38 protein-coding genes, 3 pseudogenes, 1 riboswitch and 1 other annotated feature (2 of these 43 cut by a window edge) are annotated in these 57671 nt (G+C 37.8%); of the genes and pseudogenes, 13 read left to right on the forward strand and 28 right to left on the reverse strand.

The genetic code is table 11. The annotated features are described in order from the left end of the window. The 4 genes in view from BM350_RS17370 to BM350_RS17385 are tightly spaced (at most 14 nt apart) and all read right to left on the reverse strand, a layout consistent with a single transcriptional unit that may run on beyond the window. Positions 1-11388, reverse strand: the 5' portion of a protein-coding gene (locus tag BM350_RS17370; protein ID WP_090948282.1) for a non-ribosomal peptide synthetase. 3519 nt of this gene lie to the left of the window's left edge; 11388 of the gene's 14907 nt are visible here — the first part of the coding sequence; its start codon is at positions 11386-11388; its stop codon lies off the left edge, out of view. Beyond that, positions 11385-17855: a non-ribosomal peptide synthetase gene (locus BM350_RS17375; protein WP_090917034.1), complete on the reverse strand. Its 6471-nt coding sequence runs from the start codon at positions 17853-17855 to the stop codon at positions 11385-11387. Before BM350_RS17375 ends, BM350_RS17370 begins: the two co-directional genes overlap by 4 nt. A gap of 2 nt (positions 17856-17857) precedes the next feature. Beyond that, positions 17858-22417 (reverse strand): non-ribosomal peptide synthetase, encoded by a 4560-nt coding sequence (locus tag BM350_RS17380; protein ID WP_090948284.1) that lies wholly within the window; start codon positions 22415-22417, stop codon positions 17858-17860. Positions 22418-22431: 14 nt separating this feature from the next. After that, on the reverse strand, positions 22432-23694 hold the full coding sequence (locus BM350_RS17385) for an MFS transporter (protein ID WP_090917031.1): 1263 nt from the start codon (positions 23692-23694) through the stop codon (positions 22432-22434). Positions 23695-24340: 646 nt separating this feature from the next. Here BM350_RS17385 and BM350_RS17390 point away from each other — a divergent pair. Next, on the forward strand, positions 24341-25639 hold the full coding sequence (locus BM350_RS17390) for a histidine--tRNA ligase (RefSeq protein WP_090917029.1): 1299 nt from the start codon (positions 24341-24343) through the stop codon (positions 25637-25639). A 145-nt stretch (positions 25640-25784) separates the two neighbouring features. Here BM350_RS17390 and BM350_RS17395 read toward each other — a convergent pair whose 3' ends face one another. The 4 genes from BM350_RS17395 to BM350_RS17410 form a co-directional block, all read right to left on the reverse strand. Continuing rightward, a complete protein-coding gene (locus tag BM350_RS17395) occupies positions 25785-26381 on the reverse strand; it encodes a hypothetical protein (protein ID WP_090917027.1) in 597 nt (198 codons plus the stop codon). A 94-nt stretch (positions 26382-26475) separates the two neighbouring features. Then, complete coding sequence (locus BM350_RS17400) at positions 26476-27234, reverse strand: SDR family oxidoreductase (RefSeq protein WP_090917024.1); 759 nt, start codon at positions 27232-27234, stop codon at positions 26476-26478. A gap of 57 nt (positions 27235-27291) precedes the next feature. Then, entirely contained in the window at positions 27292-28947 is a 1656-nt protein-coding gene (locus tag BM350_RS17405; protein WP_090917022.1) for a putative ABC transporter permease subunit, read from the reverse strand. Continuing rightward, positions 28940-29665: an ABC transporter ATP-binding protein gene (locus BM350_RS17410; RefSeq protein WP_090917020.1), complete on the reverse strand. Its 726-nt coding sequence runs from the start codon at positions 29663-29665 to the stop codon at positions 28940-28942. Before BM350_RS17410 ends, BM350_RS17405 begins: the two co-directional genes overlap by 8 nt. Before the next feature lie 201 nt (positions 29666-29866). Between BM350_RS17410 and BM350_RS17415 the strand changes: the two are divergent. Continuing rightward, positions 29867-30429: pseudogene (locus BM350_RS17415) on the forward strand (Ada metal-binding domain-containing protein). A gap of 156 nt (positions 30430-30585) precedes the next feature. Here BM350_RS17415 and BM350_RS17420 read toward each other — a convergent pair. The 5 genes from BM350_RS17420 to BM350_RS17445 all read right to left on the reverse strand — a co-directional run bounded on the left by BM350_RS17420 (position 30586) and on the right by BM350_RS17445 (position 35360). Continuing rightward, entirely contained in the window at positions 30586-30780 is a 195-nt protein-coding gene (locus tag BM350_RS17420) for a hypothetical protein (protein WP_090917018.1), read from the reverse strand. 298 nt (positions 30781-31078) lie between these two features. Next, positions 31079-31945, reverse strand: a complete 867-nt coding sequence (locus tag BM350_RS17425) for an MBL fold metallo-hydrolase (protein ID WP_090917016.1) — start codon at positions 31943-31945, stop codon at positions 31079-31081. A gap of 643 nt (positions 31946-32588) precedes the next feature. Then, positions 32589-33617: a tyrosine-protein phosphatase gene (locus BM350_RS17435; RefSeq protein ID WP_090917137.1), complete on the reverse strand. Its 1029-nt coding sequence runs from the start codon at positions 33615-33617 to the stop codon at positions 32589-32591. A 95-nt stretch (positions 33618-33712) separates the two neighbouring features. After that, the gene (locus BM350_RS17440) at positions 33713-34558 is read right to left on the reverse strand and encodes a hypothetical protein (RefSeq protein ID WP_090917014.1); all 846 of its coding nucleotides are present in this window, start codon (positions 34556-34558) and stop codon (positions 33713-33715) included. 49 nt (positions 34559-34607) lie between these two features. Then, positions 34608-35360 carry a GNAT family N-acetyltransferase gene (locus BM350_RS17445; RefSeq protein ID WP_090917012.1) on the reverse strand — a complete coding sequence of 251 codons (753 nt, stop codon included), beginning with the start codon at positions 35358-35360 and terminating at the stop codon, positions 34608-34610. Positions 35361-35522: 162 nt separating this feature from the next. On the opposite strand from BM350_RS17445, the gene BM350_RS17450 reads away from it, so the two are divergent. Further along, a complete protein-coding gene (locus BM350_RS17450) occupies positions 35523-35975 on the forward strand; it encodes an NUDIX hydrolase (RefSeq protein ID WP_090917010.1) in 453 nt (150 codons plus the stop codon). 165 nt (positions 35976-36140) lie between these two features. On the opposite strand, the pseudogene BM350_RS26345 reads toward BM350_RS17450, so the two are convergent. After that, positions 36141-36272: pseudogene (locus tag BM350_RS26345) on the reverse strand (tryptophan--tRNA ligase); the annotation flags it as partial. A 6-nt stretch (positions 36273-36278) separates the two neighbouring features. Further along, positions 36279-36650 (reverse strand): hypothetical protein, encoded by a 372-nt coding sequence (locus tag BM350_RS17455; RefSeq protein ID WP_090920705.1) that lies wholly within the window; start codon positions 36648-36650, stop codon positions 36279-36281. A 350-nt stretch (positions 36651-37000) separates the two neighbouring features. Here BM350_RS17455 and BM350_RS17460 point away from each other — a divergent pair, with 350 nt between their 5' ends. Together BM350_RS17460 and BM350_RS17465 are read left to right on the forward strand one after the other, a co-directional pair. Further along, a complete protein-coding gene (locus tag BM350_RS17460; protein WP_090920702.1) occupies positions 37001-37189 on the forward strand; it encodes a hypothetical protein in 189 nt (62 codons plus the stop codon). Then, complete coding sequence (locus tag BM350_RS17465; protein ID WP_090920699.1) at positions 37186-37839, forward strand: SMI1/KNR4 family protein; 654 nt, start codon at positions 37186-37188, stop codon at positions 37837-37839. The genes BM350_RS17460 and BM350_RS17465 overlap by 4 nt, the downstream gene beginning before the upstream one ends. Before the next feature lie 1957 nt (positions 37840-39796). On the opposite strand, the gene BM350_RS17480 is transcribed toward BM350_RS17465, so the two are convergent. Then, a complete protein-coding gene (locus tag BM350_RS17480) occupies positions 39797-40783 on the reverse strand; it encodes a tryptophan--tRNA ligase (RefSeq protein WP_090948286.1) in 987 nt (328 codons plus the stop codon). 41 nt (positions 40784-40824) lie between these two features. Further along, positions 40825-41038 (reverse strand) — a binding site (T-box leader). Positions 41039-41178: 140 nt separating this feature from the next. On the opposite strand from BM350_RS17480, the gene BM350_RS17485 reads away from it, so the two are divergent. The 3 genes from BM350_RS17485 (at position 41179) to BM350_RS27020 (ending at position 43272) form a co-directional block, all read left to right on the forward strand. Further along, entirely contained in the window at positions 41179-42333 is a 1155-nt protein-coding gene (locus BM350_RS17485; protein WP_090917282.1) for a 1-deoxy-D-xylulose-5-phosphate reductoisomerase, read from the forward strand. A 64-nt stretch (positions 42334-42397) separates the two neighbouring features. After that, positions 42398-42850 (forward strand): GNAT family N-acetyltransferase, encoded by a 453-nt coding sequence (locus tag BM350_RS17490; RefSeq protein WP_090917284.1) that lies wholly within the window; start codon positions 42398-42400, stop codon positions 42848-42850. A gap of 36 nt (positions 42851-42886) precedes the next feature. Beyond that, a riboswitch (cyclic di-AMP (ydaO/yuaA leader) is annotated at positions 42887-43031 on the forward strand. Between the two features lie 97 nt (positions 43032-43128). Beyond that, positions 43129-43272, forward strand: a complete 144-nt coding sequence (locus tag BM350_RS27020) for a hypothetical protein (protein WP_090917286.1) — start codon at positions 43129-43131, stop codon at positions 43270-43272. Positions 43273-43310: 38 nt separating this feature from the next. Here the strand turns inward: BM350_RS27020 and BM350_RS17500 are convergent, their stop codons facing one another. Then, positions 43311-43832: a CGNR zinc finger domain-containing protein gene (locus BM350_RS17500; RefSeq protein WP_244548039.1), complete on the reverse strand. Its 522-nt coding sequence runs from the start codon at positions 43830-43832 to the stop codon at positions 43311-43313. A 139-nt stretch (positions 43833-43971) separates the two neighbouring features. On the opposite strand from BM350_RS17500, the gene BM350_RS17505 reads away from it, so the two are divergent. Continuing rightward, a complete protein-coding gene (locus BM350_RS17505) occupies positions 43972-45159 on the forward strand; it encodes an MDR family MFS transporter (protein WP_090917290.1) in 1188 nt (395 codons plus the stop codon). A 134-nt stretch (positions 45160-45293) separates the two neighbouring features. Continuing rightward, positions 45294-45704, forward strand: coding sequence for a DUF5391 family protein (locus BM350_RS17510; RefSeq protein ID WP_090917398.1), 411 nt, complete (start codon positions 45294-45296; stop codon positions 45702-45704). Positions 45705-45932: 228 nt separating this feature from the next. Here BM350_RS17510 and BM350_RS17515 read toward each other — a convergent pair whose 3' ends face one another. From BM350_RS17515 to BM350_RS17555, 8 genes and pseudogenes are all read right to left on the reverse strand, one after another. Then, entirely contained in the window at positions 45933-46649 is a 717-nt protein-coding gene (locus BM350_RS17515; protein ID WP_090917291.1) for a class I SAM-dependent methyltransferase, read from the reverse strand. Between the two features lie 264 nt (positions 46650-46913). After that, positions 46914-47297, reverse strand: a complete 384-nt coding sequence (locus BM350_RS17520; RefSeq protein WP_090917293.1) for a VOC family protein — start codon at positions 47295-47297, stop codon at positions 46914-46916. A gap of 370 nt (positions 47298-47667) precedes the next feature. Continuing rightward, the gene (locus BM350_RS17525) at positions 47668-48555 is read right to left on the reverse strand and encodes a Vgb family protein (RefSeq protein WP_090917295.1); all 888 of its coding nucleotides are present in this window, start codon (positions 48553-48555) and stop codon (positions 47668-47670) included. 23 nt (positions 48556-48578) lie between these two features. Continuing rightward, positions 48579-49214: a streptogramin A O-acetyltransferase Vat(I) gene (vat(I), locus tag BM350_RS17530; protein WP_090917297.1), complete on the reverse strand. Its 636-nt coding sequence runs from the start codon at positions 49212-49214 to the stop codon at positions 48579-48581. Between the two features lie 196 nt (positions 49215-49410). Beyond that, a pseudogene (locus BM350_RS28070) lies at positions 49411-49696 on the reverse strand (hypothetical protein); the annotation flags it as partial. Between the two features lie 48 nt (positions 49697-49744). Next, positions 49745-51064 (reverse strand): hemolysin family protein, encoded by a 1320-nt coding sequence (locus BM350_RS17540; protein ID WP_090917298.1) that lies wholly within the window; start codon positions 51062-51064, stop codon positions 49745-49747. Positions 51065-51187: 123 nt separating this feature from the next. Next, the gene (locus BM350_RS17545) at positions 51188-51568 is read right to left on the reverse strand and encodes a MerR family transcriptional regulator (RefSeq protein ID WP_244548040.1); all 381 of its coding nucleotides are present in this window, start codon (positions 51566-51568) and stop codon (positions 51188-51190) included. Between the two features lie 328 nt (positions 51569-51896). Then, positions 51897-52472, reverse strand: a complete 576-nt coding sequence (locus BM350_RS17555; protein ID WP_090917303.1) for a cysteine hydrolase family protein — start codon at positions 52470-52472, stop codon at positions 51897-51899. 107 nt (positions 52473-52579) lie between these two features. Here BM350_RS17555 and BM350_RS17560 point away from each other — a divergent pair, with 107 nt between their 5' ends. After that, positions 52580-53023: an Lrp/AsnC family transcriptional regulator gene (locus tag BM350_RS17560; RefSeq protein ID WP_244548036.1), complete on the forward strand. Its 444-nt coding sequence runs from the start codon at positions 52580-52582 to the stop codon at positions 53021-53023. 67 nt (positions 53024-53090) lie between these two features. On the opposite strand, the gene BM350_RS17565 is transcribed toward BM350_RS17560, so the two are convergent. Beyond that, the gene (locus BM350_RS17565; RefSeq protein WP_090917307.1) at positions 53091-53549 is read right to left on the reverse strand and encodes an Lrp/AsnC family transcriptional regulator; all 459 of its coding nucleotides are present in this window, start codon (positions 53547-53549) and stop codon (positions 53091-53093) included. 138 nt (positions 53550-53687) lie between these two features. Here BM350_RS17565 and BM350_RS17570 point away from each other — a divergent pair, with 138 nt between their 5' ends. Beyond that, a complete protein-coding gene (locus tag BM350_RS17570) occupies positions 53688-53861 on the forward strand; it encodes a DUF1272 domain-containing protein (protein ID WP_090917309.1) in 174 nt (57 codons plus the stop codon). Positions 53862-54144: 283 nt separating this feature from the next. Here BM350_RS17570 and BM350_RS17575 read toward each other — a convergent pair whose 3' ends face one another. Beyond that, positions 54145-54969 (reverse strand): MBL fold metallo-hydrolase, encoded by an 825-nt coding sequence (locus BM350_RS17575; protein ID WP_090917311.1) that lies wholly within the window; start codon positions 54967-54969, stop codon positions 54145-54147. Positions 54970-55341: 372 nt separating this feature from the next. Between BM350_RS17575 and brnQ the strand changes: the two genes are divergently transcribed. After that, on the forward strand, positions 55342-56709 hold the full coding sequence (brnQ, locus tag BM350_RS17580; protein WP_090917313.1) for a branched-chain amino acid transport system II carrier protein: 1368 nt from the start codon (positions 55342-55344) through the stop codon (positions 56707-56709). A 538-nt stretch (positions 56710-57247) separates the two neighbouring features. Here brnQ and BM350_RS17585 read toward each other — a convergent pair. Then, positions 57248-57671, reverse strand: the end of a protein-coding gene (locus BM350_RS17585; RefSeq protein WP_090917315.1) for a DNA glycosylase. It continues 488 nt past the right edge of the window; the window shows 424 of its 912 coding nt (coding positions 489-912); its start codon lies off the right edge, out of view; the stop codon is at positions 57248-57250.

The following is a 57671-nucleotide window of genomic DNA, read 5'->3' on the forward strand; positions in this document are numbered from 1 at the left end:
ATATTCTTCCTCCGCTTCTTGAATGACAGTCACCCGCATCAATGGCGCTTCATCAAAAAGAAAGGCTTGTTTTCGATCCGATGCCAAAAAGGCTTTTCGTTTCTCTTCTTTTTCCTCATCAGACAACGTACGCCAATCCACTTCATTCAGCTTAAATGGGATATGTTCATACACCACTTGTAAGGGCTCTTCAATCTCATCCCACACAAATGCTGAACGAAAGATCTCATGCCGCTGAATCACCGATTTCCACGCCTGCTCAAATGTAAGGATATCCAATTTCCCTCTAAGCAGGAAATTTAATTGCACCATATACGGCGCTGCATGTTCATCCCCTTGATCATGCAGCGTATGAAAGAGCATGCCTTCCTGCAAAGGTGATAGTGGATACAGGTCGGTAATCGGTTGATTCTTTCCACGATTCATCTTAGATAGTACTTTGTTTAAATCTGCTTGGGTGAGATTTGCCATCGCAAAATCCGAAATGGTCAGCGCAGATTCTCCATCCGAAGAGTAAATCAATCTACTCAGTTGATGGAGCATATTCTCTGCAACACTTTGAATGGTTGACTTCGCAAACTGTCCAACATTGTACACCCAAGTGAACTGAAGTTTTCCATCGGTTACAATTCCGATTATATCGATTAAATGTGATCGCTTGGAACCAGGAGCATGGTCTAAGCGCGTAAATCCGGTCTCCGGAACAACCATCGCATCGTCAGAGAACATTTGGTCAAATTGTCCAAGATAGTTAAAACTAATGGACGGTGTAGGCTGAGACTCCAACCGCTCATGCATCGCTGGATTCAAGTACCGCAAAATCCCATAGTCAACGCCCTTATTAGGAATTTGGCGCACTTGTTCTTTGACTGCTTTTAATGCTGCAATTGGCGTGTTGGCATCTGTAATATTTAAGTGAACAGGATAAATACTTGTAAACCATCCCACGGTTCTCGATAGGTCAATGTCTTCAATAATCTCTTCTCGACCATGACCCTCCAGATCCACGGTCAGCGTCGATTGACCTGTCCATGCTGCCGTAGCCTGTACCAATGCTGCCAATAGTACTTCATTGATTTGGACACGATGGGTGCTTGAAATCTCTTGCAATAACGCACAGGTCTCTTTCTCATCCAGCACCACGGTAATCTCCTCAGTTGCTGTGTTTGTTGGATCTTCGAGGGTGGCATCCACTGGTAGCATAGCCACTTCTTGTTCGAACTGCCGCTCCCAGTAATCACACACTTCTTGCGCAATCCCAGCTTCAGCGTAATGATGCAATTTCTCCGACCACGCTTTAAAGGATGTGCTCTTCATAGGTAATTGGATCTTCTGATCCTGGCTCGCTTGATTATACGCCGTTTGTAGATCCTCCAATAAAATCCGCCAAGAGACACCATCCACTACTAAGTGATGAATCACCCAGAATAATCGACCGGCTCTTTTCTCACCTTCATCAAAATACACCATTCTCATTAGCGGTCCTGCGTGTAAGTGTAAGCTTGCTTGTGCAGCGTCAATCTCCGTTTGAATCACTTGATGCCATTCTGTTTGCGGCACTTCGTCTAATGAAATCACGGTCAGTGTCGATTGTTCTTCGATCCCTTCGTTCCGCTGTTTCCAAGCTCCATCCGGTAAACCTTCATATCTTAAACGCAAAGCATCATGATGGATTAGAAGGGTACGCACAGCTTTTTCCAGTAATATTATATCCAATCGCTCTTTTGTTCTAAAAAACATGGATTGATTCCAATGGTGTGGGTTAGGATGATCTTGTGCAAAAAACCATTGCTGGATTGGTGTAAGGATCAGTTCTCCAGTTACAACTCCCTGCTCTGCTTGTACACCCTGTTCTTCCTTGACTACTTGCGCCAACTCGGCAATCGTTTGGTGTTCAAACATTTGCTTTGGTGTCAAATGCAAACCTGCTTGCTTCGCACGAGAGACAATCTGAATGCTGAGAATCGAGTCTCCACCAATTTCAAAGAAGTTATCATGGATTCCCACCTTTTTAATCCCTAATACTTGCTTCCAAATGATAGCCAGTGTTTCTTCTTTACCATTCCGGGGTGCCACACATTCACTTTCGATTTTCTTCTCCTCCGGTACAGGCAAGGCCTCACGATCAACTTTACCGTTAGCAGTTAGTGGAATAGCTTCCATCATCACAAATCCGGAAGGAACCATATGGCTTGGTAGTTCCGCCTTGAGATAATCTCTCCACTCACCTACATTCCCATCACCCACGACATATGCCACCAATCGCTTATCACCCGGCTGATCTTCTCGAACAATTACAACAGCCTCTTTTACGGATGCATGTGCGTTTAAAGCAGATTCAATTTCCCCGAGCTCAATTCGGAAACCACGGATTTTCACCTGGTGATCAATCCGCAAAAAACAAACCAGATTTCCATCCGGCAAGTATCTCGCTAAGTCTCCTGTCCGATATAATCGCGCTCCCGGGTCACTACTAAATGGATGAGAAATGAAACGTTCTGCAGTCAATTCGGGTCTGTTTAAATACCCACGTGCGAGTCCCGCTCCACCAATATATAGTTCACCAGCTACGCCAATAGGCACAGGCTGTTGACAATTGTCTAGCACATACACTTCTAAATCTGGAATCCGCTTTCCGATATTACTTCTTGAAGAATGCTTTACATCATCTTGAGTAATTGGATAATACGTAACATGAACGGTAGTTTCGGTAATTCCATACATATTGATTAGCTGCGGGTTCTGCTCTCCATACCTTTGAAACCATGGTAGCAAGCTGGTAGGATCGAGTGCTTCCCCACCAAATATGACATAGCGCAAATGCAAGTTTTTATTCTCATCTTCTTGTTCACACACTTGTATCAATTGTCGAAATGCGGATGGTGTCTGATTAAGAACCGTAACCTTTTCCTTTACTAACAGTTGATAGAAATCCTTGGGCGATCGACTGATCCAGTAAGGAACAACAACCAATCTTCCGCCATAGAGTAATGCTCCCCAAATTTCCCATACTGAGAAATCAAATGCATAAGAATGGAAAAGCGTCCAAGTATCTTTTTCATCAAACTGATACCAACATTCCGTTGATTTAAATAAACGAATCACATTGTGATGCTCTACCATAACTCCCTTCGGATTCCCTGTTGATCCCGAAGTATAGATTACATAAGCCAAGTTTTCTCCTGTCACTTCACATATTGGTGAAAGGGTGCTTTCTCGCGAGATCATCGCTTGATCCCGATCCAAACAAACTGCTTCGATTCCTTCCGGTATCCAACCTATTAATGCTTCGTTCGTGACCAATACTTGAATCCCTGTGTCCTCCAGAATATATCGTAGGCGGCTTTCTGGATACGATGGATCCAATGGAACATAAGCTGCCCCAGCTTTCAAGATCCCCATGAGACCGACAATCATCTCAACTGAACGCTGGAAGCAGAGACCGACCAATGACTCGGCCCCAATCCCACATTTCTGGAGATAATGGGCCAATTGGTTTGCTTTCTCATTCAGCTCTCGGTACGTCAACTGCTGATTTTCATCCACCACCGCCACCGTGTCAGGTGCACGATTCACTTGATCTTCAAACAGTTTATGGATCACACTCTCACCTGGATACGCTACAGCATTATCATTCCACTCTTCCAGTAATTGCTTCTCTAATTCCGAAAGCATCGTCAACTTCGTCAGTGATTTATCGGGATGTTCCACGATTTCCTTCAACCAGTTTTCAAAATGCTCAGCCATACGTCTGATCGTTACAATATCAAATAAATCATTCTTATAGTTAAAACAAAGGAATAAACCCTCTTCCACCTCTGCGGCGCTTAAACTCAAATCAAACTTGGCGATCGAAGCATGACTTTCCATCGCTTCTAAACTTCTTCCATGAAGCTCTGGAAGCTCTTGTTGCGTGTTTTGCAAGGTAAACATGGTTTGGAAGATCGGAGAATGACTTGTACTTCGCTCGGGTTGTATGACATCTACAATCTTTTCAAACGGAACATCTTGGTATTCATACGCCTTCAATGCTTTTGTCCGTACTTGAGACAACAACTCTTGGAATGTCGGTGCGCCACTCAGATCAGCCCGATAAACCAACGTGTTGACGAAGAAACCAATCAACCCTTCAATCTCGCGATAATTCCGGTTTGCAATCGGGCTTCCGACAAGAATATCCGATTGTCCTGTATAACGAGCGAGGAAGCTTTGATACGATGCCAGTAAAGTCATGAAGAGCGTCGACTCTTCTTGACGACTAAGTTCGTTCAGTTTGTCGCGTAACGAGCGTGATAACAACACAGTGTGTGTTGATCCACGATGGGTTTGCACCGCAGGACGAGGACGATCCATCGGCAACATTAAGACTGGTAACTCGCCAGATAGCTCTTCCTTCCAATATGCAAGTTGCTGATCAAGTACTTCTTCTTTCATCCATTCCCTTTGCCATTGGGCAAAGTCGGCATATTGAACCGGTAATGGTGCGAGTTCTGCTGGTTTTCCACCAACCGCTTCTTCATAGAATGCCATCCATTCTTGGAGCAAGATTTCCATCGACCAGCCATCCGAGATAATATGATGCATGGTACAAAGAAGAACCCATTCTTCTTCTGCGATTCGTACGATTTGCCCACGGATCAACGGACCTTGTCCTAAGTCAAATGGCGCTTCGGCTTCGTTTTGGATCCATTTTTCCATTACGCTTTCTCGCTCTTCGGAAGAAAGCGTAGTTAGATCTATTTGGGGAAGGAATCGGAAAGCATACGGTTGAATCTGCTGCACAGGATGACCATCCATTTCATGGAACACCGTTCGCAAAGATTCATGACGCTCTATCAGCTGATTCCATCCCGTCTCCAATGCTTCGGGTACCCAATTCCCTGTAAGACGGCATACCATCGGTATATTATAAAGTGCGCTATTAGGCGTGAATTGGTCGATGAACCACAGGCGCTGTTGGGCATAAGAGAGCGAAATGGCTTCTCCCCGTTCCATCGGCATAAGCGGTGGAATCTCTCGTTTTTTGTCTCCTTTACGCAATTGATCCAGTCGCTTCGCCAACGCCTCTACTGTTGAATGCTCAAACAGTTCACGTACTAGCAGTTCGATTTGTAATGCCTCTTTTAACCGAGATACAACTTGGGTAGCGAGCAACGAGTGGCCACCTCGATCGAAGAAGGAATCCTGGACACCAATATTTTCTATGCCTAGCACTTGACTCCATACCGATGCGACGAGCTCTTCCATCGGAGTTCGTGGGTATACAGTATTTTCAGTAGATGGTTCATCAGGTACAGGCAATGCTTTTAAGTCGAGTTTTCCATTCGGTGTGAGTGGTAAAAATGCCATCTCGACAAAGTGTGCCGGAACCATGTAATTCGGTAAATGTGTTTGCAGATGCTCCCGCCATTCATGAACACTTCCTTCACCAACTACATAAGCTACCAATCGTTTGTCTCCTGGATGATCCTCTCTTACCAGTACAACAGCTTCTTTTACAGACAAATGCGCCTGCAAAGTTGCTTCAACTTCTCCCAGTTCAATCCGGAAACCACGAATTTTTACTTGGTCATCCGTACGACCATTGAACTGGAGATCACCGTCAGGAAGATAACTTGCTTTGTCCCCAGTACAATAGAGACGTTTCCCTGACTCAAACGGATGCGGAATAAATTTTTCCTCTGTGAGTTCCGGACGATTGACATAGCCACGAGCAAGGCTCTTTCCTCCGATATAGAGATCTCCAATCACACCCACTGGCACCGGCTGAAGGTGAGGATCTAATACATATACTTCTGTATTCGCAATCGGTCGACCAATCGACGGAGTACCTGTTGTCATTCCTACAGGCACGTAACAATCAGTGGTAACGACGGTATTTTCCGATGGACCATACTGATTAATCACCGCAAAAGGGATTTGTTCAGATGGATACTGTGTTAACTGATCTCCTCCCGTAATGATAAAACGGAGATCCGTCTTCTCTGGCCAAGATAATTTCAAGAGTCTTTCCAGAATAGGTGTAGGGGCAAAGCTAGCCGTGATCCGTGAATCAATGAGCCAATCTCGTAGAGCCTCTGGATTGATTCGCAACTCTTCTGTCGACAAGTATAGTGCTGCACCAGCAGTGAGATAAGGCCAAATCTCTTGAACGGCTGAGTCAAAGGCAATCCCCGCAATTTGAGTCGCACGATCCTGTTCTGTAATTTGGTATACCGCTTGATGCCAATAGACCATATTCATCAATGAACGATATTCGACCATGACACCCTTTGGCTTTCCTGTGGAACCAGAGGTGTAAACGATATAAGCTAAGTGCTCCGGTTTCACTTGCCGCTTCGGTGCGATCACACTTTCATCTATTATTTCTTCTAATCTCACCGTTTCGACCTGTTCGGAAAGGCTTTCTTGCGCTGCTGTCGTCACTACGATTTGGATCCCTGCATCTTCAATCATGTATTGTAACCGTGATTTCGGATACAACGGATCTAGAACGACATAGGCCCCGCCAGCTTTTAATATGCCAAGTAAACTTGCCATGAGCTCAGCCGATCTTGGGAGGTAGACACCCACAACTGATTCAGGAACAACCCCTTTTTTCTGCAAAACATGTGCCAACTGATTTGCCCTCGCATCCAGTTCACCGTAGGTCCACTCTCTCATTTGATCGACCACTGCAATCGCATCGGGACATCGTGCTACTTTGTCCTCAAATCTATCGCAAATAAGACCCTCTTGGGACATTTCCATTGCAGTGTCATTCCATGTCTCTAATAACAAATCACGCTCAAATTCGGAGAGCATACTCAAACTATTCAACGGTTTTTGTGGATGATGAGAAACTTCATGTAGCCAGTTTTCAAAATGTCCTGCCATTCGTTCGATGGTTGTAACATCAAATAAATCCTTATTGTATTCAAAAGAGAAAATTAATCCTTCTTCTGCCTCGGCTGCCATTACACTTAAATCAAATTTTGCGATCGAATTATGGCTTTCTATCATTTCGATTCTTCTACCAGACAACACTGGAAGCTCTTGTTTCATATTTTGTAAGATAAACATCGTCTGGAAGATCGGAGAATGACTTGTACTCCGCTCAGGTTGCACAACTTCTACAATTTTTTCAAATGGAATATCTTGATATTCATATGCTTTCAGTGCCTTTTGACGCACCTGAGACAACAACTCTTGGAATGTCGGTGCGCCACTCAGATCAGCCCGATAAACCAACGTGTTCACGAAGAAACCGATTAATCCTTCAATCTCTCTGTAATTACGATTCGCAATTGGACTTCCGACGAGAATATCTTCTTGTCCTGTATAACGAGAAAGGAAGCTTTGATACGCAGCCAACAGGGTCATAAAGAGCGTCGACCCTTCTTGACGACTGAGTTCGTTCAGTTTGTCGCGTAACGAACGTGACAGCAACACAGTGTGTGTCGATCCGCGATGAGTTTGCACCGCAGGACGCGGGTGATCCGTCGGCAGTTGTAGCACAGGAAGCTCACCAAACAATTCTTCCTGCCAATAGTTGAGTTGCTGTTCAAGCACTTCTTCCCTCAACCATCCCTTTTGCCACTGAGCAAAGTCCGCATATTGAACCGGTAATGGTTCAAGCTCTGCTACCTTCTCATCCGTTGCTTCCTCATAGAAAGCTATCCATTCTTCAAGTAGGACTCCCATCGACCATCCATCCGAAACGATATGATGCAGGGTGCAGAGGAGGATCCATTCCTCTTCTCCCACTCGCAAGACGATTGTCCGAATCAGTGGGCCCTCTTCTAAGTCAAATGGCACTTCTGTTTCTTGCTGAATTAAACGTTTAACTTCTGCGTCTCGCTCTTCCGGAGAAAGCACAGTTAAATCCATTTGGGGAAGAGACCGGAAAACATACGGCTGAATCTGCTGCACAGGATGACCATCCACTTCATGAAACACCGTCCGCAATGATTCATGACGCTCTATCAGCTGATTCCATCCCGTCTCCAATGCTTCGGGTACCCAATTCCCTGTAAGACGGCATACCATTGGCATATTATAAAGTGCACTATTGGGCGTGAATTGGTCGATGAACCACAAGCGCTGTTGTGCATAAGAGAGCGGAATGACTTCTCCTCGTTCCATCGGCATAAGCGGTGGAATCTCTCGTTTTTTGTCTCCTTTACGCAACTGATCCAGTCGCTTCGCCAGTTCCTCCACCGTTGAATACTCAAACAGTTCACGCACCGGTAGTTCGATTTGGAAGACTTCTTGTAAACGTGAGACAACTTGAGTAGCGAGTAGCGAGTGGCCACCAAGTTCGAAGAAGGAATCCTGAACACCAATATTTCCTATACCTAGCACTTGACTCCATACCGAAGCGATGAGCTCTTCCACTGGTGTTCGCGGTGAGACAATATTTACGCTCATGGGCTGTCCATCCAATGCCAGTAAGGCTTTGCGATCGATTTTGCCATTCGGAGTGAGTGGCATCACTTCCATCTCGACAAAGTATGCCGGAACCATGTAATTTGGTAATTGCGTCTTGAGGTGCTCGCGCCATTCTCCAGTGTTTCCTTCACCCACCACATAAGCTACTAACCGCTTGTCTCCAGGATGATCTTCCTTCACCAACACTACAGCCTCTTTCACAGATGAATGATCGTGTAGGACCGCTTCAATCTCTCCCAGCTCAATCCGGAATCCTCTGATTTTCACTTGGTTATCTATTCTTCCGATATACTCCACGTTGCGATCATTCAGATACCTCACCAGGTCCCCCGTCCGATAGAGCCGTTCCCCTTCCTTAAATGGATGCGGAATAAAACGTTCGGCAGTTAACTCTGGACGATTGAAGTAACCACGTGCCAAACCTATACCACCAAGGTAAAGTTCCCCAGCCACACCTATCGGTACCACCTGTTGGCCTTGATCTAGCACATACAATTCGGTATTATCAATCGGACGACCAATCGGAATAAGCAACGGTTCTTTTTCTAAATCACAATCATAGTAAGTGACATCTACAGTCGCTTCTGTAGGACCATACAAGTTGCTTAACTTCGTTTGCTGAAAATCATAAAACACACCCTTAAACCGGCGAACCTGTTCGGTATTTAACGCTTCTCCACTGGTGAAAACCTGACATAAAGACGATACGTCCTTTTTCGCTTTAGATTGTTCCATATAATCCAAGAAAGTAGATAACATCGACGGAACAAAGTGCATCGTAGTCACGCGATATCGCTCAATACACTCCTCAATCATTGCAGGATCCTTCTCGCCACCCGGTGGAAGTAAACAAACACGTGCTCCTACAAATGACCACCAAAATAATTCCCAGACAGAGACATCAAACGAAAACGGCGTTTTTTGAAGAATCGTATCCTGTTCAGATAATGGATAGTTTTTTTGCATCCACTGTAAACGGTTGATAACCGAGTGGTGTTCAATCATCACTCCCTTCGGATTCCCTGTCGAACCCGAAGTGTAAATGATATACGCCAAGTTGTTTGCTGTCACTCCGCTCACTGGCGCCAAGCTACTCTCTTTAGAAATCGCCGCTTGATCTCGATCCAAACAAATCGCTTGGATGCCTTCAGGCAACCAACCCTGTAACGCTTCCTTTGTTAAAAGCACTTGGATCTGCGAGTTCTCTAAAATGTATCTCAGGCGATTTTCAGGATAACTCGGATCCAGTGGGACATAAGCCCCACCCGCTTTGAGAATCCCTAAGAGACCAATAATCATTTCGGGTGAACGCTCGACACATATACCGACCAATGACTCAGGTCCTATATCCCGTTTCTGTAAATAATGTGCCAATTGGTTCGCTTTCTCGTTGAGTTCTTGATACGTCAGCTGTCCACCTTCATACACTACCGCCACCGCTTCAGGTGTACGCGCAACCTGCTGCTCAAACATTTCGTGAATCATGCTCTCATGTGAATAAACTACGTCAGTGTCATTCCATTCTTCCAAGAGCTGCTTCTGTTCTGTTTCCGATAGCATCGACAGCTTTGTAAATGATTCATCTGGATGATGAACAATTTCGTTCAACCAGTTTTCAAAATGCCCTGCCATACGTGCAATGGTTCTACTGTCAAATAAATCTGTATTGTATTCAAAAGAGACAAATAGACCTTCTTCCACCTCATAAGCGGTTAAACTCAAATCAAATTTCGCGATAGAAATATTACTTTCTATCATTTCCAAGCTTCTCCCAGACAGCTCTATTCGTTCTTGTTTTATATTCTGTAGCGTAAACATGGTCTGGAAGATGGGCGAATGACTCGTGCTCCGTTCAGGTTGTACAGTTTCTACCACTTTTTCAAACGGAATATCTTGATATTCATACGCTTTCAACGCCTTTTTCTTTATCTGAGACAAAATCTCCCGGAACGTCGGATTTCCACTGAGATCCGCCCGATAGACTAACGTATTAACAAAGAAGCCGATTAATCCCTCTACTCCTTTATGATTCCGATTCGCAATCGGACTTCCGACAAGAATATCTTCTTGCCCCGTATAACGAGCAAGAAAGCTCTGATATGCAGCCATTAAGGTCATGAATAAGGTAGATCCTTCTCGTCGACTTAAATCCTTCAATGAACTGAGTAGTGTGTGAGGAAGCATCACATGATACGTGTCCCCAGCATACGTTTGCGTAACCGGTCGAGGGCGATCCACTGGCAGTTGTAGTATGGGAAGCTCACCGGACAATTCTTCCTGCCAATACGTAAGTTGTCGATCTAGCACTTCACCCTGCAACCACTGCCTTTGCCATTTCGCAAAGTCTGCATATTGAATCGATAGCGAACTTAGTCCAGCAGGCTCCCCACTCATTTCTTCCTCATAGAAGGCCAGCAATTCATTGATCAATATGCCGATGGACCACGCATCAGAAATAATATGATGCATGGTACATAGCAATAACCATTCCTCTTTCCCTAATTGAACCAGTTGATTACGAATCAAAGGGCCATTCATTAAATCAAACGGATCCTGCGTTTCCCTAGCAATCAAACTCTCTATCTCTTTTTCCTTTACTTCCAGAGGAAAGTGAGAATAATCCTCTACAGGTAGTTTTCTAGGAAGGAATTCCACAATATGTTGCACAGGTTGGTCTCCTACTTCCTTAAAAACGGTGCGTAATGATTCATGACGCTCAATGAGTCGATTTAATCCCTTTTCCAATGCTTCAGGTATCCAATTTCCTTTTAGACGCCATACTGTCGGAATATTATATAATGAACTGTTTGGGTTAAATCGATCCATAAACCACAAACGTTGTTGTGCATAGGACAACGGAAGCGCTTCTTTATTCTCCTTTTTCTGCATCTGCTTCTGAAGCCACGCTCTCTTCTCAGGAGAAAGCGAATTCAACTTTGCAAGTAAATCACTTCTCATTTTCTCACACCTTCCTCAACCAAGTTTCTCTCGAATATATCTTGCGCTTCTTCCTCTGATAACTCTTCCAATTGCTTAAGAAGTTCAAGTAACTCTTCATCATTACTCGCTGCTGCTTCATTTTGAATATAGTCTTGAAAACTTACATTCTCCTTACTATCATTCTGCGCTTGCTCATTTCCACTACAGCGCAACTGATTAACCCGTTCTGCCAATTCCTGCACGGTAGTATACGTAAATAAATCATGCAGTGGTAACTCAATTCCAAAGGTTTCATTCAGATTAGAAACAGCTTGTGTAGCGAGTAATGAATGGCCACCTAGTTCAAAAAACGAATCATGAATCCCGATATTTTCAGTGCCTAAAATTTGATGCCATATCGAAACAATCGCTTCTTCTGTAGGTGTACGAGGGGCAACATAACCACCCTCTGCTTCCTTGCGCTCTGGTGCAGGTAAGGCTTTCCGATCGATTTTCCCATTTGTGGTGAGTGGGAATGCTGTCAATTCGACAAAGTGTGCCGGAACCATGTAATTTGGTAACTGGGTCTTGAGATAATCACGCCACGCATAAGCATTTCCTTCTCCCACTACATAGGCAACCAAACGCTGATCACCCGGATGATCTTCGCGTACCATCACAACGACTTCGTTAACCGATGAATGACTTTGTAACGTCGCTTCAATCTCCCCTAGCTCAATCCGGAATCCACGGATCTTCACTTGATGATCGATCCGACCGAGATAATCCAAATTCCCGTCCGGTAGATATCTCACAAGATCTCCCGTCCGATATACTCGCTCCCCTTCTTTAAATGGATGCGGGATAAAACGCTCGTTTGTTAAGTCAGGGCGGTTTAAGTAGCCACGTGCCAAGCCTGATCCCCCAATGTAAAGCTCACCCACTACACCAATCGGGACCATTTGCTGGTTTGCACTGAGTACATATACTTCTGTGTTAGAGATAGGTCTACCGATCGGTGGTACCTTGTGCATGACGCCCTTTTCTAGCTTCATATACGTTGAATAAGTAGTATCTTCGGATGGACCGTATAGGTTGTACACCTTTTCAATCGGACTTCTCTCATACAAGTGCTGGACCAGTGACTGTGGCAACGGTTCTCCAGCCAAATTCATCACTTTTACCGAAGAAGGAATCATCATTGCTCGAACCAATTCCTTCGCTGCTGATGGCACAGTATTGACTAAAGTCACATCCTTCGTAGACAACTTGTCCAGATGAAGGGCACTTTCAGCGACAATCACCTTACCCCCCCTCGTCAAAGGAACAAATACTTCAAAAACCGATAGATCAAAAGATAGTGAAGTTGATGCCAGCACTCCCGCTAATTCCTGTCGGGAATAGGTTTGATGTGCCCAATGGATCATCGCCAACGTACTCCGATGCTCAATCATCACTCCCTTAGGATTACCAGTGGACCCTGAGGTATAAATGATATAAGCTAAATTATCGCTTGTCACTTCACTCGTACATGCTGTCGTTACTTCCTGTTCGATCGCTGCTCGATCACGATCGATACAAATCATGTCAACCGATTCAGGTAACGTCATTTTTTGCTGCAACTTTTCCTGTGTCACCAGTACTTCGATATGAGCATCCGCTAAAATATACCGTATCCGACTCTCAGGATACGCAGGATCAATCGGAACATACGCTCCTCCTGCTTTCATGATTCCTAAGAGACCGACAATCATCTCGGATGAACGTGTAACGCTGATCCCAACCAATGATTCGCATCCCACACCCCTCTTCTGGAGATAATGGGCCAACTGATTAGAGCGTTCGTTCAGTTCTCGATACGTTAACTCCTCAGCTTCGCACACTACCGCGATTGTATCTGGCGTTTTCTCCACTTGTTCCTCAAACAATGTATGAATCGTGCTTTCACGTATGGCCACGACACCTGTGTCATTCCATTCCTCTAGTAACCTCTTATATTCTGCTTTCGATAACATATTCAGCTTTGATAGTGAATCTATTGGGTGAGTTACAATTTCATATAACCAATGTTCAAAATGGCCTGCCATTCGTTCAATGGTTGCAGCATTAAACAAATCGGTATTATATTCAAAGGTTAGCAATAACCCTTCTTCCGTCTCCGATGCAAATAAACTCAAATCAAATTTGGCAACCGAAGTATGACTTTCCATCAGCTCCATGTTTCTTTCAGGTAGCTGAGGTAACTCTTGTTTCGTATTCTGTAAGGTAAACATGGTTTGGAAAATCGGCGAATGACTGGTATTCCGTTCAGGTTTTACAGCTTCTACCACTTTCTCAAACGGAATGTCCTGATACTCGTATGTTTTTAGTGCTTTTTTTCGTATCTGCGACAGAAGTTCTTGGAACGTCGGATCTCCACTGAAATCAGCTCGATAAACCAACGTATTTGCAAAGAAACCTATTAATCCTTCAATCTCTTTAACATTCCGGTTCGCAATCGGGCTTCCAACCAAGATGTCGTCTTGTCCTGTATAACGAGCAAGGAAACTTTGATACGCCGCCATCAAGGTCATAAATAAAGTGGATCCTTCTTGTAGACTTAATTCCTTGAGCTTTTCCCGTAAGGAATTCGCCACCATCAGAGACTGACTTGCACCACGGTGGGTTTGAACAGCAGGTCGAGGATGATCCATCGGTAATTGCAAGACCGGTAACTCACCAGCCAATTCTTCCTTCCAATATTGAAGGTGCTGATCAAGATTCTCTTCTTTTTGCCATTCTTTTTGCCACAGGGCAAAGTCCGCATATTGAACAGGTAACTCCTTCAGTTCAACTGGTTTTCCACTTATCGCTCCTTCATAAAAAGCCATCCATTCTTCGAGTAAGATTCCCATTGACCACCCATCCGAAATAATATGATGCATCGTACAAAGGAGTACCCATTCCTCTTTGTCCACTTTCAAAATTCGTGTTCGAATCAAAGGACCTTGTCCCAAATGAAATGGTTCCTCTGCTTCGTTTTGAATAAGCCGTTTCATCTCTCTTTCTCTGTCTTCTAGAGAGAGATTTGTTAGATCCATTTGAGGGAGGGGGTTGAAAACATGCGACTGAACCTGTTGAACGGGTTCACCCTCTCGTTCTTGAATTACTGTCCGCAATGATTCATGACGTTCAATCAACTGATTCCATCCCGTCTCCAATGCTTCAAGTGACCATTTCCCTGTCAGTCGACATGCTGCATGAATATTGTACATCGCACTATTTGGCATTAATTGATCAATGAACCATAGGCGTTTCTGTGCGTAGGAAAGCGGAATAGATTCTTCCCGCGACATAGGTACAAGTGGTGGAATCTCTCGTTTTTTATCTCCTTTACACAACTGATCCAGTCGCTTCGCCAGTGCCTCCACCGTATCGTACTTGAAAAGTTCACGTAGCGGGATTTTGATCTGGAATGCTTCTTGTAATCGAGAGACGATTTGGGTAGCGAGTAATGAGTGCCCACCACGTTCAAAGAAAGAGTCCTGAATGCCGATATTTTCTATTCCTAACACTTGACTCCAAACTGAGGCGATGAGCTCTTCCGATGGTGTTCTTGGTAGGACGTTAAACTCTCCCATAGATTGTCCTTCCGGCGCTGGTAAGGCTTTTCGGTCGATTTTTCCATTCGGAGTAAGCGGGAAATATTCCAACTCTACAAGGTGTGCTGGAACCATGTAATTCGGTAATTGGTTCTGGAGATACTCTCGCCAATTTTGGATATTTCCATCGCTTATCACATAAGCTACCAATCGCTGATCGCCTGGGCGATCTTCTCTCACTAACACGACTGCCTCTTTAATAGACGAATGCCTTTCTAAAGTCGCTTCAATTTCTCCAAGCTCAATCCGAAAGCCACGCACTTTCACCTGATGGTCCATTCTTCCTATAAATTCTAAATTCCCATCAGTTAGATATCTTACTGAATCTCCAGTTCGATATAGCCGTTCTCCTAATTGAAACGGATGCGGAACGAATCTTTCAGCAGTAAGATCAGGTCGATTTAAGTAACCACGCGCTAAGCCTGCACCACCAATATACAACTCACCCTCTATCCCTATCGATTGCAAACGCTGATTCTGATCTAATACATACAGCTGGATATTTTGTATCGGATTACCAATAGAAACAAATTCTAGATGGGGTTGACAGTCAAATGCATTCACGTAAATGGTTGCTTCTGTTGGTCCATAAAAGTTGGTCAATTTAACTTGTCCGCTCTGATCCCAGTGTTGTTGAAATCGTCTAACCAACCCTGGACTAAGCTCTTCCCCACCTGAGAACACATGACGCACGGATGAACATTTCAGTTTCCAATCAATATGATTGAAATGATCTAAAAAAACAGATAGCATCGAAGGAACAAATTGGACAACGGTAACCCGATGCTTCTCTATCACTTCAGCTATTATAGAAGGATCCTTTTCTCCACCTGGAGGCAGGAAGGATACACATGCTCCTACACTAATACCCCAAAATAACTCCCACACAGATACATCAAATGAGAATGGTGTTTTCTGCAAGACCACATCCTTTTCAGAGAGTGGATATTGATGTTGCATCCATTCAAGATAATTGATCACCGAATGATGCTCAATCATCACTCCCTTTGGATTACCTGTAGATCCTGAAGTATACATAACGTATGCTAAATTTTTTCCTGCTACACTGCTTGTACATGCGATCGGTTCTTCCTGTTCAATCGCAATGCGATCTTGATCCATACAAATTGTTTCGATTTGTTCGGATATACCTATTTTTTCTAACTTTTCTTGCGTCACTAGTACTTCGATTCTAGCATCTTCTAATATATATCGTAGCCGATTCTCGGGATACGTAGGATCAAGTGGAACATAAGCTCCTCCTGACTTTAGAATCCCTAGCAACGCTATCATCATTTTTGGCGATCGTTCCATATATACACCGACTAATGACTCTGGACCCACACCACGCTTCTGTAAATAGTGAGCTAGCTGATTAGCACGCTCATTCAGCTCTCTATAGGTAAGTTTCTCATTTTCATAAATAACCGCAATCGCTTCTGGCGTTTTCTCCACTTGCTGCTCAAATAACGTATGAATCATGCTTTCAGATGAATATTCTACTTGGGTATCATTCCATTTCTCTAGCAGTTGTGTCCGCTCTTCCATTGTTAAATGGGTAATTTCGGATAGCTTTGAATCTGAGCTTTTTGTCATCTGAATTAATGTTTGCGATAGATGATCCTGAACCCGATGAATTGTCTCTTCATCAAAATGATGACGGTCATACATCAACTTCAAAGTAAATTCCTTACCTGGCATTGCAATGAGCGTCAAAGGATAATTTGTTTGTTCTGCACTTTGGACCTCTAGTAATCTTAAATCAGCATTGCGCTCTCCTTGGATCGGGTAATTTTCGAACACATACAAGGTATGAAATAAAGTACTGCTCCTTGGAACTTCACTCCAACCTTGAATATCGACCAACGAATTATACTCGTATTGTCTCCGTTCCATTTCTTTCATCTGTATCTTACGGAGCCAGTCTACTACTGATGTATCATTCTTTACATGAATTCGGGTAGGCAATGTGTTAATGAATAGACCAACCATTTGCTCTGCCCCTACTAATTCAGTAGGACGTCCGGAGCTAGTAACACCAAATACGATGTCGCTTTCACCGCTATACCGGCTCATCAAGTAAGCCCAGGCTCCTTGTACTAACGTATTTAATGTTAGCTGACTATTTCGCACCCACTCTTGTAAAGTCTCAGTCAGTTCCTCAGATAGCCGATAAGCGCTCTCTCCATAACCCTTCTCCTGCCCCTGGTCACTTCTTCCCATTGCTAATGGCGTAGGTGCATGAAATCCTTTTAATTCTTCTGTCCAAAATTTCTCTGCTTTACTTCGATCTTGTTTATTAATCCACTGGATATATTTTTTATAAGGAAGGGACTTAGGAAGATCAAACACTTCCTCCTTTATCATCTTGAGATAAACTTCCACCACTTCACTAAAGACTAAGGACACACTCCATCCATCCAACAAAATATGATGATGTGTCCAAATGATTCTCGTTTCTTCTTCTGCTTCTTTAATCGCGGTGATTCTCATCAACGGTGCTTCGTCTAACAAAAATCCTTCCCTACGATCGGCAGCCAAAAACTGGTATAATTTCTTTTCCCTCTCTTCACATGAAAGAGCGCTCCAGTCTTCTCGATGAATAGTAAAAGGAAGACGTTGATAAACAGCTTGCAATGGCTTTTCTACTTCCTCCCACACAAAAACAGAACGTAGAATCTCATGTCGGTGAATGACGTATTCCCAGGCCTTTTCGAAAGTAGCAACATCCAATCGACCACCGAGTAAGAAACCTACCTGTACAATGTAGGAAAAAGAATGCTCATCATCTTGATCATATAAAGTATGAAACAGTATCCCTTTTTGCAAAGGTGATAATCCGTATATATCGATAACTTCCCCCATCGTTACACCCTCTTCTTTGTTAATTTAAGTAATACCTTACTCAAGCTTTCTTCCGTAAGTGCCTCTGCATCAGCAAAGTCAGATACCGTAAAAGCAGACTCTGTCGTTGGTGGATTTATCAGTAGACGAAGTTGATTCAACATGGCATCTGCTATCGCTTTGATCGTCAATCTAGTAAACTGTTCTCTACTATACATCCAAACAAAATGTAACTTCCCATCTTTCACCATACCAACAACATCAATCATATGAGATGGTTTCGATTCTGGAGCATGGTCTAAGCACGTAAACCCTGTCTCCTGCATAAACAAAGATTCTTTAGAAAACACTTGATCAAATTGCCCCAAATAGTTAAAGCTTATTGATGGTTTTTGCTGTTGATAGAACGGAAGTAATTCTCTGCTCAAGTAGCGTAAAATGCCATAATCAATGCCCTGATTCGGAATTCGACGCAATTGCTCTTTCACAGCCTTTAATCCCTCAATAGGTGTTGTTGATCCCTGAAGATCAAGGTGAACGGGATAAATACTCGTGAACCAACCCACTGTCCGCGATAGATCAACGCCTTCAATTACCTCTTCTCTCCCATGTCCTTCCAAGTAAACAGAAACCTTATGCTGATTTGTACAGTCAGCTATAGCTTGTATTAATGCCGTCAATAGTACCTCGTTAATCCTTGTCTTATGAGTCATCGGAACTTCTTGTAACAACGCGTGGGTCTCTTCTGCTCCCAACGTCATCGTCACTTGATCAATCGATGCCTCTGTCGTTTCCTGTATAGGGTAGTCCATCGGAATCGTCATCACTTGTTTTTCTACCTGTTCATGCCAATAATCTTTTACTTCTTTTGAAAGATCTGACTCACTGTATGCCTGTAGTCGTTCTGACCATTCTTTAAAGGATGTACTTTTCGCAGGTAACTGAACCTTCTGACCTTGTTTCATCTGGTTGTATACGGCCTGTAAATCTTCCAATAGAATTCGCCATGATACCCCATCTACTACTAAATGATGAATCGTCCAGAATAATCGATCGTTCCCATTCGAACCGTCATCAAAGTACACGACTCTCATCAACGGCCCTGTAAGTAAATTGAAACTGGCTTGAGTGATATCCATCTCTTCTTGTATCACTTGATTCCACGCTTGTTGATCAGCATCGTTCCGCTTCACCACACGAAGTACAGACTGTTCATCGATTCCCTCATTTCTCTGCTTCCAGGTTGCATTTGGTAACTGTTCATACCGGAAACGTAAGGCATCATGATGTTTGAGTAAGGTTAATAGGGCTTCCTCTAGTAACTCCATATCCACTCTCTCTCTTACTCTTAAAAGCATCGATTGATTCCAATGTTGTGGACGCGGATGTTCTTGCTCGAAGAACCAATACTGAATTGGAGTAAGCGGTACCTCTCCCGTCACAACCCCCTGCTCTGCTTGTACTCCCTGATCTTCTTTGACAACTTGCGCCAACTCGGCAATCGTTGGGCATTCAAACATTTGCTTGGGTGTAAGTTTTAAACCCAATTGACTCGCTTGTGATATGATCTGAATGCTGAGAATCGAGTCCCCACCAATTTCAAAGAAGTTATCATGGATTCCCACCTTTTTAATCCCTAATACTTGCTTCCAAATGGTAGCCAGTGTTTCTTCGTTACCATTCCGCGGTGCCACACATTCACTTTCGATTTTCCTCTCCTCTGGTACAGGTAAGGCCTTACGATCAACTTTACCGTTAGCAGTGAGTGGAATAACTTCCATCATCACAAATCCGGAAGGAACCATATGGCTTGGTAGTTCCGCCTTGAGATAATCTCTCCACTCACCTACATTCCCATCACCCACGACATATGCCACCAATCGTTTATCACCCGGCTGATCTTCTCGAACAATTACAACAGACTCTTTTACGGATGCATGCGCGTTTAAAGCAGATTCAATTTCCCCGAGCTCAATTCGGAAACCACGGATCTTCACCTGGTGATCAATCCGTCCAAGATAATCCAGATTTCCATCCGGCAAGTATCTCGCTAAGTCTCCTGTCCGATATAATCGCGCTCCCGGGTCACTACTGAATGGATGAGGAATGAAACGTTCTGCAGTCAATTCGGGTCTGTTTAAATACCCACGTGCGAGTCCTTCTCCACCAATATATAGTTCACCCGATACGCCAATAGGCACAGGCTGTTGACAAGCGTCTAGCACATACACTTCTAAATCTGGAATCCGCTTTCCGATATTACTTCTTGAAGAATGCTTTACATCATCTTGAATAATTGGATAATACGTAACATGAACGGTAGTTTCTGTAATTCCATACATATTAATTAGCTGCGTGTTCTGCTCTCCATACCTTTGAAACCACGGTAGTAAGCTGGTAGGATCGAGTGCTTCCCCACCAAATATGACGTAGCGCAGATGCAAGTTTTTATTCTCATCTTCTTGTTCACACACCTGTATTAATTGTCGAAATGCAGATGGTGTCTGATTAAGAACCGTAACCTCTTCCTTTACTAACAGTTGATAGAAATCCTTGGGCGATCGACTGATCCAGTAAGGAACAACAACCAATTTTCCGCCATAGAGTAATGCTCCCCAAATTTCCCATACTGAGAAATCAAATGCATAAGAATGGAAAAGCGTCCAAGTATCTTTTTCATCAAACTGATACCAACATTCCGTTGATTTAAATAAACGAATCACATTGTGATGCTCTACCATAACTCCCTTCGGATTCCCTGTTGATCCCGAAGTATAGATTACGTAAGCGAGATGTTGAGAACTTACATCAGAAATCGGTAAAGCAGTACTTTCCTTCTCAATCTCAACTTGATCTCGATCAAGGCAAATCGATTTGATATTCTCTGGTAACCATTTCGATCCTTTTAAACTCTCTTGCGTTACGACTAATTGAATGCTAGCATCCTCTAAAATATACTGAAGTCGCTGCTCTGGATATGTTGGATCAAGTGGAACATAAGCTCCACCAGCCTTCAAAATCCCCAAAATACCTACAATCATTTCAAGAGAACGTTCAACACAAAGTCCAACCAATGAATCAGGTCCTACTCCTTTTTTCTGTAGATAGTGAGCTAACTGATTCGCACGTTCATTAAGCTCCCTATAAGTAATCCTCTCCTTTTCATACATAACTGCAATGGCATTGGGATGAATCGTCGCTTGCTGCTCAAACAACTCATGGATGGTTGCTTGAGGTGGAAAGTCAAGCTTAGGATTGTTGAACTCTACTAAACTTTTTCTTTTATCTTCTTCTGAAATGATTTCGATCTCAGCAACCTTTTGCTTCGGATTTTTAAATGTATTTTCCATTAATGCTAGCATGGTGTTAAAAAAGCGAATTATCTCTTCTTTGGAAAATAGCTCTTCACGATAATCAACATGTACTTGTAAAGAGTCTATATCAGTCAAATTTTCGATATGCACTGCAAAATCTTGCACTTCTTCACGATTTGGAATCCAAAGAGAGTCACCACTTTCAGCACGATCTCTATAATCAATCGTAGTTCCAAAAAGTCGAACATTGCTGTTATTCTCTTTATTAATCTGCTTTAATAACAAATCAAATGGATATTTCTGATGTCGTAATGATTTACTTTGTTTTCTGGACACTCGACCAATAAATGAGAGTACTTCTTCTTCAGGATCGATATCCATTCTTAGAGGAACTGTACTCACCATCATTCCAATTAATTCCCGCTCCATTTTAGTCATCCGATTGCCATAGGCCATTCCTAGGGCAATATCAAGCGATGAGGTCCATCGATACATCGACAACGAAAGCGCAGCAACAAAAAGAGTATATACACTATATTTGTATTCTTCAGAAAAATCTTCTATCTTTCCCTTAAAATATTCAGATAATATAAACGTTTTACGTGATGCTCCCGTACTAACTTGGTAAGCATTATAGGCTTTCAATCCCGTCACGGATGGAAGTGTTTTGAATTCCTCTAACCAGAAGTTTTGATCCTTTTGAAAACGACTGCTGTTCAAGTATGTCTGTTCATTGACTAGAAACTGAACATATGAGTTCCTAGGTATGCTCAGATCTGTCTCACTATGAAGCTCATGATAATATTTAGCAATCTGACTAGTAAAAATTTGGATTGATAAACCATCCATGATAATGTGATGGACATTGCCAAAGACGGCACACTCATTATCGCTTAATTTTATTAAAGCGAAATAGTATAAATCAGAATCAAATAATGTAAACGTCTCTTGCGCCTTCTGCTCAATCCATTTTTCCAGCAAATCTGAATCTCTCTCGGAACTGAAATCAAAGAAGTCAAATTCTCGTTCTTGATGTTTAACAAAATATTGCTCAGGTTCCTGATGTCCATTTTCTTTCAGCCTGATACACAAACTATCGTTTTCACTAATAACACGATTCATGGCTTGATTTAATAATGAATAATCCATTTTTCGATGGATCTTGAACAAGAATTTTAGATTACATATACCTTTACCTGAATAAATAACTTCTGTATACCATATTCTCCTCTGTGGATGACTTAAAAGATAACGCTCCTCATTGGACATAAAGAAATCTCCCTTCAAAAATTAGTTACTTTTATGGGTTCGTTTTCATGTTTAACCCAAAAATATTTCTGTAATGAAACCCCAATTACTCCAATGATGATGAGCCCAATACCCACATAAAAATAGAGTTGAATTACTCCAAAAAGGTGAACCAGTGGTCCACTCATAGCTGGAGAAATGATGAGGACTGCATTTGCTAAACTGCTTTGAATCCCAAATACTCTTCCGACCTGTTCTTGATGAGATTCTATTTGCAGAATGACTTGATTGGATACAAGCATAAGTCCACTTCCAATACCAGCGATAAAACTAATCAGATAGCCAAAAATAAGGGATGTACCGGGACTTACCAGACTTATCAGACTAATCCCACCAAAACCAATTCCCATTAACGCAACGCCCCCACATACTACCCAACCATATTGAAAATGTTTTAATTTTTGAGTTAAGAATGCACCAAGTATTCCCCCAATACCAATAATAGAAATGATATATCCCATTTTACTCTTATCATTTGGGAACAAACTCTTAAATAAAGTAGGGAACTGCGAGTCTACTAATTGTAATACTGCCATAGCTATTGTAAAGAAAATCATGGTTGATAATATCATCCGATTGGATAATACATAACTCCAACCTTGTAACCAAGCAGTCCAAGTACTTTGCTGTTGCTTTTCTATATATTCTCTTGACAGAGATTCCTTAAACCTTATTGTGGGCAATAAAACCAAAGCAGCTAGTAAACAACACATTGCCCTTATTACAAGACAAAACTCTGGCTGAAACCAGCTCAGTAACATTCCCCCTATAAGCGGACCCACTATCTTGGTTCCTTGCTCAACTATACCGTTGATACTTACCGCTTTGGTAAGCAAATCGGGAGAAACAATTTGTCGTGTTAGTGTTTGCTGTGCAGGATAATAGAAAACGGTAAAAATGGATCGAATCATTAATGCTAACAAAAGCCAATGAATATTTTGGACAAATAAAAGAACAATTGTTAATAGACCAACCATAAGATTACTAAACATCATAATTGGAATTTTTCTAAAGCGATCAGCAATCACACCTGCCCATGAACTAAATAAAATTCCAGGAAGTGCATACGCAACAGGAATCAATCCAATCATGGTGGGGTCTACTTCCCATTCAAAACCAACAATAGTCATAATGGCTAACATGTCAATAAATACTCCGAGCATAATCAGTGAATACGCAGAGAAAACTTGTAAATAAATTGTATTTCCCCATAGACTTTTTGAGTCGGTAGTTTTCATAAAAACGAGCTCCTTAAGTTTACTAAAATGGATACTTTTGCGTACATGGGACCCTTTTATTGGACATAATTAGTCACTCTAAATATTTTTATCTAAACTTTAATATAATTCTCTTTGATTTTCATATGCCACAAGATACACCTTTACTCAATGAAAATAATGATTTAATAGTTCTATAATTTTATATTTACAGTAGTTTGAAGATCCAATCCACACCCCCTTTTCAGAATTATCTATATTTTACACCTAACATACTATCACACAAAATTTCCTCCTACTATCTTCATAAAGTTGAAATAATAAAATTAGAAAATTTAGACAAAAAACACCTACAAAATTTTTGATAATAACTATTTATCAATGTTTTTCCATAGGATTTTAGTTTAGAGATTCATATCTTTCTACAAAAAAATTTGATAATTCAAACATCAAGTAGTATACTACTTAAAAAGCTATAGGAGAGATTGCTTATGTTTAGAATAGATTGTTCTTTCCAACTTCATCATCATACATAAAGCCTTGTATCCGAAGAATTTTTTCTTCGTGGGTACAGGGTTATTCCTGTTTACCCACGAAGCGACTATAAAGCTATGTGGGTATTTTCATACCCGCATAGCTTTTTTTATTTCAAAAAGGAGTGATAAACATGAACTTGCAAAATGTAAAAGGAACAAAAGACTATTTACCGGAAGAACAAACACTGCGTAATACAATTAAACGGATTTGTGAAGAAACATTCGAAGCTTATGGCTGCAAACCATTAGAAACACCTATTTTGAACATGTATGATTTGATGGCTTATAAATACGGAGGAGGATCTGAAATTTTAAAGGAGATGTACACGCTTCAAGATCAAGGGAATCGTGAGCTTGCACTGCGTTATGATTTAACTATTCCCTTTGCAAAGGTTGTTGCTATGAATCCAGAAATCCGCCTTCCTTTTAAACGTTATGAAATTGGGAAAGTATTTCGAAACGGCCCAATTAAGCAAGGGAGATTTCGAGAATTCGTACAGTGTGATGTAGATATTGTTGGCGTTGAATCCGTCTTAGCAGAAGCAGAATTAATGGTAATGGCTCTTGATATTTTTAACAAATTGAACTTAGACGTAACCATTCAATATAATAATCGAAAACTATTAATAGGATTGTTACAAGCGATTCAAATCCCTGAATCACAGGTACAAGATGTTATTTTATCTGTAGATAAACTTGAGAAAATCGGCATTGACGGTGTAAGAAATGATTTAATAAATCGAGAGATACAAAGTGAAACGATTGATATATTATGTAAGACGTTAGAAACATGTATATCTATGCCACTTTCTGAATTTAATAAAGCGTTCCCTAATCCTCTTGTTAAAGAAGGAGTTACTGAACTTCAAGAACTTAGGCAATACTTAATTGCACTTGGAATACAATCTAATACAATGTTTTCTCCTTTTCTTGCACGAGGGCTCACAATGTATACCGGAACGATTTATGAAATTTTTTTAACCGATGGCAGTATTACTTCTAGCATTGGTAGTGGTGGGCGCTACGATCACATTATTGGCGCATTTCGAAATGATAATAAATCTTATCCGACAGTTGGAATCTCATTTGGTTTAGACGTCATTTATACTGCTCTTATCCAAAAAGAATGTGCCTCCTCTTCTGTCGATATCTTTATCATTCCACTCGGAACACAGGCAAAGTGTTTAAAAATCGCTCACACATTGCGAACAAATGAAAATTTAAAGATAGAGCTTGAACTAGCAAATCGTAAACTAAAACGAGCTCTTAACTATGCAAACAAAGAAAACATTCCATATGTACTTATTATTGGTGAAGAAGAAATAAATAACGATGTAGCTGTTTTACGAAATATGAAGGAAGGAACAGAACAAACGATTCCTCTTGCTTGTATTGAAAATGGAACTTTCAAACAATATTTATGTCGTTAATTGAATCCTCCCGCACATACTTGATTTTTTTATGTATTTGTTGCAACTAATAATAAAAGGAGAAACGTACACATCTGCTACGTTTCTCCTTTTATTACATAGGGGCTATATATAAGATAAAATTTAATTTTGCATTCATTTTTTATTAAAGCTTATTCAAAAATTGATTTAAATCTTGCTTTGTTTTCGTCGTTAACGTCTTTAGCTTCTTTAAATCTTGTTTTTGTTTTCCCATTTCAACAAGGAGTGGATATAAATTTTGCTCAATTGTTTTATAATCGGTTGCATGCTGCGCCTCAACTTCTTTCTCAACTACATCCCATTTATCAGTAAGTTGCTTGCCAAGTTTATTTACAGCTTCTTGTTTTGGAGTTGCTTTCAATTGCTTATCCACTTCTTCTATTAACTGTACAACTTCTTTTACTCCACTCTTCATACTAGCATTTTGCTTTGCATTTGTTGATTTTGTTTCAGTTGTTCCGTTTTTCTCATTTTTTGTTTGTTCTGCATTCGTTGATTTCGTTTCAGTTTTCCCATCTGCGCTTGTTGTTTTTGAATCCTTTTCCTCATTTTTACCCGTATTTGTCTGTTCTGCACTTGTTGTTTTCGCTTCTTCTTGATTGTTTGTTTGTTCCTTTTTACTTTGATTTGCTTGTTCTTTTTCTGTTGAGGTACCGCAAGCTGTAATGGAGAGCATCGCTCCAATTGCCAAAGAAGCAATCGATATTTTTTTCAATTTCATAATAAGCCTCCTAATATTACAATTTCACCTCCCAAATAGTTTTCTATATACTTCCAAAAATCCCTTTTTATTATTTATTGAAAATACAAATTTCTCAATAAAATCCTCCAGTCGAATGAATAACCTGTCCCGTCACCCATGCCGCTTCTTCACTTGCTAAAAAAGCAATTAACTGAGCTGCATCCTTTGGCTCACCAATTCTTCCTGCTGGAAATCTTGTTACAAGATGCTGTTTCACCTCTTCATTCATTGCCCCTGTATTCGTTGGTCCTGGATTAACCGCATTTACTGTGATTCCTTTTTTGGCAGCAGCTGGTGCAATCGAAGTCGTAAATGTTTCGATTGCACCTTTTGTTACGGCATATGCAAGTTCATCTGGCATCGGCCTTAATGATTGTCCCGACGTAAGGTTAATAATTCTTCCGCCTTTTTCTTTTGTAAAGTGCTTCATAAATAGTGCACTTAACAAAATCGGTGCTCTTACATTCACCGTATAATGCGAATCTAACTCTTCCACATCGATTGACTCATAATTTGTATTTATAGAATATGCAGCATTATTTACTAAAATTGTTGGCTCTCCGAAACGTTCTGATACCATATATAACAAACGGTTCGGTGCATAAGACTGCGCCAAATTAATCTCAGCCATATCACAACGTACGCCAAAACTTTCAACTTCTTCTTTTAATAAAAACGGCTCATCTCTTTTCATTCCCCAAGACATCGCTTTATCATAGCGAGGCCAATAAGTAAAAAAGATATCTATTCCTTTCTGAGCCAATTCTTTGCAAACTGTTGCTCCAATACCATGTAACCTTGTTGCACCTGTGACTATTGCAATTTTCCCCATAGCGACTTCTCCCCTTCATACAATAAATCCTCTGTATAGTAACAGAGGATTTACGATTTATTTAATATTTGCTAGGATACGTTCAGCACCAAGTTGTAAACTACGAGACACGATAACATTTACAATAGTAAAAATAACTAGGATACTTAAAAACATACCCCACATTCCAACTCCTAATGAGAAAAATAATGCACATACTCCGCCTACAGTAATACCAACTAACAATATATTCGCAAGAAAATTCCAAAGTGTAGTATAACGACCTTTAAACATTTTTTGTTCAGAATCCCAATGAATATCAGCTGTTTGCGCATCCCAGCGTGTGCCAATTAAATTGTTTAACCATAACCCATTTGCACAAAGCAAGAACCAAAGTAAAGTAAATACTGGTGACACACCGCCTACAATGATAAGCACAAGACCAAAGATCGCTAAAATAGTGGTATTAATGAGCCAAGCTGTAAATACTTTCGCAAAGAAAATGCCTTCTGCCTTAACAGGCAAATAGCGATTGATAAACCAAGTCCGACCTTCTCTCGAAAAAGATGTTGTCGCAATAACATTGGATCCCATTAAAAACATACCTGCACAAAAAGCAAGACCAAGCGCAAGAGCTGTTGTTTCACTATCTTTTATAAATTTATTTAACCAAGCTAAATTCCCGTCTTGTACAAAAATAATAAAGAAAAACATAATTGGCATCACAAAAGTATGCACAATACAATTAATGAAAAATTGTGGCGTGCGAGTTAAAATACGAAACTCTTTTTTCACATATGCTTTCCAATGTGAATTTTGCACAGTAGCTTTATTAAAATTCTCGGCAGAAATCACTTCTTTTTTCGCAGTACTATTTGAAATTCCAATAACCCCTTTTAAATATGTACGCTCTGCAACATAGAAAAACAATACATAAAATGCAAACGAAATCGCAGCGAAAAGAAGTAAATATAAAAATCCTTTCCACGAAGCACTTTCTGTTAACGCCATTGCCCCAAAGTATGTCGTCGGAAAATAGTTTGTCATTTCTACTAGAAATGAAGATTGATTATTTGTAAGAAAGTCTGCTGCTGTTTTCCCAGAAGCAGCACTTCTATTTTTCCATTGGATAAATATATTAATGCCGACAATTAGCAATAAAGTAAATAAACCCATTAGCATATTACTTCGATCTTTATTTTTTGCGATATTTGTATAACGCATAATGATTGTCATAAGAAGCGAAGCGAGAACTAACGGAATAATCGGGAAAAATAAGTAAACAATTAAAAAGTAAACATAATATGTAATAAAAGCACCACTTTGTAATCCATACACAATGAAGATTGGAAATAAGATAAACGAAGCCATCACATATTGTGTAATTAAAACAGTAATAAACTTCGCTGTAATAATGTGGGCTGGCTTAAGTGGTAGTGGTAATAACATTTCAACGTCATCGCTATAATAAAAGACTGTTAAAATTGTCGTAATACTAAACAAAAATACCCATATACTTCCAATCGCTAATCCCATACCAATTAGTAAGTTTTCCTGGTCAACTTGTTTTAATACGCCATACATACCATTCGCAAGTGGACCTATAAATAAAAATCCAACAAACAAAAGACCCAATAATGAAAGTAAAGATACAACACGCTTCTTCTTATCAGTTAACATATCAGCATAGTTCATTCTTAATAATATTTTTGTTAACATCCAGATTTTATTCATTTTCTGTCATCTCCAAGAACATTTTTTCAAGAGATTCATTTGATTCAAAATGTTCTCGTATTTCTGCTAAATTCCCTTGAAATTGAAGTGTTCCTTTATTAATAATCGCAACTCGATCACATAATTTTTCAGCAACTTCTAACACATGCGTCGAAAAGAACACCGTTTTCCCTTTATCAGCATGTTCACGCATCATCTGTTTTAATATAAATGCCGATTTTGGATCTAATCCGGTCATTGGCTCGTCTAAAATCCAGACATCTGGATCATGCAAAAGAACTCCAATAATAATAATTTTTTGGCGCATTCCATGTGAATAACTTTGAATTTGATCAGACAATGCTTCGTACAAACTAAAACGTTCTGCTAGTGTTCGGATCTTTTCCTGACGCACGTCTTTCGGAACATCATACATATCCGCCATAAAATTTAAATATTCAATCCCTTTTAAGCGTAAAAACATATCAGGACTGTCAGGAACATACCCAAATAACTTTTTCGCTTCAAGCGGCTCTTTCGTAATATCTTTTCCATTTACAGAAATCGTCCCGCTATCAACAGAGTGAATACCTGTTATCATCTTAATTGTCGTTGATTTCCCTGCACCATTTGGACCTAAAAAACCAAATATCTCTCCGCTCGCGACTGTTAAATTCAAATCTTTTACCGCAAATTTGCTACCATTATAGCTCTTTGACACATTAACAATTTCAATCATCCATATCCAGCCCTTCTCTTATTTTCCAATAATTACATTTTAATTATAACATAGTACGTTTCTGTATTTTATAATCTTTTAGAATTATCAAACACAAAAGAATCTTCTTTGTGACTTAACCTATAAATTTGCATAAAAGCACATACTTGAAGTTCAAATGCTGTACCAAAATAATCAATAACTTAATGAAAAAAATTAGATATACCGATTGAATACTGGAATGCAATCATAGAAAATGATTCCTCTTATGATGTATATTCTTTTATGGTGTAAAAACAACTAAAATATTTTGCCGTCCATCTTGCAAATCCAGAATTCCCAACATAGAAAACGTATATATTTTTCATAATATTAAACAAGCTCAATTCAAAACTTTCCGTCCGCGTAAAAGATGCAAGCCAGATAGTTTATGTTTACCTAATGAAGAGTGGACCCAGCAAATCGTTGAATATATTAATCTAAACTATCACGAACAACTTACCTTAAATAAGCTAGCAAATATATACCACGGAAGTCCCTACCATTTGCAACGTACACTTAAAAAAGTAAAAGGAATTAGTCCACTTGCATACATTCAACAAGTACGTATTACTAAAGCCATGTTTTACCTTGTAACCTCAAACAAAAATATAATAGATATCGGAATAGACATAGGGATACCAAATCCAACTTATTTCATAACATTTTTTAAAAAGAAAACAGGTTTAACACCAACTGATTATCGAAAAAAAACAACTGATGAAGAAATCCAAACATTAGATTAAACTCAAAACAATTTTAAGAAAGCAGCTCCTTATATAATCTAAAAGGAAGCATAAGTTTGCATTTTATGCAATGTTATGCTTCTTTTCACATTCTTTTTCTTTATCCCACATTATCAAATAGTAATACCTCTTCACTTTCTACTATCCTATGTTTCCTTATCCATAAAAATATATATACGAAGCTACCCCAACTGCTAAAACAACCCCTAAAAGAAGATAAATGATTGAAAGTCTTGCAATATTTCCTTTCGTTGAAGTTCCATAATTTTCTTCTTCACTTTTTCCTACCATTATTGTCACGATAACTGTCACTACTACTATGATTAATACCCCTAATATCCATGCTAACATTTCTACCTCTCCTCCCTTCATTTCCAATTTTACGTTATTTATACTATTTATAACGTGGATATCTTTGTAATTATTTTAACAATTTTCAAACTAATTTTAAAATAAAGAAAAGCACTCAAAAAAAAGGACAATTCCCTCCAGCCGAAAAGTAACCGTATATAATCTAAACAAAGGTCCAGTGCATATCCCAAGCACTGGACCTTTGTTTAATATTAGAATTAAAGAAAGACGGTTTTATGTCGATTTTTTAATTTGTATTTATACAGTGTCGTTCTTCGGATAATGGAAGATTAAAAAATTACAAGTTAACCATTTCATAACCATTTACAAAGTACTCTATTGTTTCTAACTCATATTCGTTTAATTCTCTATCAAGTTCTTGTTTATACGCTGTTTTTATTTTTTCTGTATCGCCTTTATGTGTTTCCGTGTAGGTACCTACTGTTTTCAGCAAACGAATCTCTTGCAAAAATTCATTTCTATCAATTGCTTTCCCGTGTGAAAGAATATAAGTCTCAGCATCAAATTTCTCTAATTCTTGTATTAATTCAAACGTTCGTTTCGTTGTATAGTTCCACTTCGAAGAAAAAATATCTGCATAGATACAATCTCCTAAAAACAATATCTTTTCTTCTTTAATATAAATGACAACGGAGTCATGTGAATGGTTCCCTCCTACATGCTTTAACACACATGTCACATCACCAAGGTCTAATTCAAGTTGTTTCTGAAACGTTAATGACGGTAAGACAATTTGAATATTTCTTGGCTGTTCACTGAATTCTTTTTTTATACAAGTAGCACAAAATTCAATTTCTGTACCTTCTTTTACTCGTGCATCCAAGGCCTCATCTGTCCATTCATAAGAAACGAGTGTATTCATCTCTTTTTTTGTTTCACTATGTGCGATAGACAAAGCATTTTTTAATACAGGTAATCCAAAAATATGATCCCAATGCCAGTGTGTTAATGCAACGAAATCAGGATTTGAGATGTTCTGTTCGTTTAGCATTTCTAAAAACAAATGTGCATGTGCTTCTGAATTACCTGCATCTATCATCAAAGTCTTTTCTTTTCCAACTACCATTCCTAAGATAGGTCTATCTGTTTCAGAAACAGGTGTCATATACCAAAATGAATCTCCTATTTTTTTTATTTGCTGCATAACTATTGCCTCCATTTATAACTGTATAAGAATTGCCAGCCAAGAAATTTCTTGGCCTTGTATTTTGATTACTAGTAAACGAATACATCAAAAATAAAGTGAAACTTCCATCCGTGGGGGTTTTCTTCATCCCCCACGGATGGAAAGCCCGCCCAATTGGGCGGGCTTTTACGGGCAGTTATCCCCACCTATCTTCTTTAGAAAAGCGAAAGCGGCTCGCTCAGAAGCGCAGGACATTGGAGTCCCTGACAAAGAGGCATTTTTTGCCTGGTCGGAGGGGCGAAACGACCGGAGATTCTAGCCGCTAGAGCTGGACAATGAAGAAAAGTGGAAGTGGCTCGTCCAGAATGTGAGGGGGATGGAGCTTCTGACGTAGAGGTGTATTTTGCCTCGTAGGAAGAAGCGAAGCCACCGAACATTCTAGCCACTGGAACTGGACAATATTCTCTCTAAATCTTGAGGTGGGGGTCTTACTGCCCACGAATAGCGGGATAAAATCATTCTTCATATTTTTTTATCTATTGCAATACAAATACTAATGATAATTTTGCCGTTGGACAAAATTTGACGCTTACAAAGAAAATAAAAAAATAGAGATTCTAAAAAATAATCGTATGACTCTTTAAACTCTCTACCTTCTATTTTATTTTTCTTCTAACAATAAAGCACGCAAAGCGTCTAACTGTTCTTTCGTAAGTCCAATTCCTTTTTCAGCATATTGCTCCGCAGAACCATATACGTTGTGAATTTCATCAAATGCCGCTTGTAAATATTCAACCTTCGCTTCAAACATTGCACTTAAAATTGCAATACTTGCTTCATCTTTAAGCCGCGCTCCTAAAAAAGCCATCATTTTCTCATTCAACTGTTCACGAAATCCATTACTCAGTAAATAATCTTGCATGACTGTCTCTTCTGGCACACCTAGTAACAGTAATAATAAAGCGGATGCAAAGCCAGTTCGATCTTTTCCTGCTGTACAATGGTTCAAAAGCGGTAAGTTGTTTGCGTCTTGTATAAGTTCTAAAAATGTCACAAATGCCTCATTACCAGTTACAAAATCCCTGTTCATCTTCACTAAATATTCTCCTGGCTTGCCAAGCATTGATAAATCTCCTAAATGGAAAAATTCATTGATATTTAAGTCTTTTGCTAAATCTTGCATAACTGGTAAAGAAACTTGACGAACATCTTGTATTTCTGGATTTGGTTTATGTTGCACTTCGAAATCTGTACGATAATCGCAAACAACTTTCAAGCCTAAATTATGTATATAACGAATATCTTCTTCTGTTAATCCTGCTAATTCTTCAGAGCGGTACAATTTCCCCCATTTCACCACACGGCCATCTTTTGTTGCATACCCACCTAAATCACGAAAGTTAAATGCACCTTGCAGCGGTAAGCGGCGCTCTGCTACTGTAATACGCTCTCCTTCGTTCGTAACTAATCGAAAATAAACTCGCATAGCTGGATTCGGATCTTCGATTGTAATGGAAGAAGCATCTGTTACAACCGTTAATAATTGTCCATTTTCTTCAATATTCTCTGAGGATGTACTCCAATAAACACGCACTGATTCTTCTGCACTGCCCCAGTTTATAGATAAAGTGTTAGCGTTTTCTCGCTCTACTGTCACATCTAAGCCTGTTCGTTTCATGTTCGTTTTCATTTTTTCACCTATCACTTTCTCTATCGTTTCTACCCCCTATTGTATACCACATTATGTAACGCGTCTTACATATTTCATGACATTTTGCAATCAATTTATAAATACAGAGAAAATATTTCTTGTATATCTGTAAAAGATGTACAAGGTATTCCTCGAAATACATAGGCAATTTGTTCATTCCCCAAATCTTGATATACAACTGTACCTCTTTGCGGGTGCACATAGTATTCACAGTTTCCAATCTTTTGTGGGGAACTATAATTTCTTATCCATGAGGATACAGGGTGATAGCTATAATTAGTATGCCGACATGCCCATAGTGTATATAACTGCTCTTTTGCATCCCAATATACATACTGCGTTTCGTTGTCACCAAAACCAACAGACTCTAATTCCCATGAACAGGGAACTAGAAGCGGTAATGATACAAACTCCTTTTCTTTAGGAGAACTCCATGCAAAGCAACGACTGATTTCGCCTCCGCCCTTTTCTATATGAGCCTGAAAACTTAAACGATGAAATGGTAATTTCATTTGTTGTTTTGCTTTCTCTAATTCAAGTGGCTGTAAACCATATAAAAATTCCTCCATCTGATGCTGCTCAATAACTCCATCATCAATAGAAATTTCAATTTGTGTTTTCCACTTAGAAGTGACGTAACTATCGCACCCTTTATAATTTATACCACGCCAATATGTAAGTTTATTATATTGAAAACACTCGCCCTGTGCGTGAGACAAACAACTGTCTGGAAAAGTCGGTTCCATAATATCCAGAAAAAACTGTTTCACGCGAAACATTCCTGTAGGAGTAATCACCTGAAACCAAAGCGTTTCCCACTTTTCACTCTCCTGCCGCTGTGATATGTGCTCTACATGCCAGTCTGGAAATAAAACTTCCGGATATAACGGAACCATTCTTTTAAATACTTGTTTTATCATCAAATTCCCCCTTGAGTTATTTCTTCAATAATTCGAGAGGGATCTTCATTTACCCTTTTCTGATCACTCTTGTGTATTTCTCTATCTTCCCTAACTGTATACAGTTGTTGTTAGAAAACACTCGTTTCATGGCATCGTTCATTTCGTCAGTACTCCCCACATAATATGAAGCACCGATTTCTTTTAAAATGTATAACGCTTTTTCATGAAGCATTGTCCCGTATCGTTTTCCACGCATATTCGGGACAATACCAAGATAAAACAATCTCCCTTCTTCTACCGTACCTGGCTCAATATGGGGCAAAATAACCCCTACTGGATTTTCTCCTTGAAAAGCGACTAAGCAATGTTCGTTCCATCTGCCGCCAATTTCTGTTTGAAAAGCATATAATAATTGGTCTATAGATAATGTTTCTTTCGTATTTAAAGAATCCTGCATAGATTCCAGCCAAATTGTTTTAAATGCGTCTTCGCCTACTTCATCTATTGTTTTCAGCGTAAACGGAACTTCCACCTCTGTAACATCAGATAAATCTTTCAGTACCATCACACAACTTTTTTGATGCTGAAATTGTAAATACTGAAACATCTCTTCATAATGTGTATAATTTGGACTTTTGGGTGAAACAACAAAATGTAAATGTAAAACTCCTTTATCCGTTGCTTTTTCTATCCAATATTGCACTACCTCTGTCACTTGTTCCTTTGTATAGGAAACTGAATTATTTTCTTCAATGGTAATATAATGAGGCTCTCCCACTAATATTTTAAAATCCCGTTCCATATTAACAAATTGATTCATTCTTTAACCTCTTTCTACACAATTTTTAAAATAACATGTTTTCTATCGCATGAGCAGGAGTTCTTACATATATGTAGAATACTATGAAGTTAGGATTTACTCCATACGAAACATACTTACAATTTGTACGTATGAAATATAAATAAAGAAACAGGTGTCTATATGGGATATATCGAAGAAATGCGTAGTTTAGTTGGAAATCGGCCACTCATTTTAGTAGGTTCACATGTGATTCTATTAAACAAAAATAATGAAGTACTCCTTCAACTTCGCAGTGATTACAATTGCTGGGGCATAATTGGAGGTGCGCTTGAATGTGGTGAAACGTTAGAAGAGGCTGCTAAACGAGAAGTCTATGAAGAAACAGGGTTAATCGTGAAACATTTAGAACCACTTCAAACCTTTTCTGGGAAAGAATTTTTTAATATTTATCCAAATGGAGATCAAGTATACGGTGTTCTCGTTACATACATTTGTCGTGATTTTGAAGGAACATTACGTATCGATCACGTTGAATCAAAAGATTTGCGATTCTTTCCCATCCACGATCTCCCTCCAAATATTGGATCAGTACATAAATTAGTTTTAGACACATTCCTAGAAAAATTTTGTTAAATACTATTGTTGATTTGAGCTATAAAACAAGGGAATCCCTATTTACGGAGTTCCCTTGTTTTATTAAAGCCCACTTTAGTTATTAGATTAACTCTTTTAACCGTTTTATTGCAGAGTGAACTGTAAGTCTATGATAGGAAACTAATCAATTGGTTGTTTTTCACATTAACACTCAATCCGTTTTTTTATTTCCGCTAAATTCACCTTAGCAATTTCCCTTGCCCGCTCTGCTCCTTTTTCTATTGCTTCTTGAAGTAAATGCGGTTCATTCATATACATTTCATATTTCTTCCTTGGCTCTTCTCATATGAGAGGGCTTTTTACTTTATTCATTAAGTCTCGTGAAAAAGCTTCTTCTAAGTATCTAAATGCAGCAACCTCTTCTTTTTTCATTTCTCTTACATAAATTGATTCCTCACGTGTCAATGGTTCTAATAATACCAATCCTGACATGTTTCTATACTCTCTTCTAAAATTCATTTTATCTTTCTCGCTAGGAAGTTTACGAAATAGTCCAACAGGAACAGGTGTTAAAAATTTATTATTTTCATCAATAAAATTAATATCTATGTTGTCATCAATTTCCCGAATGTGAAACAAGAAATTTTTATCTTGCTGAGATACTTGCACTAAATACGATGTTATCTTTTGCTCATCAATTAGTGTCCATTCCAATAAAATCAGCCTCTTAAGTTGATGGGCATGGGGGATACCCCTACCTTTAGAATTCTTTTCTGCTATACTTAATCAAAGATGGAAAAAAATGAAGGAGAGATGTAATGAAGCAACTTATCATTTTTGTCATATGTTCTGTATGCTTAATTTTAACCTACATACCCTTTAAAAATAAAAAACGTTAAACATTTACTTACATAGTATCTTGTATCAAAAATCGAACTATTTTAAAAAAAGAGTCTAGATCCAGACTCTTTTTTCGTGCTTACTTATGGTAAATTAGTCATTTTCACTATGTTTTAAATTGTGTTGTATTAAATCTCTTAGCGTTGTTAAAATCACTTATTTCCATGTCGAAAATTTCTGCTATACAACGAAAACGAAGAAGAATTGAGGGCTATGATACTGATATACGCTATGAATTTAATGTAAGCTATAAGGAAATGATTGAGGCAGGAGTTGATCAAAAAATTGCAAGAAAGGTATTAGTGGATGCTTATAAATATTTTGATAGTTTAGGAGGTTTTATAAAAGAATGATAGACTTATCTAAAATTCCTGATTTAATAAAAAATAACCCAGCAAGTGATATTGAAATTCAAGAATTAGAAGATCTGATGAAAATGGAATTTCCTAATGCATATAAGGATTTATTGAGATACACGAATGGTTTTTCAATTGGTGGAGGTTTAACTATTTATGGTACTGAGGATATTCTAGAACGAAATGAGACTTGGGAAGTAACTGAATATGCAAGTGGGTATGTTTCTATCGGTGATGATGGTAGTGGTAATGTTTTTTTAATGTTGCAAAGTGCAGATGTAAAAGAATTATTGGTTGTTGATTCTGATGATATGGATCCCAATCACGCTACTGTAATTACCTTAGATTTTAGTGATTGGGTAAATGCAGGGTGTTTAAATGGAAAAATGCAGAAGATAGCAGTGGAATTTCCTGATACGTGTAATATAGTGTTAGTAGAAACTCCTAATGGAGGATTAAAAAACTTAGTAAAAATAAAAAGTGTATTAGCACTTGACATTTCAACAGGGGATTTATTAAAAGGTTCGAAAAATCTTCCTTTTATATTAGTGAAGGAATTCCCATATGGTAAGGCAAAAAAATTAATTGAAAAATTAGGACCTGTTGATGTAGCCCTAAGTGCAGTACCTACTGATATAAATAATTAGTATTAAATATAAGGTAACACTGGCGGTATTGTAAGTAATGAAGGTGAAGTGGATCTTCCTCGTAACATTTTAATAGATTTAAAAAACAAGCCGTCCACCTAAAAATGAGCGGTTTCTTTATTATCTAATCCAACTTACGTGCCACTCATCAAGATACCATATTTAATAAAGATATAGCATCTAATTTTATTTAGATTCTAGTATTTTTACGAGTCTAATAAACCAATATAGAAATATAAGTGGAACGATATAAAATATAGTATCCCTTATAAAACTTATTATCACCATAGTCCAGTCAATTCCAAAAAAATAATGTTTATACCAAAGGACTTTAACCAAAATACAAACATAATAACTCCCAAAATACTACTCACTATCTTTTTCAAAATTCTTCCTCCTTTATTCTTATACTATAATACAAGAAAAGTTAAATTAAATTAACAAAATTTACCTTTTAAAAAATACATTTTATTTCACTTCAAAATCTAAGGGGATGACGTTACTATGAAAAAGTTTGCTATGTTAAGTGCAGCGTGTGTATTGGCAACAAGTTTTTAGCTAGTTCTTGAATCCATCTTTCCTCGCCTTTACTTCCCATTCAAGACCTAATCCTTTCATTCACATCATTAGAGTATCTCTCTACCGCACCAGAGAGTGGCACACAAGTCCCCTCCTATTAAACTAGCAAATTCACGTCTTGTACCTTTATCTCGTTGACTCTTTCCCATACTTAAATCTCCATTCTATAAAAGGATTATTTTGTTGACTTTTAATCATGCATACAACCAAAGGTAAACCATGATACAATGTTTTAAATTACATAAATTTACTTTTATCCCAAAAGGAGGGTGAAAAATAAATAAATGGATCATCGCTATCATATATGCTTCTCTTTTAACAACATTGTGTTATTTATCAATTAAAACTTTACTTTCACTTGTCTTGGATGCCACTACATTCCCAATTCTTCAGATTTTTGTTGGTATATTAGGATTAATATTTGGTGTGTGGATATTAACATCTGGAATAAAAAAACATATTTCTTTTGCTACCGAAGATGAAAAGGAGCGCCGAAAACTCAAAAACTTGTTTTCTATAATCTCAGTTTTATCTTGCTATACTACAATTATGTTATTTTTTATCTAATTCATCTTACAATTTATACATATACTAATTCTGTTTCATTTGAATAAACCTCAATGTTCCGTTAACACTGTAGATACCTTAGTCTCCACTTCCCTTGAGGCTGAGCAGATAGCGAAGGTTATCTGCTCTTTTTTCAAAACAAATTAGCTATATTTACTAATGCTATTTCTCGAAAAATCATGTTAAAGTTGCATAGCATAGGTTTTTACATGTCAGCATTGCATTTTAGGTCTCATATATTAACGAGACGTCTTTTTTAGCGCAAATACGCACCTTTAAATTAGACAAATTTACCAATATATTTTTTTGAAAATTCATGTTAAATTTACTCAGTCGAGCACGCCATTACTTGACACATTACCCGTAGAAGTCCCGTATACCCCAGGACTTCTTTTTTTAAACATTCCTGAGTTAATCAACAAAAAATTATGTTTCCTTCAAAGGTATAGCATTTTACTGGTTTAATTTCCCCAATATAAGTTTTCAAGATGCGGATGTCCAATTGGTTTAATTCCTGTTAACATAACTTTTTTATTCACAACTATTCCTCCTTTTACATATAAAAAAGCCCCTCAATCCTAAAAAAGACGAGGGACTCCCGGGGTACCACCTTTATTAGCTACAATTACATAGCTCTCTTTATGATTTGAATAACGTCGAAACAACCGTCAAAGCCTACTCAATTCAGCTTGCATCTCCAGAGCCCATTCCATATTTTTCCCTTTTGTTTTAACCTATAATGCTCACTTTTGTACAGGTCATAAACGCCCTCCACACATAAATGAAACAAATCAATTGGCTGTTTTTTACATTAACACCCAATCCGTTTTTTTATTTCCGCTAAATTCACCTTAGCAATTTCCCTTGCCCGCTCTGCTCCTTTTTCTATTGCTTCTTGAAGTAAATGCGGTTCATTCATATACATTTCATATTTCTTCCTTGGCTCTTCTAACTCACGATTAATGACACAAAATAGCTCTTTTTTTACATCCCCCCAGCCAATTCCTGTTGCATATTTCTCTTTCATTATTGCGACTTCCTCAGCTGTCGCAAATTCTTTATACAACATAAATAATGTTTCAAGTTCTTTCGGTTCACTTGGTAAGGAAGAATCTGTTTTCATTTTGAAAATAAGTTTTTTCAGCTTTTCTGGTTCTTCAAATAATGGAATGACATTTCCATAGCTTTTACTCATTTTTCGTCCATCGAGACCTGGTACAATTGCTCCTTCTTCTTGAATGATATACTCTGGCAATATAAAGATTTCCCCAAATGCGTTATTAAAATACGAAGCAATATCTCTCGCAATTTCTACATGCTGAATTTGATCTTTCCCAACTGGAACATAGTTTGATTGAAATAATAGAATATCGGCAGCCATTAAAATAGGATACGTATATAGTCCCATGTTTACACCAGTATCTACATCTACTCCTGCTTCTATATTTTGATCAACCTTTGCTTTGTAAGCATGAGCGCGGTTCATTAATCCTTTCGGAGTAAGGCAAGCTAAAATCCAGTATAATTCTAAAATTTCTGGTACATCTGATTGACGATAAAAGATTACATGCTCATCTAAGCCTAATGATAACCATGTTGCGGCTACTTCTTTCGTATATTCACGAAACTTCTTGGGATCTTGCAGCGCATTCAATGCGTGATAATCGGCAATAAAATATAATGCCTCTCCTTCTTTTTGTTTAGAAAGCTGCAGGGCTGGTTTAATTGCCCCAATATAGTTTCCAAGATGTGGATGTCCAGTTGGTTTAATTCCTGTTAACATAACTTTTTTATTCATAACTTCTCCTCCTTTACCATATAAAAAAGCCCCTCAATCCTAAAAAGGACGAGGGACTCCCGCGGTACCACCTTTATTAGCTACAATTTCATAGCTCTCTTTATAATTCGAATAACGTCGAAACAACCGTCAAAGCCTACTCAGTTCGGCTTGCAGCTCCAGAGCCCATTCTATATTTTTCCCTTACTGATTTTCACCAACCATCAGCTCTCTATGAAGTTCCAAATATGTACTCTTCTCTATCATCGCTTTTTCTTTTATTTTCCCCTCATTATACCACAATATTTTTTTAGATAAAAGGGAACTTTCTGTCTTATTAAGCAGGAATTTTCCTTTTTTTAGCTAATTATATATAAGTTCACGGAAAAGATTCATTCAACTACGGAGGATTTATTATGGTAAAATACATTTCAATTCTGGGATCAACTGGTTCGATTGGGACGTCAGCTCTAGATGTAGTTTCTGCTCACCCAGAACATTTTCAAATTATTGGTTTAACTGCAAATGAAAATATTGATATGCTAGAACAACAAATCCAAACATTTCAGCCGCGTATTGTAAGCGTAAGTACGAAAGAATTAGCAGATACACTACGCTCACGAATTTCTACTAGAGTAAAGGTTGTATACGGAGAAGATGGCTTGATTGAAGTTGCTACACACCCCGATAGTAATCTTGTCTTAACTTCCGTCGTTGGTGTAGCAGGACTGCTTCCAACAATTGAGGCCTTAAAAGCGAAAAAAGACATTGCGATTGCGAATAAAGAAACATTAGTGGCAGCAGGTCATATTGTTACAGAATTAGCAAAGAAAAATGATTGTCGCCTTATTCCAGTAGATAGTGAGCATTCTGCTATTTTCCAATGCTTAAATGGTGAAAACAATAAAGAAATTGAAAAGTTAATTGTAACAGCGTCTGGCGGTGCATTTAGAGATAAAACACGTGAAGAAATGAAACTTCTCAAAGCGAAAGATGCACTAAAACATCCAAACTGGCTCATGGGAGCAAAATTAACAATTGACTCTGCAACATTACTAAATAAAGGATTTGAAGTAATGGAAGCACGTTGGTTATTTGACGTTCCCTATGAAAAAATTGATGTTATGATTCATAAAGAAAGCATTATTCACTCTCTTGTAGAGTTTGTAGATGGCTCTATTATGGCCCAGCTTGGGGCACCTGATATGCGTATGCCGATTCAATATGCATTCCACTATCCATCGCGTTTAGCATCTTCTTTTAAAAAATTAAATTTATTAGAAATTGGCAGCTTGCATTTTGAAAAACCTAATTTAGAGAAATTCCCTTGCCTTCACTATGCTTATGAATCTGGGAAAATTGGTGGGACAACTCCGGCTGTATTAAATGCTGCTAATGAAATTGCGAATGCTTTATATTTACAAGATAAAATTTCATTTTTTGACATTGAAAAAACAATCTATTCTGCATTAGAAGCTCATCATAATGTTGCGAATCCTTCATTAGAAGAAGTATTAGCAGCTGATCAATGGGCACGTCAATATGCTAATCAATTACTTGTAAAAATGTAAAAATACTGATACGAAAGAAGGAGAATATAAAATTCTCCCTCTTTTCATAAAAGGAGACCTTCACTTGATTCGAAAATTATCTCCTTCTTCTATTGAAGAAGCTGCGGAAATTTTAGAAGTTCAAATTCCCGCATATAAAATTGAAGCACAGTACATTCAAAACGATTCAATTCCTCGATTATATGACACGATTGTTGATATTCAAAATTGTAATGAAATCTTTTATGGATACTTCATTGATAATACGTTAGCTGGATTTATTTCGTTTCTATATGAGGATGCTGTTGTTGATATTCATCGTCTCGTTGTTTCCCCTACATATTTTCATAGAGGAATTGCAACAGCACTATTGCAACACCTATTTCAACTACATGAAGAAACAACAAACTATATTGTACAAACCGGTAAGAAAAATACGCCTGCACTTTCTTTATATAAGAAACATAATTTTATAGAAACAAAAGAAATTACATTACCAGACGGTCTCGTTCTTGTGCAGTTAACAAAGCTAAAATAAATTGATTAACTTGGATAAATATGTTAATTTAATTTATATAACCTTTCGCTTAATCCAAATTTCGGAACGGGGAAACCACTTCTGTGGCATTTGCCACTTGGGGCGAATCTTTTTTTTAGTAGGGATACTCTCACATTCCGAGTCCGACAGCTAACCTCGTAAGCGTATTGAGAGAGGAAGGTGCTTTTTACTTATGCTACAAAGCGTTCCTCCTTAACTCTAACAATATGTTTTTTATTTACTACAAGTATATTGTTAGATAAAAGGAGATGATTTTCATGTTACGTATATCTGACCATGAAAAGAAAACAATGGAGCAAAGAGAAAAATTAGAACAACACCGTCCGTATTATACAATAAAAACAGCAAGTTGCATTCAACATAAATATTTTATGCAACATATTGTTCAGTATAGAAAGTAAGAAAATAGCGGAAGCATTGCATTACTGCAATGCTTCCGCTATTTTATATAACTTGAACTCGCTTTTTTCTTCGCTCGATGCCTTTTTACTTTTGCAATTGTTCCGCAAGCTCGTCCCCCTTCTCCTTCAGCGTACATACCGCACCAACGTTTACTACTGTTACGAGATTGATCGTAAAACACCCATTTACAATCTGGACAAGCTTTTAATCTCCCCCACTGTTTGCTTGTAATGGCAGAGATAATAATCTGCAATATAAATGTATATAAATTTTCCTCACCAATTGCTTGATATGTAATGCCGTTTGATTCATCGTCAATCATTACTTGCAATGGATATTTTTCAAACAACGGCTGTAACGGCTTCTGTTGCTCCACCGCCTCACGAATCGTATCTCGGAAATTTTGCACTTCTTTCACTGAATCAAAAAGAAGCTTTTCATTCCACTGCTCAATCATAAACTGATGTATATCTTCTTCCGATTCAAAAAAATCAATTGGTTCTCTCGTCTCATTTGGTATTCTCCATGTATTTAAAAGCGCCCTTATACTTTCTAACATCTCTGGTGCAGTTTGGTTGTTACTCAAAATCACCACCAACTTTCCATAGTTTACTTTATCTCTTATTTTCAGTATAATCATAACATAAAAATGTTAACCGTTATAATTTTTAGATGGTTAACAAAAAGGAGTGAATACTTTGAGATCTTTTTCATTACCTATTCGTTTTGTATTATTTTCTTCTTTTTTTATGACGCTCGGTCATTTTGCTGTGATGGCTTTTTTAGCTATCTATTTATCTAATTTTTTACATTTTTCCGCTATGCAAGTTGGTACAATTTTAACCGCCCTTACGATTACCTCTCGAATATTCCCATTACTTACGGGAATACTTGCAGATCGGATTGGCTATATTACCATGATGATAACCGGAATGACTTTACGAGGTATTGGTTTTCTTTCTTTAGGAATATTTTCTGGATTTCACCCCATTATACTTGCAACAATATTCATTGGATTTGGAACAGCTTTCTATGAACCTTCTGCACGCGCTGTCTTTGGCTCTCAACCAGCTCATATAAGAAAAGATACCTTTACATACCTAAATCTCTTTTTAAACGGCGGAGCAATTATTGGGCCGATTGCAGGGAGTATACTACTTCAATGGAATCCTATGTATCCATTTATATTTACCGGATCACTCATGTTCGTTCTAGCATTCCTGTTCTTTCTTCTTAGATCTCACTTTCATGTTACTGTGCATAAAACGCAACTTTTAACAGGAATAAAAGCAGCCGGACAAAACAAACACTTTCTATCTTTTTCACTCATCATGGTGTTTTTTTATACGATGTTTACACAACTTACAGTTGCACTACCACTTCATATGAATAATATAAGCCACGATCAAAACTTAGTAGGACTCGTCATTACAACAAACGCCATTACAGGTTTTTTATTTATGATTGCATTTAAATATCTTTTCAAAAAATATCATGCACTTTCTCTTGTAAAGTATGGTGTATTACTAATGGGGTTATCTTTTCTTCTTATCCCATTTTCTTTTCATCCAAATTGGCTACTAGTGTGTGTCATTTTATTTACGATTGGAGAAACGCTTGTATTACCTAATGCCGATATTGCTGTAGCAAACTTTAGCAACGAACAATACACAGCAACCTATTTTGGTTTCTTCCAGCTATCACTAGCGCTTGGATTTACTATCGGAAACTATACAGGAACTTTCTTTACGAAGTATTGGCAAAATATGAGTTTTCCTTGGATTATTTTTGGTCTTTTAGGCATTGCTGGATTTTCACTTCTTCATTTTTTAAATCGAACTGTTAAAACAGATGAAAATCTATTGCATATAAACCAGAGTATGTAACATTTTTACATACTCTGGTTTTACTTTCACATATGTTAAGTTAATCTACACAACAACCAAAAATACCCTTTTATTTATATATTTGTTACAATATAAAGGGGCAATAAATTACTTCGAAAGGAATGAAACATGTCATGACAAAAGAAACAAACAAATCCCGTATTATTTTCATGACTTTAGTTTCCGCGTTATTCTTCTGTTCTTTATTGGTTGCGGCTTCACTTTCTCCACTTGCTGATTCCGGGCCTAACGCCAATAAGTTTGGTACTTTTAATATGTGGGTAAGTATAGGTATGGTTCTTGCGTTTTATATTCTGCCTTTAATTTTATATATAGTCGGAGTGCACATCATGAAGCTCGTTATGGCCGTATTTTGTGGATTTGGACTTCTTATGTGCCTGACTACACTCGTAGTCATTTTAACGATGGAGATATCCCCTACTTTACTAGTACTTTGCATAGCTACTTTAATCGTGAATGTTATGTGGTATTTCATAGCTTTTCGTTCCTCATCAAAGCCGAATCATCAAAAACGCTTTATCTAATATAACAAGTTATTTACAATACAACCTGTTTTAAGGAGCTACTAAAATGAAAATTACATTTGTAAAAGTTGAGGTGTTAAGACTCTGACCGTTTCTATGCATGGCCAGATGCTCTCGTCCGCCTAAAAAGAAAGAGTGTTTTTATCTCGATTCTTTAATTTGTATTTATATAGGATTTAACTTCGCTAAAACTTACACAGCGGTAGATGTTGCTAATTTCTTGTATTCTTAGAATCTCTTTTTCTTTGCCTTTATAATTAAAAAACTTGGTTGTTTTAAGAGCTTTTCATAAGATGATGGGTAATTTCTTCTAAATTCTTCCGTAGGGATCGGTTCAATCATTTTTTCAATTTCAAAATGATGAAGTGTATCATTGATAATGTCTTGCAGTGGTCGGCGGTAAAAATACATGTCAACATATTTACCGCTTTTCTTCCATCTATCATGAAGAAATTCACGCTTAAAGTATTCTTTATTCTCTGAAAGATGAATATCCATTGTTGGATGATGAACGGAGAACAAAAATGTTCCACCTGGCTTTAATAGCCTCACAAATTCAGCAAATGTTCGTTTCCAATCTGCAATATAGTGAAGAGCTAACGAGCTGACAATACAATCATATGTACTGTCTGCAAAAGGTAACGCATTTTCAAAATCTAGTTGATAAACCTCTACCTTCTCCCCTATTCTTCTTTTTGTAGCCGCAACCATCTCGCTACTAACATCAATCGCGGTTACATTTGCTCCCCTATTTAGAAACTGTTCTGTATACCATCCTGCTGCACACCCAGCATCGAGTACATGTATTCCTTTTATACTGCTAGGCAACTGACTCATCATAGCCGGACGTTCATAATCTGTATTATACGGACTCTCAAAATCGACTCTATGTTCATAATGACTAGCTAATATATCGTATGCATCAATAATTTGCTGTTTATTCATATTCCATCCCCCTCTCGTTCTAAAAGACGTAATTTTCATTTTTATTATATTTTTAAATAATTAGGAATATTTACCATAAACATTAAAAAGAATCCATTTTGAAAAAAATTGTTCAAAATGGATTCTTATCCAACAGATTTAAGATTGATCATTTTCTACTTGTATTGCTTCATAATTGTACCCTTTAGTTCATTGAACTACCCACACCTACCGTTTCGCGCTTGAGGTGAGGGTCTTCTCGCTAGGCATGATTAAAAATGGTAGTTATTCACTCTTTTCCATGACTGCAAAGTAATTTTCTTCACTATCTGCAAAGTTAAATACTCTACCAGAAGGCATATTTACAATTTCTCCGACTGTAACATTTTTATTTGATAAGTCGTTATGTAATTTATCGAGATTTTTTGAGAAAAACATTAAAGAAGGTGTACCAAGGTTTAATTTAGGTTCCATTTTGGAGATTAATTCCTTATCGTGGAGTATAATACTTGTTTCTGCATCATTTGTTGGGGCGATTTCAATCCATCTCATTCCTTGACCGTTATCTTCTTCAGAAATTACACTAAACCCTACTTTTTCAGTCCAAAAATTCACTGCCTCATCTTGATTATTTACATACAACATAATTTGACCGACTTTATTAATCATTAATTTCCCCCTAAATGTTTTGGCGTTCTTAATTTAATTTCTACAATCACCACAAATAATCCTTTTTATCTAAACTTCTCCAAACTCTACACCAATTTTATTAAAAAGCCTTATTCTATTAAATGGCCCGTTTGTGGAACCAAAAACCTGCATACCAATACAGGTTTTTTAATCAAACCTTATTATAAATTATCCATCTTTTTCGTTCTTTTTGTTCTGAGGAATAAAAGAATATGAACTAAAACTTTGTTTAGCACCTTCTAGGAATAGTACCCACAATGTAGAAGGAATTTAATGTTATTTCTTAACCCTCAAGGTAGTATCAGCTTAAAACACGTAGATATTTGCGGATATACCTTTTTTCGAACTATTACGTCATGATTGTCAGATGTCCAATTTGATTACACTCTTCAGCGAACCAAATATCACCATCCGGACAAATCGCGATACCATGCGGCTCTGCATTCTTTGTAGGTATCACATATTCTGTAATAACTCCTTCAATTGTAATTCGGCTGATTTGGTTACCGCCCCATTCCGTGAACCAGAGATCCCCATTCTTCCCGGATATGATGGCATGAGGGCGAGCGTCCGGCGTTGGTATAACAAATTCACTGACCTCGCCTAAGGGCGTAATTCTACCGATTTTATTACCCATGATTTGCACAAACCATAATGCTCCGTCGGTTCCGCTTGTAATACCAACTGGCCCAGAGTTAGGTGTTGGGAGCGGATATTCCGTCACCTCACCTTTGGTGGTTATTTTCCCAATCGTATTGTTCTGATTCTGTGTAAACCATAATGCCCCGTCTGATCCCGAAGTAATAAAAGAGGGAAATGATTTTGGATTAGGCAATTCAAATTCGGTGATTTCCCCTGAATTTGTGATTCTTCCGATCCTACCGCTATTCATTTCTGTAAACCATATTGCTCCATCAGGACCTTCCGTTATGCCAAAAGGTGCAGCTTTCGCCGTAGGGAGTTCATATTCTGCAAAAAGACCGTTCATCGACATTTTCCCGATCTTACTCGCGTTATATTCTGTAAACCATAATTCGCCAGTCCTGTCCGAAATGATTGACATAACTCCTGCATTCGGTGTCGGAATGGAAAAAGAATTTATTTCACCTTTAGCATTTATTCGTCCGATTCGATTCCCCTTCTGTTCCGTAAACCACAATGCCCCGTCTTTTCCAGCGGTTATTCCGTATGGTCCTGAATCTTTATTAACCGGATATTCTTGTATCGTGATTCTCATATCATTTACCTCCCAATAAAGCATCATAACTGCTGTTTCATTTTTCTCAGTGTATCCAAATCTCCACTTACGATGGCGCCAATATACTGGTTAATAAGTTCGATATCGTAATCCCACCATTTTATGTCCAATAATTCTTGAATGACCTCTGGTGCGAAACGCTTTCGTATTTCCCTGGCAGGATTTCCACCAACTATAGTATAGGGTGCAACATCCTTTACGACTACGGCTTCAGCGCTTATAATTGCCCCGTCACTGATGCGCACACCCGGCATAATAGTTGCACGTCTGCCGATCCAGACGTCGTTACCAACAATCGTATCCCCTTTAATCGGCAATTGTTTTAAAGATGGCGTGTGTCTTTCCCAGCCGTTGCCAAAAATGTTGAATGGAAAGGTTGATCCATCCATTCTGTGGTTACCGCCATCCATCATAAACCTGACTTCGGGGGCAATTGAACAAAACTTGCCGATTATCAATTTTGTCCCAATGACTTCATAATGGTACAAGACTTGATCCTCGAACAATTCTCCGTTCAATGCATCGTAGTAGGAGTAATCTCCAGCTATGATATTAGGCTTTGTTATTGTGTTTCTAATGAACTGTACATTTGTATTTCCGGGTATTGGATACTTATCATTTGAGTTTGGTCCCATCATTAACATCATTCCTTCAACAGAATTCAATTCATCATTCAACTGTCATGCGAAATTCGGAGGAACGCCAAGATTATACACATTTAATCGTTCTCTCTTTATTTTCAAACATTTTTGTCATCTTTATTATATCAGGAAAATACACCCAGAAGAACATAAATATCCCACGCAATCATAACCACCATAATATCCCAGATATGAAACGACGTGCATCTTTTACATTTCGCCTGCCAGTAACCATATCATGCATCAAATTTAAAGCCATAAAATCTGCTGCTTCTTGATCACATTTAGCCGTAGCTTCACCAGCAGTTCGATCTATATATAAACTTGCCATCAAACTGTGCCAAATAATCAAGATGGAGAGTCGGAAAATTATGAGGTACCGTATCAAGATGAACAACCGTACGCTTCCAAGGGCCATTGTTATGTCAAATAATTCTTCTAGAACTTGCTTCATTAGGTAAACCATATTTATTGATTAAAATCGGACGTTTTTTCTATTTTTACATAAAAAACCAAAGAAGCAGCAACTATACAGTTGCTGCTTCTTCTTGTAAATCCATTTTACGAATTTCGATACGTTTAATTTGATGTACGTCTTTTTCTAAAACTTTAAATTCATATCCTTCTGTTTCAACAAATTGTCCTTCTTGAATTTCGTGATTTTGTGTCATCACCCAGCCGCCAATTGTATCAACTTCTACTTCATCAATGTGTAATCCAAATAAATCTTGAATCTCACTAATCAATACTTTGCCGTCAACGATTTTATGATGCTCGTCAACATGATGAATTGGGGGATGCTCATCTTCATCATATTCATCACGAATTTCACCAACAATTTCTTCTAATATATCTTCAAGCGTCACAATTCCCGCTGTCCCGCCATATTCATCATATAACACAGCCATTGGAATCCTCTTCTTTTGCATTTGCAGAAGCAAATCATGGATTGGAATTGTCTCCATTACTTCAATAATAGGACGCATAAATGTTTTGATAGATTGTAGGTCTTCTTTGTCGTTTTTCATATAACGAATAAAGAAATCTTTTACGTTCACCATACCGATAATATCATCTTTATCTTCTCCAAAGATCGGGTAACGTGTATACTTTTCACTTCGGATAACTTTCATATGATCTTCTACTGAATCTTCAAGATAGAAACCAACGATTTCTGTGCGCGGCACCATAATCTCTTTTGCAATGCGATTATCAAATTCAAAAATATTGTTTACATATTTATACTCCGCCTGATTAATTTCCCCATTTTCATAGCTCTCTGAAAGAATTAAACGTAATTCTTCTTCCGAGTGTGCTACCTCATGCTCAGAAGCTGGTTTTAATCCGAATAAACCAGTTACAAGACGCGCCGATTTATTTAACATCCAAATAAACGGGAACATGATTTTGTAAAACATAATAAGCGGTGCTGCAAACAACATTGTAATTGTCTCTGCCTTTTGAATTGCTACTGTTTTCGGTGCTAGCTCACCAACAACAACATGTAAAAAGGTAACCGTTGCAAATGCAAGAATATACGATACTGAATTCGCAGCTGCTTCTGGAAAATGTAAATCTTGAAATAACGGTTGTAATAATCGATGAACCGTAGGCTCTCCAAGCGATCCGAGCGCAAGAGCTGTGATAGTAATCCCTAACTGACATGCCGATAAATATTCATCTAAATTTGCTGTTACCTTTTTGGCTGCTAATGCGCCTCGTTTTCCTTCTGCAACAAGTTGGTCAATACGGCTTGAACGCACCTTAACCATAGCAAACTCTGCTGCCACGAAAAATCCAGTAAATGCGATTAAAATCGCAATCATAACTAAATTAAATATTTCCAAAGAATTCCCCCTAGTTCGAAAACTAAGGTGTCCACCTCCTGTATGAATAGTTGCTTTTTTTACTCTCTACATTTAGAAAATAAAACGCTATACAGAAATTAAAAGGGTGGATAGCTCTATCTACTATAAAAGTAAGATAAGAGATTGTATTAAAGCTGTCGTCTGAGTTGATAAATGTTTCGTTAGTTTTTCGCGCTGTGAATCTGTTAACCCATCTAATAACGGTTTTAATTCTACTAATTCCGTCTCCAAACGGTGGATACGCTCTGTTACATCATTTACTTGTTCCGAAACGTCTTTATTAACACCGAGCAGCTTTTTTTTCTCCTCGATCCTATCCTTAATTTCAGAAAGCGGTATATGCATTTCTTTACATCTCTCAATAAAACGTAATGTTTCAATTGCTGTTTCGTCGTAGTAGCGATAATTAGATTGAGATCGCTCCGCTTTCAAAATACCTAGATTCGTATAATAATCAATCGTTCGTTTCGAAACATGAGCCATGTGAGCCAACTGTCCGATTCGGTACACCTTCCCAACGACCTTCCCTCCCCATATTTGTTACAAACATCATACAATACATAAACTGTACAGTCAAACGTTATGGTTGGGAATAATAGTTTATAAAAATATTAAGATTCATTTTCTTCTGTACAAAAGAAGCAGCTACAAATATGCTGTAGAATAGCTTCTTTTTCTTAATAAATTGCGCTATGCAAAATACAACAGGACCGCTACTTGCTTTCTCCCTTTGTTCTAATGGCAGAAAAAGGCCCTGACCGCTTCTATGCACGGCCAGATTCCCTCGTCCTCCCCTAAAAAGAAAGGGTTTTTATGTCGTTTTTTCAACTTGTATATACATTTCATTTGATAAAAATTCTGTTGTTTTTATTACTTTCGCAAACATATTATTTAAGGCACTCATGAATGCCACATGAACATGTTTAGCCTGAATCGTTTCATTATTAAATACAAGATCTTTTGTCGTGCAAGCGTCTTCAATTACTGTGCATTCGAACTCTAAATCGCTGGCAGCTCTAACTGTTGTATCAATACACATATGTGTCATCATTCCACATATCACCAAGTGTTCAATCCCCTCTCGCTGCAGTAACTGTAATAAATTAGTTTTTCGAAAACTATTGGGATAATTTTTTTGTACAACATATTCATTTTTACGAGGCGCTACATGAGGATGAATTTTTACACCTTCTGTATTCGGAAGAAAAAAAGTAGCCCCTTCTTTTACTGAAATATGTTGCACATGAAATACAGATAGGTTCGCTTTTCTAAAGAAATCTAATACCTTTTCTGCATTTTCTACCGCTTTTAATGGCTCATGTAATTCACATCTGCCACCTGGAAAGTAATCATTTTGAATATCAATTAATACAAGTCCTGTTTTCATTATTAGCCCTCCAATATTTTGAAAATTAAGTTATAATCTAATTATAGAGCTTTATCAAGTTAGCTGTAACATTCCCATGAAAGACTTTAACGTCATATGATTTCACCATGAAAGGGTTTAGAAATATGATTGATTCAACAGATTTGCAAATTCTTGATTTACTTAAGAACAATTCACGAATGCAGTGGAAAGATATTGGTAAAAACGTTCATATGACAGGTCAAGCTGTTGGAAACCGTATTCGAAAAATGGAGGATGAAGGAATAATAAAAGCGTATACCATTTTAGTAGATCATTTGAAATTAGGTATGCAGTATACTGCTTTCATCACAGTTTTTATGAAGACAAATGAACACTCTACATTCACATCATTTATAACAAAAGAAGATTCCATCGTAGAAGCTCATAAAATTAGCGGTGAAGGATGTTATTTCCTCAAAGTACAAATAGACTCCCAAGAAAGCTTACATAACTTATTAAACGAAATTTTAAGATTTGGTAACTACCGGTTAAACTTATCCATTCATCACATAAAAGAAAATTCTTTATGAATGATAAATAAAGAAAACAAGGGTGGTTTAAATGCCATCCTTGTTTTTTCATAGCTTATTTTATTCGTTACATTTCATCTGGACTATAATAATCTAACACATTATTGCCTATTCCTACTTCTGAAAAAATAACATGTGTAACTGTTTCAGCAAATTTTGAAACATCATCAATAAACATTTCTATTTCTTGAAAGCTTCGAACAGAAATTTTCACTACATAACTAGCAGGCCCTGCTACGCGATAACAAAAAACAGCTCTTGGATAAGCTTTCATGTATGCTCTAAATCTTTCACACTGTCCATTTTTTGTTTTCACTTCTAATACAGCATGAATATGAAAACCTAACTTATCATAATTAATTTTTGTCGTATACCCTTCAATAATCCCCTCATCCTCTAACTTCCGAACTCTTTCAGCCACAGAAGGCGCAGACAAATTAACTTTTTTAGATAGTTCACGAATAGAAAGACGAGAATTTTGAGTTAAACATTGTAAAATTTGTGCGTCAATTACATCTACTTTCATTTGTAATATTCCTCTCATAAATTCGTTTTAAACACAAAGAAAAATCTTAAAATACATTATGAACAGAAAGGAAACTAATTCCATCCTATATTATCATATAATTATAAAATTTATTTCCCTATGTAAGGAGGAAACCCCATGGCACTAGAAATGAAAAAAAATTGTCAAACTTGTAATACTGCCCTTCAAGGAGATTCAGAAGCATACATATGTGTATATGAATGTACCTTTTGCTCACCTTGTACAGAAAACACAAATCACGTCTGTCCAAATTGTGGTGGTGAATTAGTCCGAAGACCGAAAAAGAAATAACGGTTTTACGTAACAAAAGCGCAAAAATCCATAAGATTTTGCGCTTTTGTTTTTTCAAAACTTGATTTATATATCCATTTTAATTTTCCGACATATAAGTCGCTGCTATGAAGAATACAACATGACCGCTACTTACTTGCTCCTTTTGTTTTAACCTTGCCTGTGGCAGAAAAAGGCCCTGACCGCTTCTATGCACGGCCAGATGCTCTCGTACACCTAAAAAGAAAGAGGAGTTTTATGTCGATTTTTTAATATATATTTATATAGATCATTTAAAAGTTTTTTATTTATGTAATAACTTTCCTTCAAGCGCCTCAATATACCTTTTCGCTGATTTTTGAACAGCTTCATTTGCTTTTTCCTTCACAATTCCATGAAATGCATTATACAATCGATTAAACTTCAATTCTTTTACTTTCTCAGCCATTTCTTTCACTTTCCATGCTGGCAATGGAATGAGATTCGGATAACTGTACATAAAGCTTACCCATCTTGAATCAGCGACAACTTGAATAATATCTCCAGTTAATAGAACTCCTCTTCCCTCATCCCCATTTTTCCAATGTAAAACAGAACCACCGCTAAAATGCCCACCTAGACGGTATAATGTTAAACCCTCTGAAATTTCCATAGATTCTCCAGACCAAAATATGATACGCTCACTTGGACGTATTACCCATTCCTTATCATCTTCATGAATATAAATCGGAACATCAAATCGTTCTGCCCATTCTACTTGTGTTGAATAATAATGCGGGTGTGATAAAGCAATTCCATGAATTCCCCCTAGTTCATTTATTCTTTCTACAGTCTCTTCATCAATATATGTAACACAATCCCATAACAAATTATATGAATCCGTTTGGACTAAATAAGCATTTTGACCAATCGCAAACTTCGGTTTTGTTGTGATGCTATATAAACTTTCTTCTTCTTTTACAATCTCATTCTTATATGTTTTGCTTTGCTGTAGACTGTCTAACGTTGTCCATGATTGTCCCATTGGATTTACATATTGACGTTCTTCATTACAAATTACACAATTTACAGGTGGTTCATCGTAAAGCGGATATTGTACACCGCATGTGCTACAAACATAATGCTTCATCTTTATTTCACTTCCCCTTCTACAAACGTTCGTTCTTTTTACAGAATATCACAAAATAAACTTTCAAACCAACGTTTTTTTGACAATTTTAAAATGATAGAATATTTTAATTATTATTTTGTTTGTTATATAAAAATAATAATTATCATAAAATATCATGTGATACACTACAGAAAGAAAGCGCTTAACAAACAAAATTAATTAAATTTTCTATATAATAAAAATGATAGAGAAAATAAATTTACGAAAAATTCATTTTTGTCTTGCATAATAATTTATTTTTGTTATTATCGTAGTAATTCGACAAAAAGTGACTTTGTATCATAATTGTTGTGCAAAAGATTCAAAATATTTAAATTTGGAGGTTTTTTCGTGTCAAAAAATGTGCAGACATCACATATTTTTGTGATTGGGCTTATGCTCTTTGCCCTTTTCTTTGGAGCAGGTAATTTAATTTTCCCTGCTATGTTAGGACAAACAGCAGGAAGTAACGTATGGGTTGCTACCGCTGGATTTTTAATTACAGGAGTTGGCGTACCACTACTTGGTGTAATAGCATTCGGTGTTTCTGGTAGTGATGACTTACAAGCAATGGCAAGTCGCGTACATCCATTGTTTGCGAGTATATATACATTTATTCTGTATTTAGCAATTGGCCCTCTTTTCGCTTTACCAAGAGCAGGAAGCGTGTCATTTGAAATAGGTGTAAAACCATTCGTAGGAGAAAATAGCGGTCATTTACCTTTAGTTATTTTCACTATTCTGTTTTTCGGCATTACTTGTTTACTCTCTTTAAATCCAACAAAGATTGTTGATGTTGTCGGAAAGTTTTTAACTCCGATTAAATTATCATTTATCGGTATTTTAGTTGTTACAGCTGTTATAAAACCAATCGGTGACATTGAAGCGCCAACACAAGAATTTGTTACAAATTCCTTCTTCAAAGGCTTTCAGCAAGGCTATTTAACAATGGATACTCTCGCAGCATTCGTATTTGGTATTATCATTATTAATGCGATTAAAGCGAAAGGTGTAAGTGACAAAAAAGTGGTTATCAATGTTTGTATAAAAGCATCGCTTATTGCCGCTGTCGTATTAATTTCTGTTTACACTGCACTTGCATTTATGGGCGCTTCTAGTGTTTCTAAATTAGGACATTTAGAAAATGGCGGAGAAGTTTTATCAAAAGTTGCAAATTACTACTTCGGTTCTTTAGGAAATTTATTATTAGGAATGATGATCACTGTAGCTTGTTTAACGACAAGCGTTGGGCTTACTACAGCGTGTTCATCCTATTTCCATAAAGTATTTCCACAAATATCATACAAAACATTTGCTGTTATTTTAGCTATTTTCAGTGCTTTCATTGCAAACCTTGGCTTAACAGAGCTGATTACCATATCTGTACCTGTATTAACAGCGATTTATCCTTTAGCGATTGTGCTAATCTTCTTAACGTTTTTACACCGAGTGTTTAAAGGAAGATCAGAAGTATATCAAGTAAGCCTACTGTTCACTTTTATTGTAAGTCTCTTCGATGGACTAAATACGGCGAATCTAAAAGTTGAAGCAATCAATTCTTTATTCTCTCACCTATTACCTTTATATGATGCTGGATTAGGATGGATTATGCCAGCACTTATTGGAGCGGTATTAGGCTATGGAATTAGTTTATTACGAGCGAAGAATACTTCTGATGTAGATACTTCTCATGATCTTGCACATAAAAAAACATCCTAAACTTGTTAATTTTATTTAGATTCAAGAAATTTGCATCAATATTTGTTTCAACAAGAATAAATATATAATGTTACACATTATATAAGAATAAAAGAAGAGGATAGATACAAGCAGAATAATTCTGTATGTTCTATCCTTTTTTTGTACCACAAATGACCTCATTAATAATAGAAAAATCTATCTTCATTACGACAATCCTTATAATAACTGTTAAGTGACAAAAAAGTTGTTTAGTTTACAATAAAGTCGTTTAAAAAATAATAAAGTTGTTAAATAAATGCGGGTCATTCTATTTAACAATCGGGCCATAATTTGGAAGAGTCAAGGCTTCCAGATAGGCTAGGGGCTCTCTAATCTAGGAGTTAAAGCCAATCCCCCCTATTAAGAAGGCAAACAGCACCTTTTGAAAAGTTTGTCTTATACTTGTCGTCCCTAAACAAGGTGCTTGTATATTTATATAGGATTAATTAATAAAGGGATTAGGTTTTAAAGTTCATTCTCTTTTTATTGAGTACATTCCGGTTTAAGTTGTAATTATTCAGTAAAGGACACGCCATAAATAAAAGGTAGCGTATGATTCCCAGTTTTTCCATGGAAACGATATTTCTAAGATTTCAGCTTTCGTAGGCTTTCGGTCCATATTACGTAATATTTTTATCGAATTAATAAGACCCACATCATCGATTGGAAAAGCTGTCTGGAACCTGAGGCAGCGCATTAGAACATAATTGGCTGTCCAAGGACCGATGCCTCGTATTTTAATTAAGTTTTTTTCAGCATCTTTAAAGTTCATTTTCATTAATTTCTCCTTCGATAATTCTCCACTTGCCATTAACCTGGCAATTCCAATGATATATTCACTTTTTTTTACCGTCATTTTAATATCTGCTAGGTCAGTAGGTGTTAACAGTGCAATTCGTTCGTACGGTGGGAACACCCAATACTTTTTACCATTCCATTCG

Origin of the sequence: Bacillus sp. 103mf (genome assembly GCF_900116295.1) — a bacterium.
GTDB lineage: Bacteria > Bacillota > Bacilli > Bacillales > Bacillaceae_G > Bacillus_A > Bacillus_A bruguierae.

Coding starts and splice junctions, on each gene's coding strand:
- BM350_RS17520 (WP_090917293.1), bottom strand. CDS start 47,297: ATGATTAATAAAGTCGGTCAAATTATGTTGTATGTAAATAATCAAGAT.
- BM350_RS17420 (WP_090917018.1), bottom strand. CDS start 30,780: ATGTTAGCATGGATATTAGGGGTATTAATCATAGTAGTAGTGACAGTT.
- BM350_RS17465 (WP_090920699.1), top strand. CDS start 37,186: ATGATAGACTTATCTAAAATTCCTGATTTAATAAAAAATAACCCAGCA.
- BM350_RS17395 (WP_090917027.1), bottom strand. CDS start 26,381: ATGAAATTGAAAAAAATATCGATTGCTTCTTTGGCAATTGGAGCGATG.
- BM350_RS17480 (WP_090948286.1), bottom strand. CDS start 40,783: ATGAATAAAAAAGTTATGTTAACAGGAATTAAACCAACTGGACATCCA.
- BM350_RS17510 (WP_090917398.1), top strand. CDS start 45,294: ATGACAAAAGAAACAAACAAATCCCGTATTATTTTCATGACTTTAGTT.
- BM350_RS17385 (WP_090917031.1), bottom strand. CDS start 23,694: ATGAAAACTACCGACTCAAAAAGTCTATGGGGAAATACAATTTATTTA.
- BM350_RS27020 (WP_090917286.1), top strand. CDS start 43,129: ATGTTACGTATATCTGACCATGAAAAGAAAACAATGGAGCAAAGAGAA.
- BM350_RS17525 (WP_090917295.1), bottom strand. CDS start 48,555: ATGAGAATCACGATACAAGAATATCCGGTTAATAAAGATTCAGGACCA.
- BM350_RS17565 (WP_090917307.1), bottom strand. CDS start 53,549: ATGAAAGTAGATGTAATTGACGCACAAATTTTACAATGTTTAACTCAA.
- BM350_RS17560 (WP_244548036.1), top strand. CDS start 52,580: ATGAAAGGGTTTAGAAATATGATTGATTCAACAGATTTGCAAATTCTT.
- BM350_RS17555 (WP_090917303.1), bottom strand. CDS start 52,472: ATGAAAACAGGACTTGTATTAATTGATATTCAAAATGATTACTTTCCA.
- BM350_RS17485 (WP_090917282.1), top strand. CDS start 41,179: ATGGTAAAATACATTTCAATTCTGGGATCAACTGGTTCGATTGGGACG.
- BM350_RS17380 (WP_090948284.1), bottom strand. CDS start 22,417: ATGTCCAATGAGGAGCGTTATCTTTTAAGTCATCCACAGAGGAGAATA.
- BM350_RS17460 (WP_090920702.1), top strand. CDS start 37,001: ATGTCGAAAATTTCTGCTATACAACGAAAACGAAGAAGAATTGAGGGC.
- BM350_RS17375 (WP_090917034.1), bottom strand. CDS start 17,855: ATGGGGGAAGTTATCGATATATACGGATTATCACCTTTGCAAAAAGGG.
- BM350_RS17515 (WP_090917291.1), bottom strand. CDS start 46,649: ATGAATAAACAGCAAATTATTGATGCATACGATATATTAGCTAGTCAT.
- BM350_RS17390 (WP_090917029.1), top strand. CDS start 24,341: ATGAACTTGCAAAATGTAAAAGGAACAAAAGACTATTTACCGGAAGAA.
- BM350_RS17425 (WP_090917016.1), bottom strand. CDS start 31,945: ATGCAGCAAATAAAAAAAATAGGAGATTCATTTTGGTATATGACACCT.
- BM350_RS17440 (WP_090917014.1), bottom strand. CDS start 34,558: ATGATAAAACAAGTATTTAAAAGAATGGTTCCGTTATATCCGGAAGTT.
- BM350_RS17405 (WP_090917022.1), bottom strand. CDS start 28,947: ATGAATAAAATCTGGATGTTAACAAAAATATTATTAAGAATGAACTAT.
- BM350_RS17435 (WP_090917137.1), bottom strand. CDS start 33,617: ATGAAAACGAACATGAAACGAACAGGCTTAGATGTGACAGTAGAGCGA.
- BM350_RS17400 (WP_090917024.1), bottom strand. CDS start 27,234: ATGGGGAAAATTGCAATAGTCACAGGTGCAACAAGGTTACATGGTATT.
- BM350_RS17500 (WP_244548039.1), bottom strand. CDS start 43,832: ATGTTAGAAAGTATAAGGGCGCTTTTAAATACATGGAGAATACCAAAT.
- BM350_RS17575 (WP_090917311.1), bottom strand. CDS start 54,969: ATGAAGCATTATGTTTGTAGCACATGCGGTGTACAATATCCGCTTTAC.
- BM350_RS17450 (WP_090917010.1), top strand. CDS start 35,523: ATGGGATATATCGAAGAAATGCGTAGTTTAGTTGGAAATCGGCCACTC.
- BM350_RS17445 (WP_090917012.1), bottom strand. CDS start 35,360: ATGAATCAATTTGTTAATATGGAACGGGATTTTAAAATATTAGTGGGA.
- BM350_RS17410 (WP_090917020.1), bottom strand. CDS start 29,665: ATGATTGAAATTGTTAATGTGTCAAAGAGCTATAATGGTAGCAAATTT.
- BM350_RS17570 (WP_090917309.1), top strand. CDS start 53,688: ATGGCACTAGAAATGAAAAAAAATTGTCAAACTTGTAATACTGCCCTT.
- BM350_RS17545 (WP_244548040.1), bottom strand. CDS start 51,568: ATGGCTCATGTTTCGAAACGAACGATTGATTATTATACGAATCTAGGT.